This window comes from Gemmata obscuriglobus, from assembly GCF_008065095.1.
GTDB classification, from domain to species: Bacteria; Planctomycetota; Planctomycetia; order Gemmatales; family Gemmataceae; genus Gemmata; species Gemmata obscuriglobus.
This window is the reverse complement of sequence record NZ_CP042911.1, coordinates 2,468,972-2,526,084: the sequence shown is the minus strand read 5'-3', so window position 1 is coordinate 2,526,084 and position 57,113 is coordinate 2,468,972. Positions and strand designations below refer to the sequence as shown.

At 67.7% G+C, this 57,113-nt stretch carries 46 protein-coding genes and 2 tRNA genes (2 of these 48 running past the window's edge); 30 read left to right on the top strand and 18 right to left on the bottom strand.

The genetic code is table 11. The annotated features are described in order from the left end of the window. Together GobsT_RS10555 and GobsT_RS10550 are read right to left on the bottom strand one after the other, a co-directional pair. Window positions 1-4,064, bottom strand: the 5' portion of a protein-coding gene (locus GobsT_RS10555; RefSeq protein WP_010049346.1) for a zf-HC2 domain-containing protein. Its footprint begins 172 nt before the window's first position; the window shows 4,064 of its 4,236 coding nt (coding positions 1-4,064); it begins with the start codon at window positions 4,062-4,064; its stop codon lies beyond the left edge, outside the window. Window positions 4,065-4,170: 106 nt separating this feature from the next. Next, window positions 4,171-4,800, bottom strand: a complete 630-nt coding sequence (locus GobsT_RS10550; RefSeq protein ID WP_010049347.1) for an RNA polymerase sigma factor — start codon at window positions 4,798-4,800, stop codon at window positions 4,171-4,173. Between the two features lie 297 nt (window positions 4,801-5,097). Here GobsT_RS10550 and GobsT_RS10545 point away from each other — a divergent pair, with 297 nt between their 5' ends. The 5 genes from GobsT_RS10545 (at window position 5,098) to GobsT_RS10525 (ending at window position 9,236) form a co-directional block, all read left to right on the top strand. Beyond that, a complete protein-coding gene (locus GobsT_RS10545; RefSeq protein ID WP_010049349.1) occupies window positions 5,098-5,736 on the top strand; it encodes a hypothetical protein in 639 nt (212 codons plus the stop codon). A 91-nt stretch (window positions 5,737-5,827) separates the two neighbouring features. Next, window positions 5,828-7,165, top strand: coding sequence for a COG3014 family protein (locus GobsT_RS10540; protein WP_010049350.1), 1,338 nt, complete (start codon window positions 5,828-5,830; stop codon window positions 7,163-7,165). 574 nt (window positions 7,166-7,739) lie between these two features. Beyond that, the gene (locus tag GobsT_RS10535) at window positions 7,740-9,074 is read left to right on the top strand and encodes a hypothetical protein (protein WP_010052542.1); all 1,335 of its coding nucleotides are present in this window, start codon (window positions 7,740-7,742) and stop codon (window positions 9,072-9,074) included. Between the two features lie 12 nt (window positions 9,075-9,086). Then, window positions 9,087-9,158, top strand: a tRNA-Gln gene (locus tag GobsT_RS10530). 4 nt (window positions 9,159-9,162) lie between these two features. Beyond that, window positions 9,163-9,236, top strand: a tRNA-Glu gene (locus GobsT_RS10525). Between the two features lie 414 nt (window positions 9,237-9,650). On the opposite strand, the gene ftsY is transcribed toward GobsT_RS10525, so the two are convergent. Continuing rightward, window positions 9,651-10,565, bottom strand: coding sequence for a signal recognition particle-docking protein FtsY (gene ftsY, locus GobsT_RS10520; RefSeq protein ID WP_010039748.1), 915 nt, complete (start codon window positions 10,563-10,565; stop codon window positions 9,651-9,653). Between the two features lie 180 nt (window positions 10,566-10,745). Here ftsY and GobsT_RS38715 point away from each other — a divergent pair, with 180 nt between their 5' ends. The 4 genes from GobsT_RS38715 to GobsT_RS10500 all read left to right on the top strand — a co-directional run bounded on the left by GobsT_RS38715 (window position 10,746) and on the right by GobsT_RS10500 (window position 13,640). Next, window positions 10,746-11,588 carry a tetratricopeptide repeat protein gene (locus GobsT_RS38715; RefSeq protein ID WP_010039750.1) on the top strand — a complete coding sequence of 281 codons (843 nt, stop codon included), beginning with the start codon at window positions 10,746-10,748 and terminating at the stop codon, window positions 11,586-11,588. Window positions 11,589-11,683: 95 nt separating this feature from the next. Next, window positions 11,684-12,748 carry an RluA family pseudouridine synthase gene (locus GobsT_RS10510; protein ID WP_010039752.1) on the top strand — a complete coding sequence of 355 codons (1,065 nt, stop codon included), beginning with the start codon at window positions 11,684-11,686 and terminating at the stop codon, window positions 12,746-12,748. A gap of 39 nt (window positions 12,749-12,787) precedes the next feature. Beyond that, window positions 12,788-13,114 (top strand): endonuclease/exonuclease/phosphatase family protein, encoded by a 327-nt coding sequence (locus tag GobsT_RS10505; protein WP_010039754.1) that lies wholly within the window; start codon window positions 12,788-12,790, stop codon window positions 13,112-13,114. Between the two features lie 106 nt (window positions 13,115-13,220). Next, window positions 13,221-13,640, top strand: coding sequence for a hypothetical protein (locus GobsT_RS10500; protein WP_010039757.1), 420 nt, complete (start codon window positions 13,221-13,223; stop codon window positions 13,638-13,640). A 308-nt stretch (window positions 13,641-13,948) separates the two neighbouring features. On the opposite strand, the gene GobsT_RS10495 is transcribed toward GobsT_RS10500, so the two are convergent. Then, window positions 13,949-15,052, bottom strand: coding sequence for a peptidylprolyl isomerase (locus GobsT_RS10495; RefSeq protein WP_010039760.1), 1,104 nt, complete (start codon window positions 15,050-15,052; stop codon window positions 13,949-13,951). Between the two features lie 212 nt (window positions 15,053-15,264). Here GobsT_RS10495 and rpsU point away from each other — a divergent pair, with 212 nt between their 5' ends. From rpsU to GobsT_RS10475, 4 genes are all read left to right on the top strand, one after another. Continuing rightward, on the top strand, window positions 15,265-15,486 hold the full coding sequence (rpsU, locus tag GobsT_RS10490; RefSeq protein WP_010039763.1) for a 30S ribosomal protein S21: 222 nt from the start codon (window positions 15,265-15,267) through the stop codon (window positions 15,484-15,486). A gap of 662 nt (window positions 15,487-16,148) precedes the next feature. After that, window positions 16,149-16,634, top strand: coding sequence for a hypothetical protein (locus GobsT_RS10485; protein ID WP_010039765.1), 486 nt, complete (start codon window positions 16,149-16,151; stop codon window positions 16,632-16,634). Between the two features lie 227 nt (window positions 16,635-16,861). Next, window positions 16,862-17,320, top strand: coding sequence for a hypothetical protein (locus tag GobsT_RS10480; RefSeq protein WP_010039767.1), 459 nt, complete (start codon window positions 16,862-16,864; stop codon window positions 17,318-17,320). A 49-nt stretch (window positions 17,321-17,369) separates the two neighbouring features. After that, the gene (locus GobsT_RS10475; protein ID WP_010039768.1) at window positions 17,370-17,813 is read left to right on the top strand and encodes a universal stress protein; all 444 of its coding nucleotides are present in this window, start codon (window positions 17,370-17,372) and stop codon (window positions 17,811-17,813) included. A 483-nt stretch (window positions 17,814-18,296) separates the two neighbouring features. Here GobsT_RS10475 and GobsT_RS10470 read toward each other — a convergent pair whose 3' ends face one another. Then, window positions 18,297-19,283 (bottom strand): DNA integrity scanning protein DisA nucleotide-binding domain protein, encoded by a 987-nt coding sequence (locus GobsT_RS10470; RefSeq protein WP_010039769.1) that lies wholly within the window; start codon window positions 19,281-19,283, stop codon window positions 18,297-18,299. A 284-nt stretch (window positions 19,284-19,567) separates the two neighbouring features. Between GobsT_RS10470 and GobsT_RS10465 the strand changes: the two genes are divergently transcribed. From GobsT_RS10465 to GobsT_RS10455, 3 genes are read left to right on the top strand one after another with little or no spacing between them, the layout of a single operon-like run. Beyond that, complete coding sequence (locus GobsT_RS10465) at window positions 19,568-20,917, top strand: cystathionine beta-synthase (RefSeq protein ID WP_010039770.1); 1,350 nt, start codon at window positions 19,568-19,570, stop codon at window positions 20,915-20,917. 31 nt (window positions 20,918-20,948) lie between these two features. Beyond that, a complete protein-coding gene (locus GobsT_RS10460; protein WP_010039771.1) occupies window positions 20,949-21,692 on the top strand; it encodes a DUF4058 family protein in 744 nt (247 codons plus the stop codon). A 15-nt stretch (window positions 21,693-21,707) separates the two neighbouring features. Continuing rightward, the gene (locus GobsT_RS10455; RefSeq protein WP_010039772.1) at window positions 21,708-22,355 is read left to right on the top strand and encodes a hypothetical protein; all 648 of its coding nucleotides are present in this window, start codon (window positions 21,708-21,710) and stop codon (window positions 22,353-22,355) included. Between the two features lie 10 nt (window positions 22,356-22,365). Here GobsT_RS10455 and GobsT_RS10450 read toward each other — a convergent pair whose 3' ends face one another. After that, window positions 22,366-24,585, bottom strand: coding sequence for a DUF3160 domain-containing protein (locus GobsT_RS10450; protein WP_162097360.1), 2,220 nt, complete (start codon window positions 24,583-24,585; stop codon window positions 22,366-22,368). Between the two features lie 147 nt (window positions 24,586-24,732). Here GobsT_RS10450 and GobsT_RS10445 point away from each other — a divergent pair, with 147 nt between their 5' ends. The 4 genes from GobsT_RS10445 to GobsT_RS10430 all read left to right on the top strand — a co-directional run bounded on the left by GobsT_RS10445 (window position 24,733) and on the right by GobsT_RS10430 (window position 28,365). Continuing rightward, window positions 24,733-25,893: a cystathionine gamma-synthase gene (locus tag GobsT_RS10445; RefSeq protein WP_010039775.1), complete on the top strand. Its 1,161-nt coding sequence runs from the start codon at window positions 24,733-24,735 to the stop codon at window positions 25,891-25,893. Window positions 25,894-25,916: 23 nt separating this feature from the next. After that, a complete protein-coding gene (locus GobsT_RS10440) occupies window positions 25,917-26,648 on the top strand; it encodes a DUF4058 family protein (protein ID WP_010039776.1) in 732 nt (243 codons plus the stop codon). Window positions 26,649-26,827: 179 nt separating this feature from the next. Beyond that, window positions 26,828-27,823, top strand: a complete 996-nt coding sequence (locus tag GobsT_RS10435; protein ID WP_010039777.1) for a DUF1559 domain-containing protein — start codon at window positions 26,828-26,830, stop codon at window positions 27,821-27,823. Window positions 27,824-27,888: 65 nt separating this feature from the next. After that, window positions 27,889-28,365, top strand: coding sequence for a hypothetical protein (locus GobsT_RS10430; protein WP_010039778.1), 477 nt, complete (start codon window positions 27,889-27,891; stop codon window positions 28,363-28,365). On the opposite strand, the gene GobsT_RS10425 is transcribed toward GobsT_RS10430, so the two are convergent. Then, complete coding sequence (locus GobsT_RS10425) at window positions 28,355-28,996, bottom strand: GNAT family N-acetyltransferase (RefSeq protein WP_010039779.1); 642 nt, start codon at window positions 28,994-28,996, stop codon at window positions 28,355-28,357. The genes GobsT_RS10430 and GobsT_RS10425 overlap by 11 nt on opposite strands. Before the next feature lie 67 nt (window positions 28,997-29,063). Then, complete coding sequence (locus tag GobsT_RS10420) at window positions 29,064-31,217, bottom strand: molybdopterin-containing oxidoreductase family protein (protein WP_109571162.1); 2,154 nt, start codon at window positions 31,215-31,217, stop codon at window positions 29,064-29,066. Window positions 31,218-31,729: 512 nt separating this feature from the next. Between GobsT_RS10420 and GobsT_RS10415 the strand changes: the two genes are divergently transcribed. Beyond that, on the top strand, window positions 31,730-33,313 hold the full coding sequence (locus GobsT_RS10415) for a serine/threonine-protein kinase (RefSeq protein WP_010039781.1): 1,584 nt from the start codon (window positions 31,730-31,732) through the stop codon (window positions 33,311-33,313). A gap of 159 nt (window positions 33,314-33,472) precedes the next feature. Further along, window positions 33,473-35,959: a serine/threonine protein kinase gene (locus tag GobsT_RS10410; protein WP_010039782.1), complete on the top strand. Its 2,487-nt coding sequence runs from the start codon at window positions 33,473-33,475 to the stop codon at window positions 35,957-35,959. Window positions 35,960-35,989: 30 nt separating this feature from the next. Here the strand turns inward: GobsT_RS10410 and GobsT_RS10405 are convergent, their stop codons facing one another. Beyond that, complete coding sequence (locus tag GobsT_RS10405) at window positions 35,990-36,751, bottom strand: uracil-DNA glycosylase (protein WP_010039783.1); 762 nt, start codon at window positions 36,749-36,751, stop codon at window positions 35,990-35,992. A 169-nt stretch (window positions 36,752-36,920) separates the two neighbouring features. Between GobsT_RS10405 and GobsT_RS10400 the strand changes: the two genes are divergently transcribed. Next, a complete protein-coding gene (locus GobsT_RS10400; RefSeq protein ID WP_148087688.1) occupies window positions 36,921-38,285 on the top strand; it encodes a HEAT repeat domain-containing protein in 1,365 nt (454 codons plus the stop codon). A 292-nt stretch (window positions 38,286-38,577) separates the two neighbouring features. After that, entirely contained in the window at window positions 38,578-42,408 is a 3,831-nt protein-coding gene (locus tag GobsT_RS10395) for a protein kinase domain-containing protein (protein WP_109571163.1), read from the top strand. A 306-nt stretch (window positions 42,409-42,714) separates the two neighbouring features. Here GobsT_RS10395 and GobsT_RS10390 read toward each other — a convergent pair whose 3' ends face one another. The 6 genes from GobsT_RS10390 to GobsT_RS10365 all read right to left on the bottom strand — a co-directional run bounded on the left by GobsT_RS10390 (window position 42,715) and on the right by GobsT_RS10365 (window position 47,966). Next, window positions 42,715-43,386: a DUF3800 domain-containing protein gene (locus GobsT_RS10390; RefSeq protein WP_010039996.1), complete on the bottom strand. Its 672-nt coding sequence runs from the start codon at window positions 43,384-43,386 to the stop codon at window positions 42,715-42,717. A 38-nt stretch (window positions 43,387-43,424) separates the two neighbouring features. Further along, on the bottom strand, window positions 43,425-43,901 hold the full coding sequence (locus tag GobsT_RS10385; protein WP_010039993.1) for a helix-turn-helix domain-containing protein: 477 nt from the start codon (window positions 43,899-43,901) through the stop codon (window positions 43,425-43,427). Window positions 43,902-44,326: 425 nt separating this feature from the next. Then, window positions 44,327-45,004 (bottom strand): hypothetical protein, encoded by a 678-nt coding sequence (locus GobsT_RS39510; protein ID WP_010039991.1) that lies wholly within the window; start codon window positions 45,002-45,004, stop codon window positions 44,327-44,329. Window positions 45,005-45,662: 658 nt separating this feature from the next. Next, window positions 45,663-46,439 carry an NIPSNAP family protein gene (locus GobsT_RS10375; RefSeq protein ID WP_010039989.1) on the bottom strand — a complete coding sequence of 259 codons (777 nt, stop codon included), beginning with the start codon at window positions 46,437-46,439 and terminating at the stop codon, window positions 45,663-45,665. Window positions 46,440-46,578: 139 nt separating this feature from the next. Beyond that, window positions 46,579-47,232 (bottom strand): hypothetical protein, encoded by a 654-nt coding sequence (locus tag GobsT_RS10370; protein ID WP_010039987.1) that lies wholly within the window; start codon window positions 47,230-47,232, stop codon window positions 46,579-46,581. Next, window positions 47,229-47,966, bottom strand: coding sequence for a DUF4058 family protein (locus tag GobsT_RS10365; RefSeq protein WP_010039984.1), 738 nt, complete (start codon window positions 47,964-47,966; stop codon window positions 47,229-47,231). The genes GobsT_RS10370 and GobsT_RS10365 overlap by 4 nt, the downstream gene beginning before the upstream one ends. A gap of 106 nt (window positions 47,967-48,072) precedes the next feature. On the opposite strand from GobsT_RS10365, the gene GobsT_RS10360 reads away from it, so the two are divergent. Together GobsT_RS10360 and GobsT_RS10355 are read left to right on the top strand one after the other, a co-directional pair. Further along, the gene (locus tag GobsT_RS10360) at window positions 48,073-49,482 is read left to right on the top strand and encodes a magnesium chelatase ATPase subunit I (RefSeq protein ID WP_010039978.1); all 1,410 of its coding nucleotides are present in this window, start codon (window positions 48,073-48,075) and stop codon (window positions 49,480-49,482) included. Between the two features lie 4 nt (window positions 49,483-49,486). Then, the gene (locus GobsT_RS10355; RefSeq protein WP_010039973.1) at window positions 49,487-50,122 is read left to right on the top strand and encodes a nucleotidyltransferase family protein; all 636 of its coding nucleotides are present in this window, start codon (window positions 49,487-49,489) and stop codon (window positions 50,120-50,122) included. Window positions 50,123-50,146: 24 nt separating this feature from the next. On the opposite strand, the gene GobsT_RS10350 is transcribed toward GobsT_RS10355, so the two are convergent. Continuing rightward, window positions 50,147-50,962, bottom strand: a complete 816-nt coding sequence (locus tag GobsT_RS10350; RefSeq protein WP_010039971.1) for a hypothetical protein — start codon at window positions 50,960-50,962, stop codon at window positions 50,147-50,149. Between the two features lie 92 nt (window positions 50,963-51,054). Between GobsT_RS10350 and GobsT_RS10345 the strand changes: the two genes are divergently transcribed. Continuing rightward, window positions 51,055-52,767, top strand: coding sequence for a vWA domain-containing protein (locus GobsT_RS10345; protein WP_010039969.1), 1,713 nt, complete (start codon window positions 51,055-51,057; stop codon window positions 52,765-52,767). A gap of 56 nt (window positions 52,768-52,823) precedes the next feature. Further along, the gene (locus GobsT_RS10340; protein ID WP_029600891.1) at window positions 52,824-53,486 is read left to right on the top strand and encodes a hypothetical protein; all 663 of its coding nucleotides are present in this window, start codon (window positions 52,824-52,826) and stop codon (window positions 53,484-53,486) included. 2 nt (window positions 53,487-53,488) lie between these two features. On the opposite strand, the gene GobsT_RS10335 is transcribed toward GobsT_RS10340, so the two are convergent. Then, the gene (locus GobsT_RS10335; RefSeq protein ID WP_010039965.1) at window positions 53,489-53,971 is read right to left on the bottom strand and encodes an HD domain-containing protein; all 483 of its coding nucleotides are present in this window, start codon (window positions 53,969-53,971) and stop codon (window positions 53,489-53,491) included. Between the two features lie 14 nt (window positions 53,972-53,985). Beyond that, complete coding sequence (locus GobsT_RS10330; protein WP_010039963.1) at window positions 53,986-54,786, bottom strand: SDR family oxidoreductase; 801 nt, start codon at window positions 54,784-54,786, stop codon at window positions 53,986-53,988. A gap of 255 nt (window positions 54,787-55,041) precedes the next feature. Between GobsT_RS10330 and GobsT_RS10325 the strand changes: the two genes are divergently transcribed. Continuing rightward, entirely contained in the window at window positions 55,042-56,307 is a 1,266-nt protein-coding gene (locus GobsT_RS10325) for an O-antigen ligase family protein (RefSeq protein ID WP_010039961.1), read from the top strand. A 704-nt stretch (window positions 56,308-57,011) separates the two neighbouring features. Next, on the top strand, window positions 57,012-57,113 hold the 5' end (the start) of the coding sequence (locus tag GobsT_RS10320) for a hypothetical protein (RefSeq protein ID WP_010039959.1). 1,608 nt of this gene lie beyond the right edge of the window; only the first 102 of its 1,710 coding nucleotides appear in the window; it begins with the start codon at window positions 57,012-57,014; its stop codon lies off the right edge, out of view.

Here is a 57,113-nt window from a genome sequence, read left to right as displayed (position 1 = left end):
CGGGCGTCTCCGAGTGCGAAGTTCAGCACCGCCTTGCCGTCCGCGGGCAGCACAACCACCGGTTGCCACAGAATCGTGTCCGGCGACTCGCCGGCGTCCGCCAGCGCCGCGGCCACCGGCCGCGGTTGGGCGTACTCGCGCACCACCAAGGGCGGAAGTACGGGCACCGCGCCGCGGATCTGCCGCAGTGCGAGGGCCTCGATCTTCTCAGGCGTGAACAGCGGGGTGTTGTACGCCTGGGTGGTGAAGCTGTCTGGCCCGGCCGCCGGTGCCGCGCGGTTACCGGACATCGCGTCGAGCGCTTCGGTGAGCTTCCGCTGCCGCTCGTGAGCGAACCGGTTCGCTTCGGCGGTGGCCTTCTGGAGTTGAACGACGGCCCAGTCAGAACTCGGCCGCGATCGGGACCGTCCCTGGAGGTCCGGTTCGGACCGCGCAAGATCGGCGGCCGTAACAGCGGACGGGCGGATCGGCGCCCACCCCATCTCGGTGGGACCGGCGGGGCCGCCAGAAGCCGCCTTCATCATCTTTGGGGCGGCGAGCGGCGCCACAGGTTCCGGTACGGCGGCCGGCGCGAACCGCTCGTGCGCCCGTCCCGCGGGCGGCGCAACCGCTGGGGCCTTTGGAGGCGGGATCGGAGTTGGAGCCTGCGCGAGATTCGGCTGGCGCAGCCCGCCCGGTCCGGCCGGAGCCGGCAGCGCGGCAGCTCCAAATCCCCCGCCACCGGCGGCACCACCAGAGAGCTTCGCGCCCCCTTCCGTTTTTCCGTCCCACGCCACACCCGACGCCGCGCTGGCCATGTTCTGAACTTCCGGTGCGCGCTTCAGGCGCGGGGCCGGCGCGATCGCGGGCTCGGCTCGCTCGGCACGTGGCGCCCAGGCGTCGGCGGTCGCTGGCTCCGGCGTGGCCGCACTTCGATCGCCCCGGACCTCGGTGTCCCACCCGGCCGCAATAACGAGAAACGCCGCGAGCCCGAACGAACCGACCGTGCTGAAGCCGAGCGGCAGCCGTGCCCGCGGGCGGGTCAGTGACGCCCCGCCACACAGCAGCGCCAGCGCCGCGAACCCGGCCACCCCGTACCACGCCCCCGACCGGAGCCGCTCCACCGACTCACGGGCCGCGCCGGTCCGGCGCTCCTGCTCCGCCGCGGCACGGCGAACGGCCGATTCGGACGCTTGCGCCTGCCGGATGTCGCTCTGATCGCGGTCGCGCTCGTGGGTCTGATCGATCGCCGCCCGCGCCTTTGTTACGGCCTGAACCGCCGCCTCGTACAGCGGCGCGTAGGTGTCCGCGAGCCGGCGCGCTTCGAGCGCCACGGCAGGTTCCGCCAAAACGGCGTGCTGCCCGTTCTGAACCAGTAGCCGCGCCAAATCGGGCCCGCCCGGCAGTAAGGGAGTCGGCTGCAACCCGGCCCTACCCGCGGCCAGCACGAGCGGGCTCTGTTCGGCGAACCGGCGCCATCCCTGCGTGCCGAGCACCAGGTCGAGCGCCTCGCGCGCCTTCGGGTGGTCGGTGAGCAGGAAGTCGGCGTACTCCAGGTCTTCGGGGCTCTGCACGTCCCCCGCCAGGAGGAAGTGCGTCGGCAGCGCCCGGTCCTTCGCGCCCGGTGCAACCCCGGTGTTGATCACCGCGGCCCACAGCACCGCCGCGGCCGGGTTGTTCTTCTCGTCGGTCGCCGCCACCGCGCACGCCACCGGCGCACCGGGCACGAACGCCCTCGCCTCGGGCGACGAAACCGCGAGGGACAGGTTGAGCACCTCCCCCGGGCGGCGGAACACGAGCCGCTCCGCGACCGGCTTCAGGTCCGGACGGTCGGGGTCGTTCTTCGCGTCCACTTCCTCGAAGGCGGTGACCCGGACCACCCCGCCGCGCGGGTCGGAGCCGGCCATCAGCTTCGCCTCGGTGAGCTGCCCGGGCTCGGCGAGCACCTTCTGCGTGTCCGCGAGCCGCCCGCGCACGTAGGCGCCGACCACCAGCGTCCGCGGTTGCCCCACGGAATACAGATGCACCTTGATCGGCTGCCCGGGCTCGGTGATCGTGTCCGGAACGCTCATCACCACGCCGTCGAGCCGCGCGTCGGGCAGCCTGAAGCCGGTGCGTCCGGCAACCGCCGCGGCTCCGCCGGCGACCGCCACCTCTGCTACCTTCACCGGCGCCCCAGCGAGGAGGGGCGCGTACACCCCGTGCGGCGCGTCCAGCTTCAGCCAAGTGGGCACGCCCGCCTGCGGGGTGAACGTGAACGACGCCAGCCCGCGGTTCGCGCCCTGCTCGGCCGCGTCCCGCAGCGTGGTCACGGTGGCCAGCGTCTGCCGCCCGTCGGTGACGACGCCGCTGATGTCCACCGGTTGGCCCGCGGGGGTCGTCGCCCGCACGTACACCCGGCACGGCACGCCCGCAACGATGGCGTCACCGCCCTCGGGAAAGAACTCGACGTGGAGCCGCCGGCTGACGACCGGGACGCGGTCCGCCACGGACTCGACCCCGTCCGCTGAGCGGAACGTGACCTTCACCCGCACGTCCCCGTCGAGCACCTCGTCGGGCAGGGCGAACCGGAGCTTCGCGCGGCCGAGCGCGTCGGTGGTGTGCGCCGCCTCGACCCCGGGGACCGGGACGCCGTCCGCGGTGACGACCACTCCGACCACTTCGGCCCCCACGACCGGCTGGTCCAGCGTCTTCAGTTCCGCCCACGCCTCGACCAGATCGCCGGAGGCGAACGACCGCGCGCCGGAGTACCCGAGTTGCTTCGCGAACAGGTCCCGCGTGCCGGACCGGACTTTGACCGTGCGGGTCACCGGCACCGGCAGCGTCACCGTCCCGCCCGGGCCAGTCGGCACCTCGCGCAGCACCAGCGTGTATTCGCCGTCGGCGAGATCCGGGGGCAGCACGAACTCGCCGCACCCCACCCCGCGGACCGGTTGCCCGACGGGGGTACGCACCACCTCGACCTTTCCGCCCGCGTGCCCGACTCGCACCAGCCCGGTGGTCCCGGTGGCGACCGCCACGGGCGCGACCCGCGCGTTCGGGTTGGTGCCGGCGATCAGCTCGTAGCGCAGGGCCTGCTCGGTCGCCGGCGGCTTGAGCGTGACGCGGTCGAGCGTGAGCGAGCGGAAGAACAGCCGCTCCCCGGGGCGGTACACCGGCTTATCGGTCGTCAGGAGGGTGGTGAAAACCGGCCCGGCGAGGCGAATCTCTTGCAGCGCCGTGCGGGCCTGAGTCTTCTCGTCCACCTCGGCGACGACGAGGGTGAGTTCGGCGTCGGGCTTCAACTTCGTCCACACGCTCGCGGGAAGCCGGATCGGGTGCTGGTTGCCGCGCTTCTCGTGGTCGAGCGGCTGGGTGAACACGACTGCGTCACTCGCGCGGACCTCGGCGACGAGCCGGGAGCGGCGCGCGGACCCGTCGCGCTCGTCGCGGACGACGAGCAGGAAGTCGTTCGGCGCGCCCGGCTGAACGGTCGCGGGCTTGAGCACGTTCACGTTGAGTTTGCGGGTGAAGGCGGCCTGCGCGACGGCCTTCTGCTCGGCGAGCCACCGGTCGAGCAGCGCGACGCGGGCCTGTTCGGCGGTCGCGAGCCGCATCTCGGCGTCACCGAGGCGGGCGGTGCGGGCGTGTTTCACCTCTTCAACGGCGCGGGCGGCGGCAGCGACCTCGCGGTCGGCGGCTTCGGCCGCCCGGCCCTCCTCGGCGGCGGTGCGGAAGGTGTTCAGAACCGGAACAACCGTACTTGGAACCGCGAGCAGTACGGCGGCGGCGACGACCCACGGGACCACGGCGGCGACACGCCACCCGCCCTTCCCTTCTCCGGCACCGCCCGGGACCGACGGGTACGCCGGAGCGGTGACGGGGCGCGGCTCGCTCTTCTGTACCGGGGGCGGTGTGAAGAGGGTGTCGGGGAACGTCGTCTTGGCGGCGCGGGCGATCAGCCCCTGAACGCGGGCGGTCTCGGCGCGGGCGCCTGCGCACGCGGGGCAGCCGGCGAGGTGCGTATCGACCGCCGCGGCCTCGTCACGGTCGAGGAGGTCGTACAGGTGATCGAGCAGCAGGGTTTGACAGTGTTCGCAGTTCATCGTCTCGTCCCCTTCCCCTCGCCGGGGTTGGCGGTCGGCGGGAAGGTTGTTGAGGGCGCCGGCCCGGAGCCGGCGGGCGGTCGTGCGTTCGTACTCCCGTGATCCGTCACGAACAGGGTTCGTCCTCGGCGGCGTGCGGGTTGAGCACCTTGCGCAGTTTGATGAGCGCGGTGCGCATCTGGGTCTTCACGGTGCCCACCGGGGCGCAGCGGATCTCGGCGATCTGCTCATAGGTTAGATCGCCGTTCTGCCGCAGGAGAAACACTTCTTTCTCGTCCTGCCGCAGTTGCGTGATGGCGCGCCGGAGCCGGTCGAGAGCCTCTTGCTCTTCGGCCGCCTGGCCCGGCGCGTCGCCCCGGGCGGGTAACATGAGGTCGTCCTCCGGGAGCGGGCGGCTCTTCCGGTTCCACGCGCTCCGCTGGAAGTCCTTGGCGGCGTTGAGCGCGACGCGGAAGATCCAGGCCCGCAGGTTCTGCACGTCCGGCACCGAGTCGCGGGCCCGCCAGCACTTCAGGAACGCCTCCTGCGCGGCGTCCTGGGCGTCGTCGCTGTTGCCGAGGAGGTACATCAGCGTGCTGACGAGTTCGTCGCGCACCTGGTTGAAGGTGGCCACGAGCGCGTCGTCCCCGGGCCGGGTCGCGTCCGGGTCAGGGAGCGAACCGAGCGGGATCGCGTCCGGGGCGGGTTCCGTCCCCGCGAGCGGCTGCGTGATCGGTGGCGCGCCGGGTTTGGCCATATCCTCCTACCAACAACGACGACGGCCAGCTCGGCACCGATTGTCGCACGTCCCAGAAAGACGCGAATGAGTGGCAATCCACGCATGGTATCGCCGCCCGCCGCGGAGCGGCAAGCGGAAACGAAAGGCCGTCCCGGCCGCGCGTCTGTCGGACGCTTGCCCCAACCTGCAATCCGTTTCCGTCTTGCCGCCGGGCCGGCGCGCGGCTATTAGCCGCGTCGCACTGCGCACTGAACTTTGGGCGTCCGGGCCGCGGGGGGATCGCGGCGCCGCGCCCGCGCGCCGCCAGGAGCCGTCATGGATCGTCGCCGCTTCTTGGGTCTCGTCGGGGGTTCGTTCGCCGCCGCACCTGCGCTGGTCGGCTGCCGCTCAAAGCAGGTCGGCGAGGTGATCCAGGACGGCAAGAAGGACATGGTCGGCAGCCACGCCGCCGGGGCCGAAACGTACAAGCCCATGATCGACGAGGCGGTCGCGAAGCTGCTCGCGCGCCAAGACGCTGGGCTGCAACCCGCCAGCACGGCAGCACCAGTCCCGAAAGTCATCTGCTTCGTCGGCGTCCAAAACAAAGGCTCGGATGATCTCATCGACTGGAAGGACCAAATCAACGAAATCATCGACACGAAAATCAATAACTCCCAGGTCTTCACGTCACTCAGCCGCAAGTACGTCGCGGCCGCAATCGAGACGCACCGGCTCCGGCCGGAAGACCTGTTCAAACCGGACTGCCAGGAGAAGTTCATGTCCACCATGCGGTCGCAGGGGATGCCGTTTGACTACCTGCTATTCGCCACCACCACCACAGGTACCACTCAAAACAACGATTCGTCCCAGAAGGACCACCTACTTACCCTGGAACTCGTGAACATCCAGACCGGCATCTCAAGCAAGGAATCGGCCTCCATCCGCAAGGGCTACCGCAAGAGCCGGCGGCCGTGATCGGGTTTCGGGTCGAGCGGTGCCGGGGCGCGTGCCCGGCGCCCTCGGTTTGACACCGGAACTGCCCCACCCACCCGTTGCGGAGCGACTCATGCCCAAACTGTACGCGCTCGTTGCGGTCGTGTCGGCCGCGCTGATCGGCTGCGCCACCCACGCGGACAAGCTCCAGGACATCCGCGCGGCGTACAACTCCGGCAACACGACCGCGGCGAAGACCAAGCTCGACGCCGCGATCGCCAAGAACGGCGGCGACGCCGACGTGCTCAAGCTCGACCGCGCGATGGTGCTCCTCTCCGAGGGGAACTACCGCGAGGCCGAAAAGCTCCTCCGCGAGGTGCGGGACCGGTTCGAGGAGAAGGAGGGCAAAGACCTCGCCGAGGGCGCGCTGTCCATGCTCACCGACGACCAGCAGCTCGCCTACGCCGGCGAGGACTACGAGAAGGTGCTGATCCGCGTCATGCTGGCGCTGTGCAACCTGCTCGGCGACGGGGCCGACGCCACCGCCTACGCGCTCCAGGTGAACCAGAAGCAGCAGCTCATCATCGAGAAGTCGAAGAGCAAGGACGCCGAGGGGAAGAACCTCAAGGCGAACTACAAGTACGTCCCGGTGGGGCCGTACCTGCACGCGGCGCTCCGCGAGGAGACGCACACGAACTACGACGACGTGGCCCGCTCCCTCGAACTGGTCGCCCAGTGGCTGCCCGACTTCCCGCCCGCCAAACAAGACCTCGAACGCGCGAAGAGCGGCCGCCACTCGCGCCCGGGCTGCGGGGTTCTGTACGTCTTCACGCTGGTCGGGCGCGGCCCGTACAAGGACGAGAAGGCCGAGATCGCGACCACCGCGGCGATGCTGGTCGCGGACCGCATCCTCACTGCCGCCGGGAAGCAGTCCCTGCCCCCCACCATCGCACCGATCAAGGTGCCGCGCGTGGTCCGGCCCATCAACCAGGTGGCGAGCGTAAATGTTAACGTCATCGGTCACCCCGAAGGCCGGACGCAAACGATCACCGATATTGGTCAGATGGCAAGCGAGCAGTGCGAGGCGCTCATGACGGAGACGCTCGCCCGGGCGATCGTCCGGCGGGTGGTCAAGAAGGGCATTGTGTACGGGGTGAAGGAGGCGATCGGCACCGACAAGTCCCAGATGACGAGCCTTGCGCTGAACGCGGCGGGGGTGGTGTGGGAGGCGACCGAGTCCGCCGACACCCGGTGCTGGGGGCTGCTGCCGGACAAGATCCAGGTCCTCCGACTCGAACTGCCCGCCGGCGAACACACCCTGAACCTGCAAACGGTGGGTAAGAACGGGGCGTTTATCGGCCCCGCGCACATCACCAAGGTGCAGGTCCGCGACGGCCGGAACACCTACGCGCTCGCGAACTTCCCCGACGCCCGACTGGTCGGCAAGATCGTGACCAACGACGCAAAATGACAACCGGTCCTCTCGATACGGTACTGCTGGCGCCGGAGCGCGGGCCTCTGGCCCGCTTGACCTCGGCGGTTCGATTCGGCTCCGCGTGTACTCAAAGCTCACTCCCAGCGCGTACCAGCGGGCCAGAGGCCCGCGCTCCGGCAAAGGCACGACTCTATCGGATTCGGCCCGCGCTGTAACGGGGGTTACAGCGGTCACGAAGCGGTCGACGATGCTTCGGGCCGGCTGTGCCGAAGGCGCGGCACGTGTGCGCGAGACACTTCTCACACAAACCCCTGCTATTTAACAGCTTACGCAGCACGAATGTCGTGCTGCGGGCACCTCGAATCGCGACCCGGTCGGTCCGACGCCAATCCGCGGGCGTTCACATACGCCACCTGCATCCCTCATGCAACGAGTGTTAAAGTCGGCACATCTCGCATACCGTGCGTCCATCAACACACCAGTCGGTGACCAGCAATCCGTCAGCGAAACGCCAGCGGGCGACCAGCGATTGCCCCATCGGTGAACCCAGTTCACGCCCGCGTGTCTCTCAGCGTGAGTAGCAGACGAGGCCCGACGGGCCGGAGGCGTGATGGCGACCATCGACGACTTATACTCCTCTCTCGCACGGCGGCTGCGTCCCGAGGACGTGGCCGAACTGGTGCGCCAGGAACTGGGCGCGGCGCTGTCCTCAGCCGAGAGCACGATCCTCGACCGCGCGGCCCGCGGCGCCCATACCCGCGGCGGGTGGGCGTACAGCTCCATGTCGACCGAGTTTCAAAAGCCGGTCGGGCTGGCGAACCAGGTTCGGACCGCGCGCGACCTGTTCCCGACGCTCGCCGCGCCGGCGGGCGCCGCGTGCGACGAACCGGCCGCGCTTGCGCCGTACATCGCCGCCGCATCGGGCACGATCGCGAAGGCGCCGGGCGCGAGCGACTTCAAGCAGCACCGGCTGAACCGCTCGGACCGCACCGCCGCCGGGCTCGGGGAACTGTCGAAGCGGCAGTACAACAAGCGGTTCCGGCTGCTGGGGCGGATGGAGGCCAAGCTGGTCACGCTGGAGCGCGAGATCCGCAAGCGCGAGTACACGCTGGTCGCCAAGTCGCGGCTGGCGTCGCGGATCACCCGGGCCGATTTCGTCGCCGACCGCGACTCGGCGTGCTTCATCGCGTACCTGACGGCCCGGGCGAACCTGCGGAGCGTGTTCACCAACGGTCCGCAGGAGCGCCCGTATGACGAAATCGCCGACATGCTGTTCGCCCGGTGCCGGCGCAGCCCCGCCGCGCACTGGTGGGCGGTGGCCCACGTTCACCCGGTCCGCGAGGTGCTCGACCGGCTGACCGACGAGCAGAAGGGCCGGTTCCTAGCGGTCTGGTTCGACCTGCTCGCCGGGATCGCGGAACTGCTGCGGAGCGTGTGGGAGAAGTCGCGGTTCGACCGCGCCACGATGATCGTGAAGCGGGGCGACGACTCGACCACCTGGAACGCCATCGCCGGGGCGTGGAACAAGGCCCGCGAGAGCTGGATCGCGGTGCTTCACGCGCTGGACATGAACGCCCTCCTCGATCGGCTGTGCCCGGGTAAGGTCCTCCGGCTGATGGCAGCGGACGTGGCGTACTGGCACCGGGCGAGCGGCGGCGGGTTGGAACCGGACACGGCGGTCTGGGCGGCGCTCCCGGCGCCGTGGGAGGTGCTCGGCGGCACCGCGAGTTGCACCCGCGCCGAGGTCGAGGCCGTGTGCGTGCGGTGCGGCGTCGATCCGGTCGCGAAGGGGTGGACGGCGCCCCGCCCGGGCCGCACGGTCGAAGCGTTCCGGCCGACGCCGGAACTCGTCCACGGCGTCGCGGTCGGCCACCCGGGGCTGGCCGCACTGTTGAGGAAGGTCGGGGTGTTTTCCGGCAAGACGTTGAAGCTGCCGGCGTCGTGAGGCGCCGGTCGGCCTGGGGTAGCTCAGTGGTAGAGCGGCCGGCTCTGGACCGGCTGGACGCAGGTTCGAGCCCTGTCCCCAGGTTTACGTTTGGGGTAGCTCAGTGGTAGAGCGGCCGGCTCTCATCCGGTTGGACGCAGGTTCGAGCCCTGCCCCCGAACGTTCTTATTTCGGGTCCGGTAGTTTCAAGCTGCGATCTGGGGCGCCACCCGCCGGCTGATAGCGGGTGCCTCACTCCCCGGTCGGTTGCCCCGCATCTGCGCCGTATTCTGTAGCCGGCCTCTGTGATACCAAATCCGGTTGAAGAGTAACGGTGGTTGGGAGCGCCACCCACCTGCTGACGCAGGCGGTTCGACCGCAGTTTGTCGAACCGCCTGCGTCAGCAGGCGGGTGCAACCTACACTCTGCCGAGCGGTTACTCTTCAACCGGATTTGGTATAAATCCGGCGCGACACCATTCGTCTAGCACCGACCGCACAGAGGCCGGCTACAGATGAGAATTGATCTGCAATTGAACGCGGTGCCAGCTTTCGCACGCGCGGCGAGGTTTACCGCGCCACGGTAACAACGCCCTTCCTATTCTTTCTCGAACAGCGCGGTCACGAAGGCGTCCGGGTCGAACGGCTCCATGTCCTCGATCTTCTCGCCGAGGCCGACGAACTTGACCGGCAGGCCGAGCTTCTGCTTGATCGCGAACACCGCCCCGCCCTTCGCCGTCCCGTCGAGCTTCGACAGGATGATGCCGGTGCACTTGACGGACTTCGAGAACTGCTCGGCCTGAACCAGCGCGTTCTGGCCCGTCGTGGCGTCCAGCACCATGAGCACCTCGTGCGGGGCGCCGGGGATCTGCCGGGTCACGATCCGGTGGATCTTTTCCAGCTCCTTCATGAGGTGCGTCTGCGTGTGGAGCCGCCCGGCGGTGTCCACGATGAGCACGTCGAACCCGCGGGCCTTGGCCTTCTCGCAGGCGTCGTGCGCCACCGCCGAGGGGTCGGCGTTCTGCCCCTGCTTCACGATGTCGCAGCCCAGCCGCCCGGCCCACACCGTGAGCTGCTCGACGGCGGCGGCCCGGAACGTGTCGCACGCGGCCAGCAGCACCTTCTTGCCGTCCGCCTGGAGCCGGTTCGCCAGCTTCGCGATGGACGTGGTTTTGCCCGAGCCGTTCACGCCGGCGATCATGACGACCGTCGGGCCGGAAGCCTGGTAGTTCAGCCCCGGGGACGGGTCGGTGAGCAGCTCGCGGAGCTGCGCCTTCACGAACGTCTCGATCTCGCCGGTGATCTCCTTGTCGCGGAACCCCTGCCGGACCCGGTCCACGATCAGCAGCGTGGCCTGGGTGCCCACGTCCGCGAGGTACAGGCGCTTTTCAAGCTCCTCAAGGAACGCCTCATCGACCCGCCCCTTGCCGCGGAGCAGGTCGAACACGCCGCCGAAGACGCTCTTCGTCTTGGTCAGCCCCGCCTTGATGCCTTTGAAAAACCGCCCCAGCATGCGCCGCCCTCGTTAAGGTGCGTGTTCCAACTCATTGTATTGGACGGCGTTCGGACCCGGCGTCGCCCGCCCCGCACTTCCGTTGACCCCTTCTGAGGGGGGCCATATCATCAACTCAATCTGCCGGATGATCCGTTTGTGCCGGCCGCGATGTCTTCACTGGTGTGCCGAGAGCGCTAAATGAGCACGGAACCGACGCCACCCACGACCGCAGCCACCGCCCCGACGGCCCCGACCGCGCCCACGGCCCCGGCTGCGCCGGCGGCGCCCCCGGAACCGCCGGCCGAACCGAACGCGCTGGCGACCGCCCTGAGCACCGGCTGGGAGCAGTTCACCAAGGGCGAACTCATCAGCTACCGGGCGATGGCCGTCACGCTCGTCGTGGCGGCGGTCGTCGGCACCACCATTTACATCACCCGGAGCAACTTCAAAGTTGAGTCCGGGCGGTGGACCGAGTTCGACGGGCTGAGCGGGTCCGCGTCGGTGTCGTCGCTCGAGGAGTTCGCCAAGAAGAACCCGGACACGGTGCAGGCCCGGCTCGCGGAAGTCGAAACGGCCCGCGCGCTCCTCGGGCCGGAGGGCATCGAGCGGTTCAGCCTGACCGACCCCGCCCGCCGCAAAGAGGCGGTCGACAACGTCGAGAAGGCCCGCGACTCGTTCCTGAAGCTCGCCGACGCGTACAAGGACGACCCGATCATGAAGGCGGTCTGCCTCCGTGGCGCCGCGAAGGGCGAGGCCGCACTGGTCGGGATGCCGAAGGACGGCGCCCCGGACCAGTACCGCGGGGACCCGGCCAAGGCGGCCGAGTACCTGGAGAAGCTGGCCGAAGCCGTCCCCGATACGGAGTGGAGCAAGGACGCGAAGAAGCTCGCCGAGTCGCTGCGGAGCAACCCGCGGCAGGTGATCGACCTGCAAGACCGCGCGTACACCATGCCCAAGCCGATCGACCCGGGGCTCGCCCCCAAGTCGCCGATCGACAACCCGTTCGGCGCCGGCCTCCCGGGGCTCCCCGGCGGGCCGTGACCGTCGCCGACAACCCGAACCGAACACGGAACGCGAGCCTCCCTGATTCCTGCCGAGCTGAGAATCAGGGGGGCTCATCCGTTCCCGGGGGCACCATGTCCGAGCCCGAAGAGCTGGAAGACGACCTCATCGCCCCGGGCGCCGAGCCCGCCCCGGTCACGCCCAGCGTGCGGTTCCGCGAGCCGCTCGACCTGCTCGTGATGGTCAAGTCCGAGGGGATGCGCCTCGACCAGTACGTGCAGCTCCACCTCGGGGCCGACTGGAGCCGCTCGGTCGTGCAGAGGGCCATCGAGAGCGGCGGGGTGCTGCTCAACGGCCGCCCCGTGCTGAAGCCCAGCTACAAGGTGCGCAAGAACGACCGGCTGCACGTCACGATGCCGGAGCCGACGCACGAGATCCCGGTGCCCGAGGACATCCCGCTCGACATCCTGTACCAGGACGAGTGGCTGGCGCTGGTGAACAAGCCGGCGGACATGGTGGTCCACCCGGCCAAGGGGAACTGGTCCGGCACGCTGGTGAACGCGCTCCAGTGGCACTTCCGCGAGCATTTGAGCACCGGGGCCGGGCACCTGCGTGCGGGCATCGTCCACCGGCTCGACAAGGACACGAGCGGCGTCATCCTGGTGGCGAAGGACGACCTGACGCACCGCGATCTGGCGATGCAGTTCGAGTCGCGGAAGGTGTTCAAGGAGTACGTGGCGATCGCCGCGGGGGAGCTGGAGCGCGACTCGGACTACATCGAGGGGGCGCTGAAGATGCACCCCTACGACCGGCTGAAGATGATCGTCTCCACGGACCCGGACGCGAAGCACGCGCTGAGCTACTACGAGGTGCTGGAGCGGTTCCGCGGGTTCACGCTGGTGAAGGTGCAGCCGCGGACGGGCCGCACGCACCAGATCCGCGTCCACCTGCTGCACGTGGGGTGCGCGGTGCTGGCGGACAAGATCTACGGCGGGCGCGCCCAGGTGAAGTTATCGGAGATCGCCCCCGGCACGCCCCCGGCAGAGGACGAGGTGCTGCTGGGGCGGCAGGCGCTGCACGCGTTCCGGCTGCGGTTCCAGCACCCGCGCACCGGGCAGTGGATCGAGGCCGAGGCGCCGCTCCCGCCGGACATGCGCCGCACCCTCGATGCCCTGCGCCAGCACCGGGCGATACGTTAAACGTGGAACCCGCCCCGTTGCTCCAACCCGGCGCGAGCGATGTCGCCCAATGTGCTGCCTGCGATCCGGTTCGCCTGGTGGAACGTCAACAATTTCGCGCACTACGACGCGAGCCGCGCGGGCCAAGAGCGTTGGCCGCTTGAACCACCGGCCTATGCCGAGAAGTGCGCCCGGGTCGATGCCGCGCTTCAGCACCTCGTTGCGACCCAAGCGCCTGACGTCTTGGGACTCGGCGAAATCACGGCGACCGCGGCCGAGGAATTGCGCAATCGGGCGTTGTCCGGTTACGAGCTGATATTCCCGGACGCGGCCCCGGGTGCGCAGTTTCAGGTCGCCGTGTTTCACCGCCTTGCCCGAGTGCATTGAGGCGGGTGGGAAGCCAGAAGCCTTCACTTGGCTGTCCGGTGTTGCAAGTGGCCTCTCCGACCATCTGCCCATTACAGGACGAATCATTTTCCCTGCGAGTTAACCCATGCCCACACTGGAAGACTTGCTGCGGGCTTCGCTACAAGAGACCGAGGAAGACGTTAACGAAGCAAGCAATGCCTTACACACGTCTGCGGTTGAAATAGCCAAGGCGACTGAGGCAGTGACGAAAAATCAGGCGACCGTCCGCCTCAAGGTCATGACAGGTGATGAGACCGAAACGCGGTACAATCTCGACGTAACGCGGAACGGTGCCCCCCAGGGGCGCACGGTGGCGTGCTTTGGGGTACCGAAGAAGGGCTTTCCAATCACTCAGTACGCCAACTGGACGGAGGATCGCGTCACCGCACAGTTCTCTTCCAAGGAAGAACTCGCGGCTTTTTTCCAGCAACTGGCCTCCAATCCCGATTCGCCCCTCGTGGGGTATCTTTCGTTCCTTCTTCGGCATCCGAACGCGGGAGCGTAGGTCTCATGGCGAGGCGGACCACTTCTTCTCAACTTCCGCGGGCTTCGCGGTTCGCTCGTTCGGGCCGTCGTCGCGAATTAGCGCCACCAGCACGAACGCGAACGCAAAGCGCCTACCTGAGGTCGAAGAACGCAAACGCCGACGTTACACCGCTCCCGGAATGATTTTAACTGCGCCGCGGTGAAGTGCTCGTACCCGTTCCGGTGCCCAGGCGATTGAAACCTGTATTGCGGTGAGGTCAGCGCGCAAAAGAAACGCCCGCGGACCGGGTCCGCGGGCGCCTCGAACTCACTGAATCCGGTGCCCGATCACTTCGGGGTGATGGTGATCTGCGCCTTCGGCTTCATCATCGCGATCACCGACTCGCGGAGCCGCATCGCGTACAGCATCTGGACGTCTTCCTTCACGCCCTTGTCCTCGAACTTCTTCGGGGTGCCCTGGCGGCGCTGGGTGACGAGGATCAGGTGGTAGCCGAACTCGGTGGCGACCACGTCGCTCATCTGGTACGGCTTGAGCGCGAACGCGGCCTTCGCGAACGGCTCCACCATCGCCCCGGCGCGGGGGAAGAAGTTCAGGTCGCCGCCGTCCTTCTTCGACGGGCAGGTGCTGTACCCCTTCGCGTACGCCGCGAACATCTCGTCCGTCTTGCTCACCCGGGCCTGCTCCTTCGCGACCGCGTCCGCGGTGGCGGGCAGCGCGGCCACCGCCTTCGCGGCCTCCTGCTCCACCGCCTGCTTGATCCCGCGGAGCTTCTGGTCCGCGTCCTTCCGCTTCGCCTCGTCGGTGCCCGGGGTCATGAGGATGTGGCGGGCGCGCACCATGGTGCCGTCGAACACGTCCGGGCTGCTCTCGAACAGTTGCTTCAGGGCGGCGTCGGTGCCCTGCTGCTGGACGAACTTCTCCCACTTCATCTGGGCCGTCACCTCGCTCCGGAACTCGGCCTCGGTGAGCATCATCGCTTCGAGCTCTTTCGCGTAGTCCTTCTTGGCCTCGGTCAGCTCCTTCTTCAGGTCCGCGATGAGCTTCTCCACGTCCTTCTCGTCGACGGTGGTCTTGAGCGCCGTGAGGTACTCGTCGATCAGCGCGTTCTCGATCAGGTGGGCCATGATCTCTTTGCGGGCCATGTCCCGGTGCTGTTCCGGGAACTGGCGCAGCGCGCGGTACACCGCCACCTCGGGGATGGGCTTGCCGTTGACCACCGCGGCGTTGCCGGTGGGGCGCACCTCGGGCGGCTTCGGGGTGGGCGTGACCGACGGCGCGAGGCCCGACATGGCGGCGCCCGGCCCCCCCACCGGCGCGGTCGGCGTCACCGGGGGCGCGCCCGCGGGCGGTTGGGGCGGCTGGGCCGCGGCCGTCGCCGTCAGGGCCGATCCCAGAACCAGGGCCGCGACCCCGCGAATCGATTTGCGCATCTCGGACTTCCTCCAGCGAATCGGGCGCCCGTCACTCCCCCGAACCGGGCGGCCCGGGTCTGCTCTACTCAAGAGTCGCGAGGGATAGCGGATGCCCGACGGGCTGTCAAGCTTGAAGCGCAAGGCTCGCAGCACAAAAAACGGGAAAATGAGTGGCACATTCGCCCGCCTACTCGTATCATCCTCTTCTGTCACCACAATCGGGAGGCTGAATGGGACTGCGCATGCGTGTTCACGACCGGGAGCCGATCGGGGCGGCTCTCCGGCGGTTCAAAAAGCTGGTCGAACGCAGCGGGCTGAAGCGTGAGCTGCGTGCCCATGAGTACTACGAGAAGCCGTGCGAGGCACGGAACCGTAAGGAAGCCAAGCGCCGCAACGCCATCAAGCGCGCCGCGATGGGCAAGCCGGCGGTCAAGAAGGAACGCTCGTACTAAGCGTCCCGACCGAACGAATCAGAAGGCCGGTTTGCCTCGCAAAAGCTGAGGCGAGCCGGCTCGATTCGTTTACGCCGGCATCCATTCCCCGATCGCTTCACGAGTTCTTTCAAGGCCGCTTTCAAACCGACTATGCCCCTCGGTGAGCGAACCAGTTCCTCACACGCTCGTATCTCGACCGCCCCAAAGCGGCACCTCACAGCCCTTCACCTTCGCCACGCACCCGCACAGAACACTTTAAAAAGAAGGAGCCGGCGACCGAAGCCGCCGGCTCTCGTTGATAGGGTTGGGGATGGGTCGTGAGGTATGTTGGGCGGGCCAGGGGGACTCGGCCCGACTTGTTTTTCGACGAGGAGAATTAAAGCAGACGCTGTGCCAAGGTCTGCCAGTTTCTCCGTTCCCTGTCATCAACTGCTGCAATTCCAAGCAGTTCGCACTCGTCCCACTCGGAGCGTGTCGGAACCGATTTTGTAACGGTTACCGGGCAACCGTCCGTTCGACCGAGGTTGCGAACCTTCTTGCCACCTGACTCACGGGACGGATGTGCGGAGCGAACAACCCGGCTTTCCTCACTTTCCATTCTTCGCTATGGACCCTCGGAACCGTCCGAACCGATGAGAGGGGTACAAGGCCCCTCCGTTACTCAACCCGCGAAAGCGACCATGCCGCAGTTGAGCGAAAGCGCCGCCGAGAAACTGAGTGCCGAGCAGGCGACCGCGCTCGCCCGCATACTCGACCTCCAGGCCCGGTGGGAGAACCACCGGGACGACCCGGCCAAGACCGCCACCTCCGCCGCCGACCTCCAGGCGCGACAAAAGGCGTTCGAGGCGTTCCGTGCGGCACTGCGCGAGTACACCGCCGCCCACAACGACTCGCGTTTCCCGGAACCGACTCAGAACATCCCCGAGCGACTCGTCATCTGGTGCCGCGCTCTCCGGGCCGTGTTCCGGCGATCGGAAGGCCCCGGGTCGGCGTTCGTGCTGATGAAAGTTCACCGGCTCGCGGACCGGATCGCCGCCCGCACGGGCCTCCCCCCCGTCGAGCGCGCGGCGGTTACAGACCGCGACGCCACGATCCGCGAGTTGGACGCCGTGATCGCGTGGTGCGACCGGGCCGCCCCCCCATCCGTTAAAGGGGACGCCGCCTGAGCGCGGTGTGCGGTTCCGTCTCTTCTCGCCCGCCGTGTGCCACAATCGCACACGGCAGGCGAGAAGGGAGCAGCCACGTCTCACACGATTGAACCGAAAAACCAGCACTTCACACGTTTGCCACACTTTCTGCGCGCCCGGCCCCCGAGTTGCTTTTCCGCTCGCACTGCCGCACCACGGCCCGGATTTCACCGGCGACGCTGCGGCACCCCGACCGGGAGAAGCTGATGAAGCCGTTCGTTCGAGTCGCGTTGTGGGCCGCCGTCGTCGCAACCGCAGTTACGCTGGTCGGGGCCGGGTGGGCGGACGAGAAGCCGCAGCCGAAAGAGAAGGCCGAACCGAAAAAGCCGACCGTGATGCAGCGCAAACTGACCCACTCGCAGCGGGTGCTGGAGGGGCTGGCGATGAACGACTTCGCCAAGATCGGCAGCGGCGCCGACGGGCTGATGGACTGCGCCAAAGACGTGACCTGGAAGATCAACGAGACCGAAAAGTACCTGATGCACACCAACGAGTTCATCCGCCGGTCCGAGAACCTCAAAAAGGCCGCGAAGGACAAGAACATCGACGCCGCGGCGCTCGCTTACGTCGATCTCACGCTCACCTGCGTGCGGTGCCACCAGCACCTGCGCGAAGAGCGCATCAGCTCCCGACCGGTGCCCGCACCGGCGGTCGCGGTGCGATAAAATGGCGGCCGGTTCGCCATCCCTCGCGTCACTTCAAGAGGAACCCGCCGTGCTTCCGATCCGCACTGTCCTTTACCCGACCGACTTCTCGGACGCGGCGCGGTCGGCGTTCGACCTGGCCTGCGCGCTGGCCCGCGACTACCGGGCGACGCTGATCGTCGCCCACGTGATCGCGCCGGGGCACGTGTTCGCCCCGAACGGGGCGGTCGTCCCGTTCCCCACGGAGGAGCCGGGTGAGGCGTGTGACCAGCTCGCCCGGATGCACCCCACCAGCCCCGGCCTTCACGCGTACTACCGGCTCCTCAAGGGCGACCCGGCGGAGCAGATCTTGAAACTGGCGACGGACGTGAAAGCGGACATGGTCGTGATGGCGACTCACGGCACCAGCGGGCTGACGCGGCTGCTGGTCGGGAGCGTGGCGGAAAGCGTGATGCGGAAGGCTGAATGCCCGGTGCTGACGATGCGTATACCGACTCAACCCGTCCCGACGTAACCCGTGCCGATCCGACCGACTGATACGCGTACCCGGTACTACTGCCGCTTTTCTTGACGGGCGCGCCGACCGCCAGGGAGCGGTGCCACGTACCCCGCTCCCTGGCGGTCGCGGCTCGTCAGGAAAAGCGGCACCGCAGATGGGTTCATGTATGAGGACGCGATCCGGTTGGTAGTGTCTGTTTCTTGTGGTCCAGACGTTCCGGCCTGAGCGGCGCGAGAAGGTTGCCCGGACAGGAACGCCTGGGCCACAAAGGCAAAAACCGAACAGATACCAGTGCCGGACCGTGAACAAGAATTGCGAATGGAATGAGCGGCTGGTCGTGTGCGCGCGTCGGCCCGTCCGAGCCGCATATTCACGAAGACACGTTTTGACAGGATGAACAGGATTCACCGGATGAAAACCGACCCATTTGAAATCCTGTTGATCCTGTAAATCCTACCAAAATCTCTTTGGCTTCTCCGCGCAACGGAACGATTCGCGCTACGACACCTCGTCGCCGTTCTCGTCGGTTATTTCGTCTTCCTCTTCGTCCTTGTCTTCGATCTCCTGGGTCTCGAGCCGGAACGGCTGCCACACGTGCGGCCGGGCCAGCGGCTCGATGTGCAGCACCTCCTCGCCCCCTTTGAACACCCGCACGCTGCCGCTCGACTGGCTCACCGCGAACGCCACCGCGCTGGTCTGCTTGCTGATGCCCGCGGCGGCGGTGTGGCGGCTGCCGAACCCCTTCCGCATGTTGGCCCCGTGCGCGCCCAGGTGCAGGCAGGCGGCTTCCGCGATCCCGTCCCGGCCGATGAGGAGCGCGCCGTCCAGTTTCGCGATCTCCTTGATCTGCTCGCGCACGTCCTTCTTGCGCACGTCGCGCTCGGCCCGCGAGTACCCGCGGAACGGGTTGAAGTTCTGGAAGTGCGACAGGCTCAACACCTTGCGCGTGTCGCCCACCACCAGAATGGTGCCGATGGGTTGCCCCTCTCGGCCCTCGCGGCCGATCTCGGTGGCCAGATCGACCACGGCGCGGAGCACGTCGAGCGGGGCCGCGTCCCCCAGGATGCGCAGGTCCTGCGAGGTCATCCGCTCCAGGTGCTCGCCCAGGTGGATCACGCTCAGGCTGTCCACCGGCTCCGGGGCGTCGTCGAGGGTCGCGATCCCGTTGTAGATCGCCACCACGTGCGACCCCGGCGGGAGCAGCTCGTCCGAGACCGCCTTGAGCAGCGCGGTGTTCATCCGCTCCTGGGTGGGGAGCGGCTCGGGGTCGAGGTCGATGACGGTCCAGTCCGGGTCGTCGCGGAGCGACCGCGTGAGGGCCGGGTTCTCGGCCGCGACGAACAGCCGGCACCCGGCCAGCATGCGCCGCACCTCGCCCCAGTCGAGGGACGTTTCGGTGAGCAGCAGCACCGCGTCGGCGGGCAAGCTCTTCACGAGGTCGCGGGCCGCCTGGAGCAGCGCGACGCTTTGACTGGGCAGGCTCATAATGAACAACGGTCGGCGGAAGCGGAGCGGTCGCGGCCGTTTCAAGCTCCGGGGCCGACACCGGCCGGGCGAACGTTCGGGCGGCCGCGGGTTTCGCACGGCGCCCGGAACTTGAAACTGTGGAACTACGGACTTCGTCTCGTCTCGCCCACTGTACGACACGCGCGCGCGACACGCCAACTGCGGAACCGCGAAAAAGAACGAGTTCCGCGGGCTTGTCTCCCCGCGGGGCCGCGCTCGACAATTGAGGTGTTCGGAACGTCCCCGGTCCGGAGTCCCAAACCATGCTCGAATCCATCCTCGACACTGTCGGCCGGACGCCGCTGGTGCAACTCAACCGGCTCACCGAGGGCCTTCAGGCGAAGGTCGCGGTGAAGGTCGAATTCGCCAACCCGGGCGGGAGCGTGAAGGACCGGGTGGCGCTGGCCATGATCGACGAGGCGGAGCAGCGCGGCCTGCTCCGTCCCGGCGGCACCATCATCGAGGCCACCGCGGGCAACACCGGGGTCGGGCTGGCGATGGTCGCGGCGGTAAAGGGGTACCGGTGCATCTTCGTGCTGCCCGACAAGATGAGCACCGAGAAGGTCCTGCTGCTCAAGGCCTACGGCGCGGAGGTGGTGATCACCCCCACCGCCGTCGCCCCGGACTCCCCGGAAAGTTACAACGGGGTGGCGGACCGGCTGGCCCGCGAGATCCCGGGGGCGTGGCGCCCGAACCAGTTCACCAACGCCGCCAACCCCGACGCCCACTACCGCACCACCGGCCCCGAGATCTGGGAGCAGACGAAGGGGAAGGTGACGGTGTTCGTGTGCGGGGTCGGCACCGGCGGCACCGTGAGCGGGGTGGGCAAGTACCTGAAGCAGATGAACCCGAACGTGAAGATCGTCGGGGCGGACCCGGAGGGGTCGGTGCTGTCGGGCGACTCGCCGAAGCCGTGGAAGGTGGAGGGGATCGGCGAGGACTTCGTGCCCAAGACGTTCTCGAGCAAGTACGTGGACGACTGGGTGCGGGTGGGGGACGCCGAGTCGTTCCACGTGGCCCGCGAGCTGGCCCGCCGCGAGGGGATGCTGCTGGGCGGCAGCACCGGGACCAACGTGGCGGCGGCCCTACGGTACGCGCGGCGGCTGGGGCCGGGGCACCTGGTGGTCGCGGTGGGCTGCGACACCGGGCGCAACTACCTGAGCAAGTTCTTCGACGACGGGTGGCTGAAGGCGAACAACCTCGCCTTCACGGAAGCCCCCGCGCACTCGGTCGGCGACCTAATCAAGAAGCGCGGGGAGCGGAAGCTGGTGTTCATCGCCCCGACCGCGACCGCGCAGGACGCCATCCTGCTGCTGGAGGCGACCGGGATCTCGCAACTGCCCGTGATGGACGCGGGGAAGCCGGTGGGGAGCGTGCAGGAGGTGTCGCTGGCCCGCATCCTGCACGACGGCAAGGACCCGCGCCAGGTGCTCATCGGCGACCTGATGGCCCGCCCGCTGCCGACGCTCGACGTGCGCACCCACCTGGACGAGGCGTACCGGCTGCTCCTGGCGGGTTACACCGGGGTGCTGGCGACCCAGGACGACGCGGTCCTCGACATCGTCACCCGCATCGACCTGATCCACTACTGGGGCGACCGGCGCGGCAAGTGAGCGGTACAATGCACGCCGAGGAGGGCACGCGATGCCGCTGTTCGATCACTTTCACGGTACGCTCGGCCGCCGCCCTTGGGAATCGTTTCACGGGCGCTGGGCGTTTGCCATTGCTGACGACCTGAACCGTCGGCTGCCGAAGCAGTTCGTCGCGGACGCCCCGATGCACCTGGGCTCCGCCGTGTCCGCAGACGTCGCAGAATACGAGCGTTCGGACGAAAACGGGTCCGGCGACACCGAGATCGCATCAGGCATAGGAACCGCGGTCGCGGTGATGGCCGAAACGTACGCTCCGCCCGCTACCAAGTTGAGTATGCCGGCGTCGTTTCCGGTCGAGGTCAAGGTCGAAGTGCGGGACGCGAACGCCAATTACAACCTGCTCGCGGTGGTCGAGTTGGTCAGCCCTTCGAACAAGAAAGACGAGAGCGAACGCGAGCAGTTCGCCGCCAAGTGCCTCAGCTACCTTGGGAAGGGCATCGGCCTCGTCGTCATCGACATCGTGACATCGCGGCACTGGAACCTGCACAACGAACTCGTTCGGATCGCCAAGCACGACAGCAAATTCTTGATGGCCGACGATCCGTGGATTTACGTCACCGCGTACCGCCCGGTGAGCCGCAAGCGAGAAGACCTGATCGACCTCTGGCCCTGGCCGCTCAAGGTCGGCGAGCCGCTGCCCTCGGTGCCGCTCGCACTCAAGAGCTACGGCTGCGTCAAGCTCGACCTCGAAGCCACTTACGCGGAAGCCTGCGCCCGGCTCCGCATACCGGAATAACCCACACGAGGACACATGCCACTCCTGAACACCGACGGGCGCGACCCGGTTGAGTTCCTGACCGGCTGGGCCACGGCCGTCGCCGCCGCCCTGAACGCCCAGCTCGCGGGCGGCCCGTTCGTCGCCGAGCCCGCCGCCGCGACGCGGGCGCAAGCGGCCGCGGCGGTCCAACTGCCCGGCCCGGTGCCCGAAACGATGCCCATGAACATGGCCCCGGCCCGGTTCAGTGACCGCGTCGGGGTCAGCGTCGTGGGGCGGGACGGGCGCCAGGTCGCGGCGGCCGTGCTGCTTGTGACCCCGGACAATAAGGCCGATTCCGATTCGGCGCTGGCGTTTGCGGTCCGGGCCGCCGGGCTCATGTCCGCCGGGGCCGGGGTCGTGATCGTTGACGCGCTCCCGGGGGCGGCGAGTTGGGCGACGCACCTGCACAGCCTCACCGGGGTGTACCCGATCACGAAGCGGCCGCGCGGGACCGACGCGCCGGTGCTCGCGGTTCACCCGATGGTTCACAACGGCGCCGAGCTGTTCGGCCTGTGGCACCACAACGTCCCGGCGGGCGCGGCGCTGCCCACGGTGCCAATAGCCGTGCGCGGAGGAACGAACCTGACGCTCGACCTCGAATCCACCTACGCCGACGCCGCCCGAGGGGCCACCCCGACCTGACATCGACGCGCTACCGGTTGCCGGTTCCGCGCTCGGGCGGAACGACCGGCTGAGCCCACGCCGGGACCGCCGGCTTTCGTGGCGAATCAAGGAGCGCCTTCCAGTCGCCGTCCGTCAAGCGGTTGGCGCTGGTGAACTCGGCATACGGCACGATCGCCCCAGAACACAACACCTCGCCGTTCTTGGTGGGGTACAGCACCCACATGATTCGCGGGCGGGCGATGCCGACGTGCAAGTGCCGGCCATTACCGGAAAACACATCGACCACCCGCATCGCGTCGTCGCGCGGCCGGAGCCAAGAGCTGCCGCCGTAAAGCATGATCGCGGCGAGCGATTTGCCGTAGTCCCGGATGAACGCCTTTTCGTCTGCTGTGAACGGCACCTGCCGGAGTTGCTTGTGCGCGAGCGTTTCCAGTTTGCCGCACACCTTCGCAAGGCGTTCCCAGTGCCGGGCGTTCCGGCCCGCGCGATGCCCCAAGTATGAAGCGAGAAATTTGTACCCGTCGGGTGAGCCGGGCGGCCCGGCGAATTTTCGATACTCGGCAACAGCATCAGTAAATTCGGCCAAAGGGTTATCGGTTATTCTCTCCTTCTCCGGCAGATCCCATCGCCCGTCCAGCTCAGGGGCGAACTTGAGCACGAGATCGCGCTCCTTCTGTGTGAGCGAGCGAGGATCCAATTTCGGCACAGCTACTTTTTTCGCCAGCTCTTCCGCCGCACGAAACTCCTCGGCAAACTCCTTGAGCACGGCCCCCTCGTCGTCCGTCAACGCCCCCGCCTCTTTGAGAATGGCCGTCGTGTCTTCGACGAGCTTGTTTAAGCTGCCGTAGAACTCCGGCACAGGTTCGATGAAGCCGTCGCACCGTTCAGTGTCGCTAAGGTAGTCGGTGTGGTTTTTCGCCTGGAGCGCCCAGGTGTGCCGCATCTGCGCCCAACCCGCGAGAGCCGTCTGCGCCGTCTTGATGCGCCACGGCTCGCCCTTCATGAACTCCGGCGCATCGGGTTCGGTGCGTTCCATCAGCGTGCCGAGGCACCGCAGGTAGTCCGCGTACACGTTGTCGCCCTTAAACAGCGGGCGTTGCTTGTCGATTTCCGTCAACAGTTGTGGCCGCTCTTTCTTCAGCTTGTCGCGCGCGAGCGGTGAGCCGAGCGCCGCGGCCACGTCGAGCCCCGACGGTAAGACGCGTTTCTCTACGCCCGGAACCGTGCGTGCGAACATCACCGCGTCCGGCAAACGGTACGCGGAAAGGAAGCGGAACGCGAGTTCGGACCCGGCGCCCGGTTCCGTTGGAGCGACGCGGAGTTGGTCGTTGATTTGCGACTTCCAGCTCTCGCCGCTCCCCGCGTACTTCTGCCGCACCCGGTCCAGTTCCGCATTCGTCAGGTCTTTCGGGCTGTGCCATACGTCCGACAGATCCCAATCATCGCGGTTGCCGAGAAAAGCACGGAACGAATCCCAGATGCTTTGATCGATCTGCGCATTCGGCTGTGCGCCGAAATAGGCACGGCGCATCAGCACGAACGCCACGAGCTCCTCGTCGCGGTCCAATCGGAACGGTATCGCTTGCAGCCACGCAACCGCCCGAAAGTGTCGCTGAAGTGCGGGCGTGCGGGTGTAGAAGCCGCGCGGCGTGAACCGCGAATAGTCCACCGCCGCGAATCCTCTATCCGGCGGGCCGAGCCAGGTGGGCTTCTCAGTGCCGACGCCCGCAACGACGCGTTTCACCTCAGCCTGCACGTCGCCACTCACGTCGGCGTCGTTGGGGAGGATTTTGTCGTCGAGCAGATTCCGCGCGACCCCGAGGAAGATCGCGGCACGTTTCGTCGCCGGCTTCGCGAGTTGTGCTCGACCTGGAAAGCTGGCCGCCGCCTCGTCCAGATTTTTGACGGCCCGGGCCAGCACGCCGGGTAATTTTCGGCTGTTCGCCAGCTCCATACGGTAGATCGACTCTTCGAGCAGGACGTGGTACGCGCTCAGAACGGAATCACTGGTGATAAAAACCGGCACGTCGTTGCCGACGTAGGGGCTGAATACCTGTCGCCGGGTGGTGCCAGTGACGAGGAACTTCTGCTCGCGCAAGAGTTTGATTTCTGCCGCGGTGAGGCCGTTCTTGCGCGCGACTTCGACCCAGCCCGGGTCCACCGGAGCTTCGGGCGGAGCCCCAGGGGCCGAACCCGTCAGCGCGACCGCAAGAGCCGTCGGAAGCAGTACACGAGCGAACCGGAGCATGAGAACCCCTTCAAACGAAAACGCCAGGATCGACATGCTAACTGGAAAGACGTTTGAAGGACATGAGAGTAACCCGAGGGCCGCTCACTGGCCGCACCGCAGGCGGTCGCGGTAGGCTGGAGGTAGCGCCCACACGAAAGGAACGTCATGTCAACCGACCACGCGCACGGCTTCAGCACCCGGGCGATCCACGCCGGCCAGGACGCGGACCCCGCGACCGGTGCCACCGTCGTGCCGATCTACGCCACCAGCACCTACACCCAGGCCGCCCCGGGGCAGCACAAGGGGTACGAGTACAGCCGCAGCGGGAACCCCACCCGCGCCGCACTCGAAACCGCTCTGGCGGCGCTCGAGGAGGGCGAGCGCGGGCTGGCGTTCGCGTCGGGGCTGGCCGCCACCACCGCGGTGTTCGGCGCGCTGCTCCGCCCGGGCGACGAGGTGGTCGCGTCCGCGGACCTGTACGGCGGGACGTTCCGGCTGCTCGACAAGGTGTTCAAGCCCTGGGGGCTCGTCGCCAAATACACCGACGACTCGTCCGCCGCGGGCTTCGAGCAACTCATCACCCCGAAGACGAAGCTGGTCTGGATCGAGACGCCGACCAACCCCCTGTTGCAGATCCTCGACATCGCCGCGCTCGCGGAACTGGCCCACAAGCACGGGGCGAAGCTGGCGGTCGACAACACGTTCGCGTCGCCGTACCTCCAACAGCCGTTGAAGCTCGGCGCCGACCTCGTGGTCCACAGCACCACCAAGTACCTGGGCGGACACTCGGACGTGGTCGGCGGGTGCGTGGTGGGCGCGAAGGAACTGCTCGACCCGATCAAGTTCTACCAGAACGCCGCCGGCGGGGTGCCGGGGCCGTTCGACTCGTACCTCGTGCTCCGCGGGCTGAAGACGCTGGCGGTACGCATGGACCGGCACTGCGCGAACGCGATGGAATTGGCACACTGGCTCGCGTCGCACCCCGCGGTCGCGGACGTGTACTACCCGGGGCTCCGCGGGCACCCGGGCGGGGGCACCGCCGCGAAGCAGATGCGGGGTTTCGGTGGGATGATCTCGCTGAAGCTGCGCGGCGGCATCCCGGCCGCCAAGTCGTTCCTGACCCGCACGAAACTGTTTAGCCTCGCCGAGAGCCTCGGCGGGGTGGAGTCGCTGGTGTGCCACCCGACCACGATGACCCACGCGAGCATCCCCAAGGAGGTGCGCGAGGCCCGCGGGGTGGACGACGGCCTCATCCGGCTGAGCGTCGGCATTGAGGATGTGGCCGACCTCCGCTCCGACCTCGAACGCGCCCTCGCGGCCGGGTAAAATGCCGCGATTGGAGGAACGCCGTGCCGTTACTCGACCATTTTCATTCGCCCGACCGGCGCCGGCTCCCGTGGACGACGATGTCCCAAGCGTGGGCGATTTCGCTCGTGCGTTTTTTGAACACGACGCTACCCCGCGATCAGTTTCAGGCGGTCAGCGAGGTGCGAATGGGGCCGCAAGTCGAGGTGGACGTATCCGAGTGCCGCCTCGACGACCCGCCGGATCCGTCTCACGGATTGAACGGGAGTAGCGGAACGCTTACCGCGCTGGCCTCGGCCCCTCGGGCAGTGGTAACGCTGTCGGCCATCTTCCCCGACGAGCACGAAGTCGAGATCCGCGAGCGACGGGCCGGGCGGCCGTTGGTGGGCGTTATCGAACTGGTCAGCCCGCGCAACAAGGACCGCGGAGCGGCGTGTGCGGCATTTGTGGCGAAATGCATCGCGTACCTGCGCCGCGGTGTGGGCGTCGTCATCATTGATGTCGTAACCGAGCGGCACGCCAACCTCCACAACGCCCTGCTCGCGGCGCTCGGCGGGCAGCCGGCCCAGTTCATGTCCGACACGCCGACCTACGTCTCGGGGTACCGCCCCGTTCACCGACGGGAAACCGGGGCCAACGAGATCGAAGTGTGGCCCTACGCCGCGGCCGTCGGCCGGCCGGTCCCCGCGGTGCCGCTCGGGCTGCGCGGCGGGCCGGTGATCGTGCTCGACCTCGAAACCACCTACACCGCGGCCATCGACGCCACCGGCCTGTAGGTGCGCCTCCGGTCAAACAATTCCACCTCCGCCCCAACTGCCGGCCTCCAAGAACGCCGGAATAATAAGAACTGTTCGCCGTAACAAAAATAATGTTGCGGCGTGTGTCGCGTGGAGAGTATCAAGGAAGGGTCGAATTCTCTCCCCCGCTTCTTCTCTGGTTTTGTTGGAGCCGGTCAATGTCTCTCCCACTCTCCCGCCCGCGGGCCCGCGGGTTCACGCTCATTGAACTGCTGGTGGTGATCGCGATCATCGCGATTCTCATCGGGCTGCTGCTGCCCGCCGTGCAAAAGGTGCGCGAAGCGGCCTCACGCATGAAGTGCCAAAACAACCTCAAACAGCTCGGGCTCGCGCTGCACACGTACCACGACGCCGCCGGGTCGCTGCCTCCCGGCGCCGAGTTCGACGTGTACCCGAAGCCGAACCCGGCCGGGAACACCGCCACGATCAAGGGCACGAGCTGGCTCGTGTACATCCTACCCCAGGTCGAGCAGGGCAACCTGTACAACAGATACAACTTTGCAGAAGCATACAACTCCACAGCCAACGGCCTGCTCGCCGCGAACGTGGTCCCAACGTACTTCTGCCCATCCGGCCCCGACCCCAAGCGGCACCTCGACCCCAACGGGAACCTGACCACCGCGGTCACGACACACTACTACGGCGTCATGGGGCCGGGCTACCCGTCGAACCTGAACCCGGCGAACTTCGTGTACAACGGCACCACAGTGAGCTTCCCGTTCGGCCAAGGCGGGAGCAACGGAGCGTACTCGACTGTGGGAATGTTGTGCCACTTCCAGAACACATCTGGGAGCGTAACCACCAACCGAACCGTCAAACTGACCAGCGTGACCGACGGCACCTCGAACACGCTGATGGTGGGCGAGATTTCGGTCAACATGCCGGGCAACCTGACGTACCACCAGTACCGCAGTTGGACCCGCGGGAACAACGGCGGGAGCGGGTCGTGCAAGAACGTGACCAACGCGATCAACTCGACCGTGTACAACGGCAGCAACAACTTCAACGACATCAGCTTCGGGAGTCAGCACACGGGCGGGGCCAACTTCGCGATGGGCGACGGGAGCGTCCGCTTCATCAACCAGAATACCGACCTGAACCTGCTGAAGGCGCTCGCCACGATCAGTTCCGGCGAGGTGGCCTCGCTCAACTGACCGCCCCGGTCCGGCCGCCCCGCGGGGCGGCCCCTCTCCTTTCACTCTCCCGGAGATCGGCTCACATGGTCGGATCGAGGTTCGTTCGCGCCGCCGGCGGCGCGGTGGCGGCGGTCGCTTGTGCCCTGGCGGTCGGGTGCGGGGGCGACGGCACGCACCGCGTGTCCGGCACGGTGACCTTCAAGGGCCAGCCCGTCCCGGTCGGGAAGATCTACTTCACGCCCGACGCGACCAAGGGCGGCAGCGGCCCGAGCGGGTACGCGGACATCAAGGACGGCAAGTTCGACACGGCGTCCGCCGGCGGGCACGGGGCGCCCGCCGGGGCGGTGGTGATCTCGATCGAGGCGTTCGACCCGAACGCCAAGCCGGACAAGGTGGACAAGTCGGACACGTCGGGCGAAGTGCTCATCAAGTCGCTGTTCCCGCGGTACGAGGTGCAAGCGGACCTGCCCGCTTCGTCCAGCACCAAGGACATCGACGTGCCGGCGGGCGCCGCGACCGCGAAGCCCAAACAGGTCGGTGGACCGCTCGTCAGCCCGTAACACTCCGTCTCACGCCGGGCGCCGGCTCGCGAACGAGTTCGTGGTTCGGTAACCCGCCCGGCAGTTCGCGCAGCCCGACCAGCGCGAAGCCCAGCTTCTGGTAAATCGGAACGTTCGCCTCGGGCATCGTTTCGAGGTACACCGGGACGCCGCTGCGATCCGCGGCGGCGAAGACCGGTGCCAGGACGGCACGTGCCAGCCCCCGGCCCTGTGCGCCGGGGCGCACGCCGAGCAGGTGAACGTACCAGTGCGGGCGGGCGCCCAGGTGCCGTTCGCGGGCCTCATCGAACGCGACCCCGATCCGGATCATTTGCAGGGCCGCCCGGGGGCGCAAATGCACTCCCAGGGAGACGGCTCCGCAACAGACGAACGCCCACGGCGTCGGCCACTCACGCCGCGGCGGGAGCGCGCACACCACCGCGGCGCGGTCGGCGGTGGCGAACGCCCCGCCTTCGACCGCAGCCATCCGGAACAGCAGCCGCGAGTACGTCCACGCCACCCGCCGCCGCCGCTCCGGATCGGGGCACAGTGCTGTGAGCAGGACGTAATCGGCAAACGCGGCGCTCAGGGTCGCCACCGCGGTCCGCTCGTCGCGCCGGGTGAGTTGATCGACGGCGGGTGGACGACTCATATGGTTCCGGGCAACGGAAAACGATCACAGATCCCCGCTCGCGCGGCCACGCGCGACAGCGCCGCGGTTAGAGCGCTGTCACTTCCACCAGGTTGTCGAAGAACGTGGCACCGCCGCCGAAGTCCGTGGTCGCGGTGCTGGTCGTCGTGTTGCAGTTCGCGCCGTCGTCGGTGAACTTGCGCCACCACAGCCCCAGCGACACCACCACCCCCGGCTTCACGCTCTCGCCCACCACCGCCCGCGCCCGGAACCGGCCCCGGTCGTTGAACACCCGGACCATCTGACCGTCCACGATGCCCCGCTTCGCAGCGTCGGCGGGGTTCATTTCGAGCGTGCGCTCCCCGGCCGACTTGCGCAGCGTGTCCACGTTCACGAACGTGGAGTTGAGGAACGACGGGGCCGGCGGGGTGAGCAGTTGCAGCGGGTACCGGGCCGCAAGTTCGGGCCTCGTTTGCGGGTCCTCGTGCGGCGGGGCGTAGTGTGGGAGCGGGTCCCTTCCGGCCCGCGCCTCGCGCTCGGAGTACAGTTCGCACTTGCCCGACGGCGTCGGGAAGTTGCCCTCCGCGAACGGCGCCCAGTTCCGGGGCACGTTCAGGCGCACCGGGCCGGCCTTTGTGGCGTCGAGGGTGATACCCTCAAGTGCGGCACTCACCCCCGCCACGCCCGGGGCCGGCGGCGCGCGCAGGCTCCGCGCGGCGATCGCCTCGTCGCTCTCCTCGAACAGCTCGGGCTCGAACCCCATCGCCCGGGCCAGGAGCCGGAACACCTCGGTGTTCGGCTTCGCCTCGCCCAGCGGGGCGATCGCGGCGTTGTTGGCCTGAACGTACAGGTGCCCGTAGCTGCTGTGGATGTCGAAGTGCTCCAACTGCGTGGTCGCGGGCAGCACGATGTCGGCGTAGTCCGCGGTGTCCGTCTGGAACTGGTCGTGAACGACCGTGAACAGGTCCTCGCGGGCCAGCCCCGAGAGCACCCGCGACTGGTCCGGGTTCACCGCCGCCGGGTTGGAGTTGTACACGTACAGCGCGCGCACCGGCGGCCACTTCTCCCCGCCCGCGGACGGAACGGGTAGTTCTCCGTGAAGGGCCTCCGCGAGGTTCACCATGTTGATGGTGCGCGTGCCCTTGGGGACCAGATCGGGGCGCGTCAGGTAGTGGTCGTCGAACGGGTACGCCTTGCTGGTGCTGAGCAGCGCGCCGGCGCCCGGGTGGCGCCAGTCGCCCGTCAGCGCAGGCAGACACACGATGGTGCGGACGGCCATTCCGCCGCCGCCGTGCCGCTGCAACCCGTAGTTCACCCGGATCAGGGCCGGGCCGCCGAACAGCTCCCGCGCCCGGGCGTACTCGCGCGCGAACGTCTCGATCTCCGGCACCGGCAGGCCGGTGATGTGCGACACCCGCTCGGGGGCGTACTCGCGGAGCACCCGCTCGCGCAGCTCGGCCGCGCCGACGCAGTAGCGGCTCAGGTAGTCGTCGTCCTGCCAGTTCTCGCGGAAGATGACGTGCATCACCCCGAGCGCGAGCGCCCCGTCGGTCCCGGGCCGGACCGCGATCCACTGGTCGGACTTCGCCGCGGTCGGCGAGCGGTACGGGTCGATGGTGACGATCTTCGCGCCGAGCTTGCGGGCCGCCAGTTGCACCTTCCAGAAGTGCAGGTTGGTGACCAGCGTGTTCGAGCCCCAGTTCACGATGTACCGGGCGTTGACCGCCGCTTCCGGGTCGGTCACCGCCCGGGTGCCGAGCGTCACGTCGCACCCGGCCGCGCCGGCGGTGGCGCAGATGGTGCGGTCGAGCAGGCTGGCCCCGAGCCGGTTGAAGAACCGCCGGTCCAGGCTCGCGTACATCAGCTTGCCCATCGTGCCGGCGTAGCTGTACGGCAGGATCGCTTGCGGGCCGTCTGCGGACGCCGCGATCTCCTTGAACTTCGCGGCGATGGTCGCGATCGCCTCGTCCCAGGAGGTGCGCGTGAACTTCCCCTCGCCCTTTTTCCCGACGCGCTTCATCGGGTGCAGGAGCCGGTCCGGGTGGTACACCCGTTCGAGGTAGTTCGACACCTTCTGACACAGCGCGCCGCGGGTGAACGGGTGCTCCTTGTCGCCGCGCAGCTCGACCGCGCGGCCGGTGGCGGTGTCCACGGTGACGACCATCCCGCAGGTGTCCGGGCAGTCGTGCGGGCAAACGGCCTTCACGGTGCGGACCTGATCGAGGGCACGCCGGGCGCTCATGAACCGGGTTCCTGTGTTGGCGCGCCAGCGACCGATGGGCTCGGAGGCCGGTACGGCGGATGAGGATTTTACTCTAGCCGTCCCGTGAACCGGCGCCTACCCACACCGAGATGAGCGGCGGCAGGGCGACGGTCTGCGGGCGGAAAAGGCTCGCGCGTGCGACCACGGCCGCCCCACCCGTACCAACCGGTCGCACCGGAGCGCATAGCACAGCGCCCTTCAATGCTAACCGCAGGCAAGCGCGGTACCGACGAAGAGCGGCGCGGTGCGGCACAGCGAATTACGTCCGCAACCGGCCGACCGGGTATGATAGCTGGAGCACCGCACGGGCGCGTTCGACTCAATCGGCACGACCGCTTCGGTCGCGACGGCCGGAACTTTGGCCACGGCGGAATTCGTGTTAAAAACAGAACTGCTCCCTTGCTCAGCGCAACCGGGCTGAGCAGATTAGTTCGCATGACCCCATCGGGCGTGCTCGTGGCGCCCGCTCTCCGGGCCGAAGGACAGCACCAATGCCGGCTCCCGCCACCGTCCCTGACTTTCTGGAGTTGGTCCGCAAGGGCGGGCTGGTTCCGGACAAGAAGCTCGACGAGTTGCTCGGACGGTACCGCGCCACCGGCACCCCCCCGACCGTGGACCAGGCCGCCGGCGTGCTGGTCCACAACGGGCTGCTCACCTTCTTCCAGGCCAAACAGCTCAAGCTCGGGCGGTACAAGCGGTTCACCATCGGCTCGAAGTACCGGCTCCTCGAGCTGATCGGGGCCGGCGGCATGGGCGCCGTGTACCTGTGCGAGCACACCCTCATGCGGCGGCTGGTGGCGCTCAAGGTGCTGCCGGTCGAGAAGCTCGACGACCCCTCCAACCTGGACCGGTTCTACCGCGAGGCCCGGGCCGTTGCGGCGCTGGACCACCCGAACATCGTCCGCGCCTACGACATCGACCAGTACGAGAAGCTCCACTTCCTGGTCATGGAGTACGTGGACGGGGCCAGCCTCCAGGAGATCGCCGCCCGGTACGCGATGGACAAGCGGCCGTTCGACCCGCTGCGGGCCGCCCACTACGTCGCGCAGGCGGCGGTCGGGATGCAGCACGCGCACGAACTCGGCATGGTCCACCGCGACATCAAGCCCGGGAACCTGCTCCTCGACCGCACCGGCGTCATCAAGGTGCTCGACATGGGGCTGGCGCGGTTCTTCAACAAGCAGCAGGACAGCGTCACCGAGAAGTACGACGAGAAGTGCGTGCTCGGCACCGCCGACTACCTGGCGCCGGAGCAGGCGGTGACCAACGTCGTGGACGTGCGGGCGGACATCTACTCCCTGGGCGGCACGCTGTACTTCCTGCTCACCGGCCAGACCCCGTTCCCGGACGGCACCATCGCCGCGAAGCTGGTGGCCCACCAGACGCGCGAGCCGAGGCCGGTCGAGGAGTTCCGCAGCGACGTGCCCGCCGGCGTCCTCGCGGTCCTGCGGAAGATGATGGCGAAGGACCCGGCGGAGCGGTACCAGGAGCCGATCGAGGTGGCCGAGGCGCTGGCCGAGTGGGCGGAGGCGCCGATCGGCCCGCCGCCGGAGCGCGAGATGCCGGTCCTGTGCCCGCAGGTGCGCGCGCTGGCGGCCCCCCCGAGCACGTCCGGGACCGGGGCGAACCTGCCGCTGGCCCGGGCGCTGTTCGGCCCCGGGCGCGGGGTGTTCGCCCGGACGGGCGGCAGCTCCATCGACATCCCCCGGGTGCGGCCCGGCGACGGCACGAGCGCCGCGGCGTTCCCGATCGCGCCCCCGTCGGCCGCGGCCGCCCCCAAGTACAAGTCGGGGCCCGACACGCCGGTCAACGGCCCGGTTTCGACCGGGCGGGCCGCCGCGTCTCCGACGACACCGATCCCGCCCCGGGCGAAAGCGGGCGCCGGTGCGGCCCGGACGCGCCCGGCGCCCGTCGGGCCTCTGCCCTTGGTCACCGGAAAGGGCCGGACGTGGTTGGTTGTGGCCCTGGCCCTGCTCCTAGCCGGGGTGTTCGTCGGCGGGCTCGTTGTGGCGTACCAGATCGGCAAGGGGTCGAAGGGCTCGGGCCGCCCGCCCACCGCCGCGCGTCCCGTGTAACCCCACCTCCCCCGTCACGCCTCCGGGCGTGCGCCTCCGAACTCGGGAATCCACAACCCCTGAGTTCTGCCGTACACTATACTTGCGGCCGGCCGCGCGCCGGTTCGCACCGGGCGCCGGAACGCCATGCGACCCGCCCGTCGCGCAGCGGAGATCTCCATGCCCGCCCCCACGACCGCGGACGAGATGCTGGAACTGGTCCGGAAGAGCAACCTCGTCGACGAGGCCAAGCTCCGGAACCACGTCCAGAAGCTGCGCGACGCCGGGGGGCTCCCCGCCGACCCGACCAAGCTGGCCCAACTGCTCGTCCGCGACGGCGTGCTCACGTACTTCCAGGCCGAGCAACTGCTCCAGGGCAAGTACAAGCGGTTCAACCTGGGCAAGTACAAGGTGCTGGAGAAGCTCGGCAGCGGCGGCATGGGGACGGTGTTCCTGTGCGAGCACAAGCTCATGCGCCGCCGGGTCGCGGTGAAGGTGCTCCCGCTCCCGCGGGCCGAGGACCGCGCCAGCCTCGACCGGTTCTACCGGGAGGCGAAGGCCGCCGCCGCGGTGGACCACCCGAACGTCGTCCGCGCCTACGACATCGATCAGGACGACAACCTGCACTTCCTCGTCATGGAGTGGGTGGACGGGGTGAACCTGCAGGACCTCGTCAAGAAGTTCGGGCCGCTCGACATCACCCGCGCGTGCCACTACATTTACGGCGCCGCCGTGGGCCTCCAGCACGCCCACGAGATGGGGCTGATCCACCGCGACGTCAAGCCCGGCAACATCCTCGTGGACCGGTCGGGCGTGGTGAAGCTGCTGGACCTGGGGCTGGCCCGGCTGACGCACGACACCGAAGACAACCTGACCCGCCAGAACGACGAAAACGTGCTCGGCACCGCGGACTACCTCGCCCCCGAGCAGGCGATGGACAGCCACACGGTGGACATCCGGGCCGACATCTACTCGCTGGGGGCGACGTTCTACTACCTGCTCGGCGGCACCCCGCCGTTCCCCGAAGGGTCGGTCGCGCAGAAGCTGATCTGGCACCAGACGCGCGTCCCGCGGGCGATCAAGGCGCTCCGGGCCGAGTTGCCCAACGAGCTGGTCGCCGTGATCGAGAAGATGATGGCGAAGGACCCGGCCCGGCGGTACCAGATCCCCGCCGAAGTCACGGCGGCGCTGGCGGAGTGGGTGGCGACGCCGATCCCGCCGCCGGCCGAGCGCGAGATGCCGGTGCTGTCCCCGGCGGTGATCGGCAGCGGTCGCGGGTCGGGGCCGCCCTCACTGGTGTCCGGAACCGCGACCGCCACCGGGCACGCCCGCCCGCACACGCTCTCGACCGCCGCAACGGTCGTCACCGCCGGCGCTACGCCGCCCCCCGCGGCCGCAGGTACGCCGGCCGTGTGGGCGAACCTCGATACCGGTGACAAAGACAAGGGCGCGGCGCGCCCGGAGGCGCTGCCGCTACCGCCCGAGGATGAGGAGGAACGCCCGTCGCGCGTCCGCACGCGCACGCCGCCGCCCTCGCGTCGGGGCGGCGGCGGCGTGGTCAAGGCGGTTGTGCTGCTGGTCGCCGCCGTCCTGGTGGTCGCCGCGGCCGGCGCCGGCGCGTACTTCGCGTTCTTCGCCGGCAAGACGGCCTCGACCGCCCCGTCGCCCCCTCCCCCCACGAGCCGCCGCGTCATTGTTTCGAAGGGCGGGGGCGAGAACGCGGTCGGGTCGCTCCGCGAGGCGATCGCCAAAGTCGGCCCGGGCGACACCATCGTCATCACCGAGCCCCGGCTCAGCGAACCGACCATTCGGCTCGACAAGCACAAGCACAAGGACGTGACCATCGAATCCGGCCTGCCGGACGGTCGGCTCGCGGTGATCGAGCCCCTCGCGAAAGGCGGGCTGATGTTCGACACGGGCGGGGCGGAGGGGCTGAGGCTGCGCAACCTCGAGTTCGACGGAAAGGGCCAAGCCGAGATCGGGGTCCAGTTGAGCGGGAACGCCCCCGGCACGCTACTCGATAACGTGACCGTGCGGAACGTGGTCAAGACCGGCGTCCACCTGTGGAACGTTGCGGGCGACCGCGACCGCCCGGTGGTGCTGGACCGGTTACGGGTCGCCCTCCCCGCGACGGGCGAGACCGGCCTGCTCTCCCTCGCCACGGGCGGCCTGGACAACAAGTTCGTCACCGTCCGGAACTGTCGGTTCGAGGGGCCGGGACGGTCCGGGGTGCTGTTCGACGGTCCCGCGATCGATTTCGAGGTGTCGAACTGCCGGTTCTACCACCTGACGGCCGCCGGAGTGTCGCTCGCCCGTCCGGGCGGGCGCCCGATGCGCTGCACGTTCACCAACAACACGTTCTACCAGATGCCGATCGGGTTCCACTTCGACGGCCCGGCGAATGAACTCGGCACCGGGCACACCTACAAGATCGCGCTAAACTACTTCGCGAAGACCGACGAACTGTTGAAGGCCCCGGCGGCGGTTCCGGGGTTGGCCGCGGCGAACAACCTTTGCGACCCGTCGTGCGGCCCGGGCACCGCGCTTGCCGCGACAAAGATCGAGGCCCCGCGGTTACCGGACCCGAACCCGAACGACGACGCCGCGTTCCTCCGGTTCCCGGTGAACCCACCGACCGCCGAAGGAAGCCGCGTCGGCGCGAACTGATCCGCACAAACACCGATCTGGAAATCGGTGTCACTTCGCGGCAGGCACGTCGCGGCCCATTGTGCGCAGCAACAACTTCATGTCGTCCCAGGTCTCGCGTTTCAGCCTCCCGGTCCCGTCCGCATCAATGTCGTTCGGGTGGTGCGTGCAGATCAGCGGAACCCCGCGGTACTGGTGAACCTGGCCGCGGAGCGCGCCGAGCGCGGTCGCGCTGACCTTGCCGCTGAGCAGCCGCGACGCCGTAAGCCCCAGTGCGACGAGGTACTTCGGCCGCACGAGTTCGAACTGCCGGCGGAAGATGTCGCGACAGTTGCCGCACTCGGCCATCGTCGGGGGGCGGGTCCGCGGCGGCCGGCACTTGATGATGTTGAGCAGGTACTCCTGCGCCGACGGCAACTGGCACGCAGCGATGATGCGCCGCAGCAGTTGCCCGCCCTTACCGACAAAGGGCTCGCCCTGCGCGTCTTCTTCGTAACCGGGGGCCTCGCCCACAAAAGCCACCTCCGGGTCGAGCGGCCCGGTGCCGAACACGGCCCGCAGCCGGGTGGAGAACAGCTCGCTGCACTTGTCACAGTTGCTCACCTCGGCCGCGAGCGTGGCGAGCGCACGGCGGCGCGTCTCCAGCGGGTCTTCGGCCGGCGCTACCTCTTCCGCCGGAACGACTTCCGCGCGCGGGGCCGGGCGGGCGATGACGAGCGGCTCGCCGCGGGGCGCGAACAGCACGCCGGCGGCACCGAGCGAGTGCAGGTGCGCCCGCAGTTGCTGAACCAAATCGATCGGCCCGTCGGACATCGCCCCTCCTCGCGTGTGCTCCACTCCAACAGTATCGGAAGCGCCCGCCGGCCAGCAATGTCAGGCACCCGGGCGCGACCGGGCGCCGAGTAGGCGTTGCGGCCGCGCCGGCGGCGCGGGTATGCTGATCGGTACGCCGCTCTGGGGAAGAGCCAACCGAGGTCCCGTTATGCACCCCCTCCCACCGTCCCGCTCCCGCCCCGCCCCAGGGGCCAGGGGCGCCTCTCGCGCCGCGCTGGCTTTGCTCGCGGCCCTCATGTTCGGCGCGCTCGCCGCCGCGCAACCGCCCAAGGAGCCGGACAAGAAGGAGCCCGAGAAAAAAGAGCCGGAGAAGAAGGAGCCGACCAAGGCGCCCGAACCGCGGTGGCCGACCGAGATCAACGGCAAAGACATCAAAGCCGTGATGAAGGACATGGAGGACCCGGACCCGACGGCCCGCGAGTTCGCGGCCAAGATGCTGCCCGGGTTCGGCCCGCCCGCGCAGAAGGGGGAGGTCAGCAAGCTGTTGCTCCGGCGCATGGTGGCCGAAAAGGACCCGGGGGTGCGGTTCGCGGTGTGGGGGGCGGTCGGCGAGATCGCGTTCGATTCGGAGGCGGACAACAAGGAAGCGATCCGCATCCTGGCTCAGATCATCGACACCGCGCAGAGCGGCGGCCCGTCGCGGTATCAGGCGGTGCAGACGGTCACGCGGTTCGGGTACAAAGGCGAGCCCGCCGTCACGGCTCTCACCGGCACCGCGATGACCGACGTGTCCTACGAAACCCGCCGGGTGATCGCGCACTCGTTGGGCCGGGTCGGCGGCAACGAATCGACCGGCCCGAACATGAAGGCTCTCACCGCCCTCGCCGACCGGCTCGCCCGGGACGAGAGCGCCGCGGTCCGCATGGAAGCCCTTCAGTCGCTCCTGTACCTCGGGCCGCCGTGGGCGGAGGTGAAGAAGCCGGGCGACAAAACGCCCCCCGCCATCAAAACGGAGTCGGCGGGGGTCATCATCAAGTCCATGAAGGCCCGGGTCGGCGACCCGAAGCACAAGGTGGTCGGGTTGGAGAAGGACCGTCAGGTCGAGATCTGGGCGCGGCTGGTGCTGATGCGGTTCGACCCGAAAGAGGTCAACGATGAGAACCTGGAGGCGTTCGCCAAGCACCTCACCAACCCGGACGTTGGGGTGCGGGTGCAGGCGCTCCAGGCGATCGCGATCATGGGCGAGGCCGGCGCGCGGAAGCTCGAGGCGGTGGCGGGGCTCCTGCGGGAAAAGGACCAGCCGCTGCAACTCACGATCGCGGCCGTGCAGGTGCTGGAGGCGATGGGCGGCGGGGCGAAAGGCGCCCTCCCGGAGCTGCGCAAATTCGTCACCGAAACCAAGAAAGAGGGCGAGAAGATCGGCGGGTCGAAGCCGGCCGAAAAGCTCACCGCCGAGGAGCTTCAGAACAAGAAGAACAACGAGGCGCTGATCACACTGGTCGAGAAGGCCATCAAGAGCATTGAGGAAGCGAAAGGCACAACGACCTTCCAGCCGGACCCGCCGAAGAAGTAGGGTGTAGGGGCTGAAACCCGAACGGGCGCGACATCTTCGGTCGCGAGCGACAACGGCGGTGGCGCCCGACGGGCTGCCCGACAGTTTGTTTGCGCTCGCGCCCCCGTAGTTTCGATTAAGAACCGCCCCGGCTCCTCACCCCTCGCCCCTTACTTTTCATTCCCCGCTCCCCGTTCTTCGCTCCTCACTTCTCATTCCTCCGCTCTTCACTCCTCCGGTTACGTTCGGGTGCTTGAATCGGGCGCGGCCGCGGGGATAATTGCGGGTGAGCCCGTTCCACGAGGTTCCCGACATGGCCGGTGGTTTTCGCTGCTCGTCCGGCCACGTCTGGTACCCGCCGGGCGGGACCGCGAGCGTGTGCCCGGTGTGCGGCGGCACCGCCGTTCTGCTCACGGCCGACGAGCCGTCCGTACTCGTACTCGCCGGCGAGGGGGGCCAAGCCCCGCGGCCCGCGCAGGATCACAACGAGCCGACGGTCACGTTCGTCCACGCGGGCGGTGCAGACACCCCGGACCCGTCCTTCGGCTCGCTCGCCGGGCTCGTGCCGCCCGCGCCCGGCCCGGACACGGGCACCGTATCGGGCCCGCCGAGCAGCGTGGTCCCGTTCGGCCACGCCGACACCGTCGATTTCACCCCGCCGCAGGTTCCCGGGTACGAGATCCTGCACGAGGTCGGGCGCGGCGGCATGGGCGTGGTGTACAAGGCCCGCCAGTTGAACCTGAACCGCGTGGTCGCGCTCAAGATGATCCTCTCCGGCGCGCACGCCGGGGCGACCGAGCGCGAGCGGTTCCGGCGCGAGGCGGAGTCGGTGGCCGCGCTGCAGCACTCGCACATCGTCCAGATCTTCGACATCGGCGAGGCGAACGGGCACCCGTATCTTGCGCTGGAGTTCGTCGACGGCGGGAGCCTCGCCCAGAGCCTCAGCGGCACCCCGTGGGAGGGCCGGCGCGCCGCCGAACTCGTCGAACTGCTCGCGCGGGCGGTCCAGTTCGCCCACGCCGCCGGGATCGTTCACCGCGACCTGAAGCCGGGCAACATCTTGCTGACGCAAGACGCGGGGCCGGCGGACGACGAGAACCGGGCCGAGGGCCGCACCGCGGGGAACTCGGCCCCGCCCCGCCCCTGCGACTGGCGGCCCAAGGTGACCGACTTCGGGCTGGCCAAGCGGCTCGACGAGACGCAGGCGGACGGCGGCGGCACCCGCACCGGGGCGGTGATGGGCACGCCGAGCTACATCGCCCCCGAGCAGGCCGGCGGCAAGAGCCGGGACGTGGGGCCGCCGGCCGACGTGTACGCGCTCGGCGCGATCCTGTACGAACTGCTCACCGGGCGGCCCCCGTTCCGCGGCGAGACCCCGCTCGACACCGTTTTGCAGGTGCTCCACGACGACCCGGTGCAGCCCAAGCGGCTGCACGCGCCGGTCCCGCGCGACCTCGAAACCATCTGCCTCAAGTGCCTCTCGAAGCAGCCGGCGCGCCGGTACGCCAGCGCCGCCGACCTGGCCGCCGACCTGCGCCGCTTCCTGGACGGCGAGCCGATCCGGGCGCGCCCGCTGTCGGCGTGGGGGCGGGGGGTGAAGTGGGCGGGGCGGCACCCGTCGCTGGCGGTGCTGCTCGCGACCACCGCGGTCGCGGCGGTCGCGCTGGTGGCGGTGCTGTCGGTGGCGTACGTGCGGGTCCGGGACGCCAAGGACGCCAAGGAACACGAGGCGCGGGCCGCGCAGGACGAGCGGCTGCGCGCGGAGGCCGAGAAGTGGCGGGCCGAGGAGCTGGCCGCGAAGAACGAGGAGCAGCGGAACCGGGCGGTCGCCCAGGCCGAGGAGCTGAAGCTGGAGACCCAGCGCACCCGCCGCGCCGCGTACGCCCTCCAGCTCGCGCAGGTGGCGATCCTGTGCGAGCGCGACCCGTTCCGCGCGGCCGCCCTGCTCGAGGACGAGTCCCGGTGCCCGACGGACCTGCGCGACTTCGCGTGGGCGTACCTGCGGCGGCTGTGCCAGCGCGACGACCGGGCGTACCTGGACCACCGCCCCGACGACCCGTTGCGGGCCGTCGCGTACGCTCCGGACGGCGCGCTCGTCGCCACCGCCGGCGACGCCGGCTCGGTTCGCGTGTGGGACCCGCGCCACGGGCACACGTGGGTCACGTTCAGCGGGCACGAGGGCGCCGTCCACGGGCTCGCGTTCAGCCCGGACGGCACCACGCTGGCGTCCGCGGGCGCGGACGGCACCGTGCGGCTCTGGCTCTTGCCGCTGGACGTGATCGCGACCGCCAAGAGGGTCGCCGGCGTGTTCCCCAACTGGGTGCCGCCGCTGGCGAACCGGTTCGTCGGGGTGCCGGAGTTGCAGGCCGCAATGGTGCTCCAGGCGGGTCCGAAGGGCGTGAACTGCGTCGCGTTCGCTCCCGACGGGCGGACGCTGGTGAGCGGCGGCGACGACGGGTCCCTGCGGTGGTGGGACCTGTCCGGGTGGCGCCCCGCGGTGTCCGACCTCGCGGCCCTCGGCGGCGCCGGCGCGCGGGCCGTGGCGCTGGCCCGCGCCGCCGCCGCGCCGGACGCCCGCCCGGTGTGGGAGCAGAAGAAGCTGGGCGCGCACGCCGGGGGCGTGCTCTGCGTCGCGTTCTCGCGGAACGGCAGCTACCTCGTCTCCGGCGGCGCCGATCACCTCGCCCGGGTGCTCTCCGCCGACGGCACCAAATCGGTCCGCACGCTGCCCGCCCACGCCGACGCGGTCCGCGCGGTGGCCGTGTCGCCGGACGGGCGGACGGTCGCGACCGTGAACAACGGGCTGTCGCCGCACGTCCGGCTGTTCGACACGCAGACCTGGCGCGACCGCCGGCTGTTCGGCCACACCGCGACCATCTACGCGCTGGCGTTCAGCGACGACGGGCGGCAGCTCGCGAGTTCCGGGTTCGACAAGACGGTGCGGCTGTGGGACGCGGAGGACGGGCGCGAGCGCGGCCAGCTCGTCGGGCACTCGCAGCAGATCAACGCGGTGGCGTTCAGCCCGGACCGGCGCACGGTCGTTTCGGCCGGTATGGACGGGGCGGCGGTGGTGTGGCAGACCGGCACCCGCGCCCACGAACCGGACGACGTGCTGCGGCTGGCCCGCGACGCGAGCGGGAAGCCGGCCCAGGCCCTGACCGCGTTCGCACTGAACCGCACGGGTTCGGCGCTGGTGTCGGTCGACGACCTCGGGCGGGTGCGAATGGGCGCGGTCGATTACGCCCCGCCCGGCCGCCCGCCCGCTCCCGCAGGGCCACTGTGGCTGACGCCGCTCCCGTACTGGTCGGGGCCGGCCCGCCCGACGGCCCGCGCCGCAACGGCGTCGGCCGACGGACGCACCTTCGCGGTGGCCACGAAGGACGAGCTGCTCGTCTGGCAGCCTCCGCCGCCCGGACCGCGCCCGGCGCGGGGCGGCATCCTCCCGGTGGCCGTGCGGACCGCGCACCCCGTTCACACCCTCGGCATCGACCCGACCGGGCGCTGGCTCGTCACGCTCGACCCCACCGGGGTGCGGAAGTACGACCTGCGCGTGCTCCGCACCGCGAGCAGCCGCCCCGGCGCCCTTCCGGGCGGAGACCTGGTGATGCCCGCGACGGACGCACGGGAGCTCGCGTTCCATCCGTCGCGGGAGTGGTTAGCGGTCGGTGTGGGGGGCGGGGTGCGAGTGGTCACGCTCGGCGGCGCGATCCTCGCCGACCAGCCGTCGGCTCACGGCGCGGCCCGGGTCGAGGCGCTCGGTTTCGACTCATCCGGCACCCGGCTCGCGACCGGCGATTCTGCCGGTCTCATTCGGCTGTGGGAAGTGGACGATGGCGGGCGGCTCGCGGCCGACCGGTACCTGACCGGGCACGGCGGGGCGGTTCACGCGCTGGCGTTCAACCCGAACGGCCGGACGCTGGCGTCGGGCAGCGACGACCGCACGGTGATCCTGTGGGACCCGGTCGCGGGCCGCGAGCGGCTGGCGCTCACGGGGCACGCGGACCGTGTGCTGGAGGTGGCGTTCACCGCGGACGGCGGCGCGCTCGTCAGCGTGAGCCGCGACGGGGCCGTGAAGCGGTGGCGCGCCGACGTGCGATCCGCCGCGCCGAACCTGGCCCTGCCCCCGGCGCTACCACAAATGTGACTTACGCGTTTACAGAGTCCGCGCCGGGCGTTTTTTACGCGCCTCGGGCTTACGAATAGTGAACCCCACACCACTCTCCCAACTCTAACCATACGGAAGGTGCCTCCTGATAAAATTTATCAGGAGGACTTGACGTGGCGTTCCGTCGAGCCGATACTTCCCATGCACTTACGGGCAGGTGCCGTAACCAACCGGCTGGTAACTTTGAATTGACCTGCTTCGGACAGGGTTCGGTTACGCCGAGCTTTGTGCAAGTATAAACTCAAGGGACGGGTGGCTTTACGGCTGTCCGTTCCTTCTGTTTTTTCAGCACCCCTGACGCGGCGGTGCCGTACCCACATCCCGCGTGGCAATCATCTGATACCACGTACTGTCTCCGTCCTCGTGCGCCCCGTAAGCCCCGCAAACCATATCGACGAGCTGAACCAGTTCGTCGGGCTCGGAGCCGCGGAAACGAACCTTACCGATCAGGAACTGCTTCGGCTCGCACGCCGAGCCTAGACCGCGGAAGGCGACCTTCACAGCATCAAGGAAATCAGCGTCCTTGTTGTCGTCAACGACTACCAGATCTTTGAGCGGCGAGCGTGAGCCGGTCGTCGCCAGCGCGGCCTGTGCCGACACGTAGGTGGTCCGCAGGCTGGATGCGAGGTAAACCGCCGAAGCCCAGTGGAACTCGCCCTTACCAGCCGTGCGCCACTGCTCGCAGCGTTTGTCGAGGGACGAGACCGCGAAGCGGAACTCGTGTTCCATGGCGGCACCGAAGAAGGCGGCGCGGTACTCCGGGTGCGACCACGTCTTCGAAAACTTAAACTCGTAATCCCTCCGCAACCCCAGGCGCACCCGCGCCCGCCGGACGCACTCGCGGAACGACTCGGCGACATCATGCGAGGGGATCCAGACCGCGGCAAGGCGAAAGTGGCAGTTGGCCGGATCCGGGTTGCGGCCGGTGTCGCCGGACTCGTCGATAAAGGTGGGCATTGGCATCACGTTGCTGGTACGCTCCGGCGGGGCCGGTGTTACAGGGCCGCCGCGGCGCGCAGGGCGGCGTACTTCTTCTTTTCATCAAGTGCGCGGCGGCCAAGCGGCTTCAACTGCTCGACCAAGCCGGACAGGTCGTACTCGTTGCTCCGCCGCCGGCCCCGCCGGGCACGCATGGTTTTGGTCAGCAGCTTCTTCTTGACCAGCCCGGCGATGGCGCGGTCGAGCGTCCGCTTGTCGCAGCCGAGCCACTCGCGAAGCGTCTTGCGTTTGGGATGCGGGCAGGTCTTCGCGTCACCCCAGCACGAGATGAGTTGGAGCAGCACGACGCACTCCATCGGCTTGAGCTTGAGGGCGGCCAACCCGGTCAGAAGGACGCGCGGCACCGCCGTCACGCCGGCGTCACGGACGGTACCACCGAACTTCTCGGTGAACGGCCCCCATTTCGGCTTCGGGGCGGCCTCCTCCTGCGGCTTCGGCGCAGGGACGGACGACTTGCGTGCGGTCGTCGACATGCCTGTTTCTCCTGGTGGTCTGCTCGGTCGCTTGTCGAACTGTACGGCGGCCTTGCGGCCAATGGAAGGTTAGGAATTGGGGGCGAAAATGCACCACTTCAAAGGGGCAAAAAAGCACCACCTCAAAGGGGCAAAAATGGCCCTACTATATAAGGTAGGCGGCTGAATAAGGTGAACGGGTAGCCGGTGAACGGTTAGGTAAGTGGAAGAGGGGCGAAAACGTACCTCTACACGCCCATTTTGGACGGAAAAAGTTTGGTCAGAAACGGTACAGAACCCGTTGTGTCCGTACCAAGTCGAGTTGATTTATAGGGGTTGCGGGAGCCCTCAATCGCGCGTGACTATTCTAAGCGCCCACGATTTTAAGGCGTTTTAGCGAGGCCGGCCCGGCTCGCATACCGAGCTATCGATCCAGCTATCGCCAATCACCCCTTACCCAGTATGAGGTCCACAACCCAGCATCCGCGTACATGAGGTTGGTTGCCGCGGCAGTGATTCAGGATGTCGCCGTTCTCGCAGCCGGCATCTTGAAGTGCATCCGCCAGAATGGGCATGGCATCAAAGTTACGCGCGTCGTACATCCGAAGTGCGAGGGCAACGGCCGTGGGCGTTCGCCACTCGGGTGCAAGCGAGATCGGACGAAACGGGTTGCCGAAGATGTCGCGAACGAGAGCAATCTGCTCCGCACGTTCTGTAACGCGGCCCGCGGCATCGCTCGCCGCCTCGGCAGTTTCTCGCATCAACGGCCACCCAGCAGGGCGGGACGGGCGAGCGAGCGTGTAGGCGGCGTGCGCCGCGGATTCATACGCACCCGGACGCGCATAAACCAACGAGCTAAAGGGTTCGCCTCCGTTATGAGCTAATTCGGATGCACGTCTTGCCCCTTCAGCCGCACGATCCAGTTCCGACCGTTCCGCATTCCCTTCAGCGTAACGTTCGGCAATCTCGACAGCCGATCGGCTCGTAGGATGGATCAGGAGTTCCCAAATCCGGCGGCAGCAAGCGCACCCGAACAACCGCACCTTACGCTTCTGATTCCTCTCCCAAGAAAGAGGAATCAGCGCCCCAGGGTCGTTACACGCCAGCCACTCCTCCTCGGTCATCTTTCGCCTCCCCAGCAACCCATTCGGCTATCGCCCGAACAGGGCGGGTGTAACCGTGGCCGGCTATCGAACAGACACGGAGCATCCTGCCATCAGTGAGGGTAGCGGTAATGCGCTCGGGCGCTCGCGTGGCTCGGCACAGCGTTCCACCAGATCCGAATCCGCGGTAAGAACTGCGGATGGCTCGCACGTGAACCGGCGACATGCGGGCAGCAATCGGAGTACGGAATGGCTTCTTGCTCATACGGCGCTGTAACGGGGGTTACAGCGCCAGCCGGGATCGCAACCGCCGGGGCACCGACTAGACATCCGCTACCGCCTGACTGGTCACGGGCGGGCGATTCGCTGGGTGATCGCTACCCACGAATTACAGGTCTAAAGACAAATAACGGCTCGCATCAGCCCGCGAAGCCTGCTCGAACGGCAACCGCGCAGTTCACCGCAACATCTGGACCGAAAGGCGTTTATGTCAAAAGCGATGTGCGCAAACGGATTCGCTCCCCGGATGAACGCTCGGTACCGCTCGCTGCGTTCGGCTGAGAAAAAGCGTGATGTGGACTTCCGGAACTGCCACGCGAGAAAAACCGCGTGGCAGCGGCTGGCTTCGCCGAGTTGTAGCGGCCAGCACATGGCCGCTGACACGGTACGGGAGCGGTCGTCACTTCAGCGGCGAGTAGTCGGTCGGAACCAGGAACTCCGACACCACGCCGTTCTTTTCGGCCGTCAGGCTGCCCCCGCCCTTCTCTTCGCTCGCCTTCCGAGCGGCGAGCCAGTCGGGGTCCTTGCGGAACGCGTCGAACGACTTCGCGGCGGCCTCCTTGCTCTTGTGCGCGAGGAGGTAAATCAGGGTGTCGTCGGCCCCCTTCTCGCCCGCCAGCACGTTCCAGTAGATCAGGTTCGTCATCCCGTGCTTCGCGAACAGCGCGATCGTGTGGTTCTTGAACCGGTCGTTGAGGTGCCCCAGGTTGCCCTTCGTCGCGGTGTAGGTGCGCAGCTCGAACACCCGCTCCTCCGCCCCTTTCTCGACCTTGAGCAGCGGCGAGTATTCGGTGACGGTCAGGAACCGCGATTCGATCTTGCTCACCAGCTTGCCGTCCTTCTCGCTGTCCGCCACGGCCTTCTTCCAGTCCGCGTCGCCGCCCATCGCCTGGAGCGCCTTGTCGCGAGCCGCCTTGCTCGGAGCGGAAATGAAGTAGACGAGCTTGTTTTCCTTGTTATCGACCGGCACGAAGTAGCCGACGTTGGTCAGCCCGTGCTTCTCGAACATCTTGAGCGTGTGGTTCTTGAACCGGGCGTTGAGGGCGTCGAGCTTGCCCGGGGGGGCGTAGTACACCCGCATCTCGTACACGCGGGCGTCTTTCTCGGCGGCGGAAGTGGTGGCGGTCATGAGCGTGAGGGTAACGAGAGCAAGCGGAAGGAGCAACAGGCGGCGCATGCGAAGTCCTCCGGGAGCGGTTGGGCGCAGGGACGAGCATACGGCGCGGCCGGAAGAGCGGGGAGTGAAGCGAGCGGAACGGGGGCCAAAGAAACGAAGTGCGGCCGCCGACGGCAGACACGGGAGACTGCGAAACGCTTCAATCCAGTTCATCACGTACCAAGAACCGTTCGACATCAGCCGAAGGCAGGCCGGTGATCCCTTCGGCGCGCGGGGTGAAGCCGACGGAGTTGATGACGCGAGAGCCGTTCGGGTCGGGGAACTCGATCACCGCCTTATGCAGCAAGCCGAGCGGGTTCGTGCTCCCGTGCGGCAACTGGCTGTTGTTCATCACGATTACGAACGCCTCGCCGAAGGGCAGCGCGAGTTCCGTCACGAACGGCTGAAGCGCCGCCTCGCCCGCCGGGAACATCGGGTTGTTGGTCTTGAGGTACTCTGCCAGCGACAGACCGGCCGACACAGCCGCCGCGGACACGTCGGCCACCCAGAACCGGCTGCGCACAAGGGTGGGCTCGTAGCCCAGCACCAAGAGGGACGCCGGCGGCGCGCCGTCGCGGTGGAACTTCGAGCTGACCTGCTGGTCGAACCGCCCGAACCGTTCGGGCACGAAGTCCGCCCGGAACGCCGCGACCAGCTCCACCATCGCGCGGCGCAGCTCGCGCGAACCGACCGGGCGCGGGAACCGCAGCAGTGCGAACCCGGGTTGGTCAAGAGAGGTGCGCCAGACCCGGGCGAATACCGCCGGAGCGACGGCCGCAACATCATCGGGAGGGAGTAACAGTGGCTCGGTCATACGTTGAACTTCCGGCCGCGGCAGGCAGCGGCGTAGGCGGCTTCGAGTTCGACGGGTACGAACAGCCCCGCGACCACCCGCATCGGCATCGTCGGCAGTTCCCCTCCGACAAGGACCGGGGTCACCCACACGTCGATGTCGAACTTCTTCTTCCGTACGATCGGACGGTACGTTGCGGCGTAGAGGTTTGCTTCTTCGGGCAAGACGAGGGATTCGGGACCGCCAAGCCGCTCGATGATCTCGTTGTGCAAATTCGCCCGGCGCGAGGTGATTACGTCCACAATCACCACACACGCCCCGCCCGCCAAATAGTCGAGGCATTTGGCGATGAACATGTCGCGTTTGGCCCCGCGGTCCTTGTTCCCCGGGCTCACCATCTCGATCGCGCCAACGAGCCGCCCGTCCCGCTCGGACGTGACGCGCAACTCGATCACCTCCGGAAACTGGTAGTGAGCGGTCGCGGTAGCTGGGGGCGGCGTGTAGATTGTCCGGGCCGTTGCAACCGCCGTTCCGCCAGTGTCGCCCGGCTCTTCGTCACCCGCCTCGGGTTCGAACTCTTCCTCAATGCCGACATCCACCTCCAAGCCGCCGTCAATGCTAATGGCGTCGAGCGCAAGGTACCCGTCGGGTAGGTGCGAGTTGATGCGGGTTGCGAGTTCCGAAATCCACCCGTTGTGCAGTGGGCGCCAAGGCAGCCGGTTTCCGGGCGGGCGGAAGTGATCGTGCAGCGGCATCTGCGGTTCTCCCTGGGGGCACCGCCATCTTACCACGGCCGCCCGTTTGGTCGCGGTCGGTGGGACGGGTAAAATGCCGCGTACCGCCCACGCACAAGGACGCACCATGAGCCACCGGCCGACCACGTTGAACGAACTCCGCGCGAGCGGCTGGCAGTCGAAGTCCGTCAAACACGAGTTACGCGACAACTACCTCAAAGCGCTGAAAGGGGGCGAAACGCTGTTCCCGGGGATCGTGGGGTACGAAGACACGGTCGTCCCCGAGGTCAGCATCGCGGTGCTGGCCGGGCACGACATGCTGTTCCTCGGCGAGAAGGGGCAGGCGAAGTCGCGCCTCATGCGGTCGCTCGTGCGGTTCCTCGACGAGTACGTTCCCTATTTGGACCTGCCGGGCTGTCCGGTCCACGAGGACCCGTTCGCCCCGCTCACGCGGGCGGCGAAGGAGCACCTCCGGAACACGCCGGACGAGCAGGTCCGGATCGCGTGGTGGCACCGCGACGAGCGGTACGCCGAACGGCTCGCCCCCGGCACCAAGTTCGCCGACGTCATCGGGGAGATCGACCCGGCGAAGCTGGCGGCCGGCACGAGCATGTCCGCCGAGGACGCGCTGCACTTCGGGCTGATCCCGCGGATGCACCGCGGCATCTTCGCGATGAACGAGATCCCGGAACTGGACGAGCTGATTCAGGTCGGTCTGTTCAACATCCTCGAAGAGCGGGACGTTCAGATCCGCGGGTACCCGATCCAGTTCGACCTGGACGTGCTGATCCTGTTCAGCGCCAACCCGAGCACCTTCAACCGCTCCGGGAAGGTGATCCCGCAGCTCAAGGACCGCATCGGCTCGCTGATCCAGACGCACTACCCGCGCGAGCGGGCGCTGGGCATCGAGATCATGGAGCAGGAAGCGGGGCTCGACACCGGCGGGGCGTTCCCGGTGTTCGTGCCGTACTTCATGAAGGAGATCATCGAGCAGATCAGCGTTTCGGCACGGAAATCGAAGTACGTGGACCACGCGAGCGGGGTGAGCGCCCGGTTCAGCATCGCGAACTACCGCACGATGATCTCCAGCGCCCGGCACCGCGGGGTGCGACTCGGCGAGGAGCCGGCGGTGCCGCGCATCTCCGATTTGGGCCACCTGCCCACTTCGTCTCTGGGCAAGCTGGAACTGGACCTGATGGGCTCGCACCAGATGGGCGAACGACAGGTGCTGGAGGCCATCATCGCCGACGCGATCCGCACCGTGTTCGAGGAGTACGTGGATAAGCACGGGTTGGACGAGATCTCCGACGTGTTCTCGAAGGGGGTGAAGATCGAGGTCGGCGACATGCTGCCATCAGCCGAGTACGCAAAGCGGTTGAAGCGCGTCCCGAAGGCGTGGGAGAAGGCGTTCGAGGTGAACTCCGGCGCGAGCGACGCGGTCCGGGCGAGTTGCGCGGAGTTCGTGCTGGCGGGGTTGTACGCCAGCGACCGCATCAGCCGGGCCACCCGCCACGGCCGCATGACCTACGAGACGTGAACCGATGGAAGCCGTCATCCCGTATGAACAGCGACTGAAAAACGATTTCGCCTGGGCGCTCCGGGAGGGCAGTATGCACTTCGAGGAAGAGGGCGCGGTCCAGCAGACGTTGCGCCGCATTACCAAGCGGCTCGACGATCTGGGAATCGTATACGCCGTCGGCGGGGGGCTTGCACTGTTCTTCCACGGCTACCGCCGGTTCACGGAAGATGTCGACATCCTTGTAACAAAGGATGATCTGAAAACCATTCACGAGCAACTCGAAGGCCGGGGGTACTTGCCCCCGTTCGAGAAGAGTAAGCACTTGAGGGACACGACGACCGGGGTCAAGGTCGAGTTCCTGACAACGGGCGAGTTTCCCGGCGACGGAAAGCCGAAACCGGTTGCGTTCCCGAACCCGTCCCATGTGCGTGTCGAGGGCGCAGGCGTATGGTTCCTTTCGCTCCCGGCTCTGATCGAGTTGAAGCTCGCGTCCGGAATGACAAACCCGCTCCGCGCCAAAGACCTCGTGGACGTCCAGGCACTCGTCACGCAACTGAAGCTTGACGAGCATCTCGCCACGCAGCTCAACGAGTTCGTCCGAGGAAAGTACCTTGAGTTGGTGCAACTGATTCGCGACAACCCAGAGCCCGCCGAGTAGCCACGTTACAGGGCCGAACGCGTTTTACGCCTCCGAATCCTCGTGCATACGGCGGAGAAGTGGAAGCACCCGCCCGGCCAGTTCCGGCGGGTACCCCGGCAGCAGTTCCGGCAGGTGTCGTTCGTCGATTCCGAATTGCCAGAGGTCACGAGCGCGATCCTCAAAGTCGCATACAGTGAGGGAGCGGGCTGTTCCCCACCATTGCAACAGTCGCGCCAGGTACTGTGACAGCTCTTCCGGGCTTGGCGTCACCGATGTTGGCTCGGTCCCAGCGCCGGGAAAACACTCAGCGACCACCTTTCGGAATTCCACATCGTCCGAAGTGCGTGCGACCCGATCCGCCAGTTCGATAGCCGCACGGTGCACCCGTGCGATGGAGCGCCGATAGTAAAACGCGGTGCTGGGAAGTTCTACGCTAACGCTCATTCCGGCGTTCTCGGCCGTCCAGAACGAGAGCGACATCCGGCTACCGTCCGCTTGGCTCCAATAGGGCGGATAGTTGAACGGGCTGAGGTGGCACCACCGAACCGCCGCGAGCGGACCGACCACCGGATCGTCCGTCAGGTCGGCGGTTACGATCGGCGCCGGCGGGTGGCGATCGAACCGCGAACCGAGCGCCGCCTTCCAGACCGGCACGACGGCCTGCCGCGGGTGCGGGTCAGTTCGGAGCAGGAAGCCAGCAACCATCAGGGAAGCCGAACCGAACCAGCCGTCGGTACAGGTCACGCGCCACACGTACCGTAGTTGCCGTTCCGAAGTGCGCCGCGGGCGGTTGGGGTGGCCCGCATAATCGATGCCGAGCGCGTGGCCGAGCCGTTCGTCGACGGTTGTGGGGGTCATGGAGCGATTGTACCCGTTGCGAAAACGAAGTTGCCACACGCGATTACTGGCGGTCGGTACAATGCGGTGTCGCCACTGCGCCGAGGAACGCGATGGACAGCCAAGAAGCACAGACCCCGGGCGGGATCGTTCACACCTACCAGCGGTACGACCCGGTGAACTTCCCGTCGCCGACCGCGCCCCCGCCCGACGTTGTGTCGCCGATGATGGAGCACATGCTCGAGTTCGGCGACCTGGACGAGTTCACGGAAGAGCAACTCGCGAACGCCATCCGCCTCGACGCCTCGCAGATCGCCAACCTCGGTCCGAGCATCAACGCGCTCAAAGAGATGCTCCTGGAGCGCAAGCGAAAAATCCTCGCCACCTACGAAACGGGTGCCGCCCAGAAGGCGGCGGCAAAAGCGTTTCGTGACGCCGCGCAACAGGTCACGCCACCCAAGAAGCTCGCGGGCGATTTCCGGCGGGCGGTGAAGGACGAACAGATCGCCGACCTCGAAACCTTGTACTTCCGGGAAGGTAACGACAGTTCCCCCTTCGCGAGGGCGCTGGTGCCGCTCGTGGAGCGCTTGGGGGACAAGTACCAGGTTGACGAACTCGCGGGCAAGTACGCGTTCACCGGGCGCGAGAAGATGAGCGTCCCCACCGCGCTCGAGGTGAAAGAAGAGCTCGAAGCCATCGACGAGTTGCTCAAGCAACTCGACGAGGCCAAGAAGACGGCCCAACTCGCCATCATCGACATGGAGCAGTTGGAGAAGTTCGCCGAGCCCGGCGACATCGAAGGGCTTCAGGCGCTCCAGCAGCAGATCGAGGACTACATCAAGGAGCAGGCCGAGAAGCAGGGGCTCGAGGGCGACGGGGCCGGCAAGTTTCGGCTCACCCCGAAAGCCCTCCGGCTGTTCCAGTCCAAGATCCTCACGCAGATCTTTTCCGACATGCAGGCGTCCCGCACCGGGCGGCACCCGGACGCGGTGCAGGGCGAGGGCGCGGTCGAGTCGCCCAAAACCAAGCCCTACGAGTTCGGCGACTCGGTGTCGCAGATGGACATCCCCGCCAGCATGGTGAACGCCCTGTTGCGGGCCGGGCCGGGGCTGCCGGTGAGGATGAAGCCCGACGACATCCTGATCCACCGCACGCGCGTGAACCCGAAGGCCGCGACGTGCGTGCTGCTCGACATGAGCGGCTCCATGCGCTACGACGGGCAGTACGTGAACGTGAAGCGCATGGGCCTCGCGCTGGACGGCCTCATCCGCAGCGAGTACCCGGGCGACTTCCTCCAGTTCATCGAGATGTACACGTTCGCCAAGCCGCGGCACGTGTCCGAAATCGCCGGGCTGATGCCCAAACCCGTCACGATCTTCAGCCCGGTGGTGCGACTCAAGCAGGACATGAGCAACCCGAACGCCAGCGAGTTCCGCATCCCGCACCACTTCACCAACATCCAGCACGCGCTCCAGACGGCACGGCGGTTCCTGACCAACCAGGACACCCCGAACAAGCAGGTGGTGCTCATCACGGACGGGTTGCCGACGGCCCACTTCGAGGGCAGCACGGTGTTCATGCTGTACCCGCCGGACCCGCGCACGGAGGAAGCGACGATGCGGGAGGCGCTGCTCTGCGCCCGCGACGGCATCACCATCAACATCTTTTTGCTTCAGAACTGGAACCAGTCGCACGAAGACGTTCAGTTCGCGTACCGGATGGCCCAGGCCACAAAGGGGCGGGTCGTTTTCACCGCGGGGCGCGAGTTGGACCGGTTCGTCGTGTGGGACTACATCAAACGCCGCAAGCAGATCGTTTCTGGCTGAAGTTCCCGGCCTCCCGGGGCCGATCGACCGCCGATACGGTCCCGAGGAGTGATGTCATGCGCCGAATGCTCGCCCTGACCGCGGGCCTCATGCTCGCCCCGCTGCCCGCGCGAGCCGACGATTACTTCATCACGGTTTTTACGGCCGAATCGGTCCCGTTCGAGTCGAAGAAGACGCACACGTTCGCCGCGCTCCAGAAGGTGAGCGACGGGGCCGTGACGCAGCACTCGATCAGTTGGCTCCCGGAGTCGCGCAAGGTCCGCGGGCTCACCCTCCGCCCCGAAGCGGGCGCGAACGTTTCGCTTGATGAGACGTTCAAGCTCTGCCGCGAACTGGGGATGCGGGTCTCGGTGTGGGGGCCGTACCGGACCAAGCCGGAACTGTACGACCTCCTCGTGTGCCAGAAACAGAAGTTGGAGTCCGGCACCGTGCGGTACAAGCCGACGGACAGCATGTACCCATCGAACGTGGCCTGTAACTGCTACCACGCCCTTTGGCAGCCGGTCGCACCGCACCGCAAGTACGCCGGTCCGTTCAACTGCGGCGACGCCACCGGTCCGGTAACCGTACACCTCTTCAGCAAATGGCTGATCGAGCCCTGTCACACCCAAGGTGGGTTACTGGAACTGTCCGTACCGAAGGGCGAGCCGGTGACGCGCCGCGCGTTCGACGACAAGCCCACGCGCGCGGACGCGATCCGGTCCGCACGCGAGCGGTAGCGTCACACCGGGTCTTCGAGTTCGGCCATCAGCGCCCGGTAGGTCGGTTCGTCGATCTGGTCGGCCACGAACTTGTACGTGACGAGATATTTGACGATCCGCCGACGGTCCCGGTCGAACCGGTCGAGGGTCAGTACGTTGCGGTCGAGCCGTGAGTTGTCTGCCAGGTCGGACAACTTCACCGCCCGCGCCAGCGCGTTCGCCTTCAAGCCGATCACGTACTCGGCGTACGGGGCGCCGTGCCGGCGCGTCAGCACCCGCACCGCTTCGACCACCGCCGGCGAAAAGCCTTCGGCCCGGATCTGTTCGAGCGTGACGGCCGTGTCCTCGACCACGTCGTGCAAGACGGCCGCGATGCGCGCCTCCGGGTCCGCAACGGCCAGTGCGACCCGGAGCACGTGCAGCAGGTACGGCTGCCCTTCCTTATCCACCTGCCCGGCGTGAGCCGCGGCAGCGATTTGTACGGCGCGATCGAACGTGGCCATCCGGCCCTCCGCAGTCATTTGGCGTACAGCTTCTTCACCTTCCGCGCGAGCAGCCAGTTGGTCAACCGCGGGAAGAACCGGTTGAACCGCAAGAGCCGCCGCGCTTCCGACCCGACCACCAGTTCGGCCTTGTTCGCCCGGACCGCCGCCAAAATCTTCTCCGCGAGGTACTCGGGCGTCATCCCGTCCGCGAACCGCAAATCGGCCCGGCCGTCGGTGCGGAGCCAGTTCTTGTCGAACCCGCTGTTGGTCAGCCCCGGCACGATGGTGATTACGTCCACCCCGAACCGGGCGAACTCGCCGCGCCACGCCTCCGACATTCCGACCAGCGCGAACTTGCTGGCGGAGTATTCCGACCACGCGGGCATCCCCTTCCGTCCGCACATCGAGGTGACGTTGACCACCGCGGGTTCGTTCCCGCGCGTGAGGTGCGGCACCGCGAGCCGTGTCAGCTCGATCGGGCCGAAGAAGTTCACTTCCATCACCGTGCGGCAGATCGCTTCGGTCGAGTCGGCGAAGTGCCCCCAACTCCCAACGCCCGCGTTGTTCACCAGCAGGTCGAGCCCGCCGAACGCCGCGACGGCGCGTTCCACGAGGTGCTGCCGGTCCGCGGCGCGGGTGATGTCGGTCGGCACCGCGATCACATCCCCGCCGGCGTTCCGGAGTTCGTCGGCGAGCGCGTTCAGCTTCTCGGCGCTGCGCGCCGCCAGAGCGACCCGGGCGCCGCTCGCGACTAACCCGGCCCCCAGCGCCCGACCGATGCCACCGCTGGCGCCCGTCAGGATCACCCGCCGCCCGCTCAGTTCCCGACTCATAGTGCCCCCTTGCGTCAAGTACCAATTTACCGGGCCAACACGCGAAGCGGGCGTAAACGCATCAGGACAAACAGAAAGAACCTTTTCGGCCATCGGTACAGCTTGCGCAGCCGGCACGTTCGTCATTCGCACCCGACTTTGCGACGATTAAACCGGGCACCACCGGTAGCCGGATAATCGACCTGGGCTTCCCAACCGGCCCGGCAAACCGATACGATACCCCAACACTTTCGACAACGCACCAGGGACGGTGTCATGCGCTGGCTGCTCATCGGCTACATGTTCCTGTTCATCCACCGCCCCTTCGAGGTGTGGCCGTGGCTCGGCGACCTGCGCGTCGAGCGCATCTACATGCTGTTCACCCTCGGCGTGTGGGCGATCTACCCGGGCAAACGGTTCCTCCCGAACGTTCAGCACGCGGCGTACCTCGCATTCGGGACGGCGGTGCTGTTTGCGTGGGCCATCAGCCCGTGGTCCGAGTACGGGCAGCCGGTCATTGAGGACTGGCTCAAGATCGTCGTGTTTTACGTGCTGCTCGTCACCACCATCCACGACGAAGAGGGCCTGAAGCACGTCGCGGTCGGGTTCCTCGTCGTCATGGGCGGGTACCTGCTGCACTCGTTCCGCGAGTACCTCGCGGGCCGGCACACGTACCGCATGGGCATCGCCCGCATGATCGGCGTGGACACCACACTCGGCGACCCGAACAGCTTCGGCGCCAGCATCGTCTTCGCCCTCCCGCTCGTTACGGCCCTCTGGAAGAGCGGGATCGGCGGGAAGCGGGGCCGTCTGGCGCTGGCCGGGTACGTGGCACTATCGGCGCTGTGCATCCTGCTCACCGGGTCGCGGTCGTCGCTGCTGGGGCTCCTCCTCTGGTCCCTCATCGTCATCTGGGGCACGAAGTACCGGTTCAAGGCGCTGGTGTTCTTCGCGCTGGTCGCGCCCGCGGCGTTCGTCGCACTGCCCGAATCGCTCCAGACGCGGTTCGAAACCATCATCAACCCGGACGTCGGGCCGGCGAACGCCAAGGAGTCCGGTGAGGGCCGGTACCAGGGGTTGGTGATGGGGTTCCAGCAGTGGGGGAACAACCCGCTGAGCGGGATCGGGCCGGGCGCGTGGCGGCCCGCGAACAACACCAAGATCGAGTCGCACAACCTGTACGGGCAGCTCGTCGGCGAGACCGGCACGCTCGGCGCGGCCGCGTTCGTCACGCTCCTGGTGTGTTTCTGGATGAACCTGCGGGCGATCCGCCGCGTTCGTAAGCAGATGCCGGAGTGGCAAACCGACCTCGTGTTCACCCTGCCGTCCTCCATCGGGGTCGCGGTGTTCCTGCTGCTGTTCATGGGGAACTTCGGGCACAACCTGTTCCGGTTCACGTGGCTCTGGTACGGCGGCTTCCTCATCATCGCCCGACACTGCGTGGCCCGTCGGCTGGCAACCTGGGAACCCGAACCGGAGCCGGAAGAGGAACCGGAAGCCGAACTCCCTCCGGGTTGGGTACTCCACGGCCCGCACGGCTAGCGTCAGTACAACGACCGTCGTCTATTACCCCGCCGGCTGGTGCGGGTGGGTAGCCACATCAGGTTATTTTCCCACTCGTGGTAGTTTCGGAAGTCCCAACCGAACCGGTCCCGCACTCGGCGGGGCTGTGTTTCGTGCGTCTCGCCCAAATCGCAGCACTGCCAAAGCAATAAATTTTCGCCACAACTAAAATCCTCGCAACGTCTTGCGACTCACCTCGTGCGATCCGAGAGGACGTTCGGTCGCACCCACAAGCCTCACCTGCAAAGTGTTTGGGAGCCGATTCCTGGGTAGCAACGGCCCAGCGAACCGCCACCGAATCGCCCGTCAACCGGTAGCGAATGTCCATCGGGTGTACCCCCGTGCGGCACTGTAACCCCCGTTACAGCGCCGCACACCGGCCGAGGCAATTGGACGTCCGGACGTGTTTCGGCGACCTCCCGATCGAGCACACGGCGGCAACGCTGCAGCACACGCCCTATCATTGCGCGGAATGCCGGCGAGGCACATCGATCGAGCGACCTTCTCATTAACACACCCGACGACGGCCGCGCCGGACTGCCCGGCCTTTCGCTTGCTTCGGACAGGCCGTTCCGCCACAATGAGGAAGTTGCGTCTGAACGGCGGTACCGGTTACAAGTTCTGTAGTCGTGCCATTCACCCCGCCGGGACGGGACCACACGTGTGCTCGGAGGCGACCTGCCATGTCTGCCGGCCGTCGCGGTCTGATCCTGTCAGCGACTTTCGCGCTGCTTGCCCTCGGGTTGCCCCGCACGGCACACGGTCAGCCGCCCCCACCCCTGCAG

Bases quoted from the DNA above. Each gene is read 5' to 3' on its own strand.
- GobsT_RS10550 (WP_010049347.1), bottom strand. From the start codon at position 4,800: ATGGCCAAACCCGGCGCGCCACCGATCACGCAGCCGCTCGCGGGGACG.
- GobsT_RS10545 (WP_010049349.1), top strand. From the start codon at position 5,098: ATGGATCGTCGCCGCTTCTTGGGTCTCGTCGGGGGTTCGTTCGCCGCC.
- GobsT_RS10540 (WP_010049350.1), top strand. From the start codon at position 5,828: ATGCCCAAACTGTACGCGCTCGTTGCGGTCGTGTCGGCCGCGCTGATC.
- GobsT_RS10535 (WP_010052542.1), top strand. From the start codon at position 7,740: ATGGCGACCATCGACGACTTATACTCCTCTCTCGCACGGCGGCTGCGT.
- ftsY (WP_010039748.1), bottom strand. From the start codon at position 10,565: ATGCTGGGGCGGTTTTTCAAAGGCATCAAGGCGGGGCTGACCAAGACG.
- GobsT_RS38715 (WP_010039750.1), top strand. From the start codon at position 10,746: ATGAGCACGGAACCGACGCCACCCACGACCGCAGCCACCGCCCCGACG.
- GobsT_RS10510 (WP_010039752.1), top strand. From the start codon at position 11,684: ATGTCCGAGCCCGAAGAGCTGGAAGACGACCTCATCGCCCCGGGCGCC.
- GobsT_RS10505 (WP_010039754.1), top strand. From the start codon at position 12,788: ATGTCGCCCAATGTGCTGCCTGCGATCCGGTTCGCCTGGTGGAACGTC.
- GobsT_RS10500 (WP_010039757.1), top strand. From the start codon at position 13,221: ATGCCCACACTGGAAGACTTGCTGCGGGCTTCGCTACAAGAGACCGAG.
- GobsT_RS10495 (WP_010039760.1), bottom strand. From the start codon at position 15,052: ATGCGCAAATCGATTCGCGGGGTCGCGGCCCTGGTTCTGGGATCGGCC.
- rpsU (WP_010039763.1), top strand. From the start codon at position 15,265: ATGGGACTGCGCATGCGTGTTCACGACCGGGAGCCGATCGGGGCGGCT.
- GobsT_RS10485 (WP_010039765.1), top strand. From the start codon at position 16,149: ATGCCGCAGTTGAGCGAAAGCGCCGCCGAGAAACTGAGTGCCGAGCAG.
- GobsT_RS10480 (WP_010039767.1), top strand. From the start codon at position 16,862: ATGAAGCCGTTCGTTCGAGTCGCGTTGTGGGCCGCCGTCGTCGCAACC.
- GobsT_RS10470 (WP_010039769.1), bottom strand. From the start codon at position 19,283: ATGAGCCTGCCCAGTCAAAGCGTCGCGCTGCTCCAGGCGGCCCGCGAC.
- GobsT_RS10465 (WP_010039770.1), top strand. From the start codon at position 19,568: ATGCTCGAATCCATCCTCGACACTGTCGGCCGGACGCCGCTGGTGCAA.
- GobsT_RS10460 (WP_010039771.1), top strand. From the start codon at position 20,949: ATGCCGCTGTTCGATCACTTTCACGGTACGCTCGGCCGCCGCCCTTGG.
- GobsT_RS10455 (WP_010039772.1), top strand. From the start codon at position 21,708: ATGCCACTCCTGAACACCGACGGGCGCGACCCGGTTGAGTTCCTGACC.
- GobsT_RS10450 (WP_162097360.1), bottom strand. From the start codon at position 24,585: ATGCTCCGGTTCGCTCGTGTACTGCTTCCGACGGCTCTTGCGGTCGCG.
- GobsT_RS10445 (WP_010039775.1), top strand. From the start codon at position 24,733: ATGTCAACCGACCACGCGCACGGCTTCAGCACCCGGGCGATCCACGCC.
- GobsT_RS10435 (WP_010039777.1), top strand. From the start codon at position 26,828: ATGTCTCTCCCACTCTCCCGCCCGCGGGCCCGCGGGTTCACGCTCATT.
- GobsT_RS10430 (WP_010039778.1), top strand. From the start codon at position 27,889: ATGGTCGGATCGAGGTTCGTTCGCGCCGCCGGCGGCGCGGTGGCGGCG.
- GobsT_RS10425 (WP_010039779.1), bottom strand. From the start codon at position 28,996: ATGAGTCGTCCACCCGCCGTCGATCAACTCACCCGGCGCGACGAGCGG.
- GobsT_RS10420 (WP_109571162.1), bottom strand. From the start codon at position 31,217: ATGAGCGCCCGGCGTGCCCTCGATCAGGTCCGCACCGTGAAGGCCGTT.
- GobsT_RS10415 (WP_010039781.1), top strand. From the start codon at position 31,730: ATGCCGGCTCCCGCCACCGTCCCTGACTTTCTGGAGTTGGTCCGCAAG.
- GobsT_RS10410 (WP_010039782.1), top strand. From the start codon at position 33,473: ATGCCCGCCCCCACGACCGCGGACGAGATGCTGGAACTGGTCCGGAAG.
- GobsT_RS10405 (WP_010039783.1), bottom strand. From the start codon at position 36,751: ATGTCCGACGGGCCGATCGATTTGGTTCAGCAACTGCGGGCGCACCTG.
- GobsT_RS10400 (WP_148087688.1), top strand. From the start codon at position 36,921: ATGCACCCCCTCCCACCGTCCCGCTCCCGCCCCGCCCCAGGGGCCAGG.
- GobsT_RS10395 (WP_109571163.1), top strand. From the start codon at position 38,578: ATGGCCGGTGGTTTTCGCTGCTCGTCCGGCCACGTCTGGTACCCGCCG.
- GobsT_RS10390 (WP_010039996.1), bottom strand. From the start codon at position 43,386: ATGCCCACCTTTATCGACGAGTCCGGCGACACCGGCCGCAACCCGGAT.
- GobsT_RS10385 (WP_010039993.1), bottom strand. From the start codon at position 43,901: ATGTCGACGACCGCACGCAAGTCGTCCGTCCCTGCGCCGAAGCCGCAG.
- GobsT_RS39510 (WP_010039991.1), bottom strand. From the start codon at position 45,004: ATGACCGAGGAGGAGTGGCTGGCGTGTAACGACCCTGGGGCGCTGATT.
- GobsT_RS10375 (WP_010039989.1), bottom strand. From the start codon at position 46,439: ATGCGCCGCCTGTTGCTCCTTCCGCTTGCTCTCGTTACCCTCACGCTC.
- GobsT_RS10370 (WP_010039987.1), bottom strand. From the start codon at position 47,232: ATGACCGAGCCACTGTTACTCCCTCCCGATGATGTTGCGGCCGTCGCT.
- GobsT_RS10365 (WP_010039984.1), bottom strand. From the start codon at position 47,966: ATGCCGCTGCACGATCACTTCCGCCCGCCCGGAAACCGGCTGCCTTGG.
- GobsT_RS10360 (WP_010039978.1), top strand. From the start codon at position 48,073: ATGAGCCACCGGCCGACCACGTTGAACGAACTCCGCGCGAGCGGCTGG.
- GobsT_RS10355 (WP_010039973.1), top strand. From the start codon at position 49,487: ATGGAAGCCGTCATCCCGTATGAACAGCGACTGAAAAACGATTTCGCC.
- GobsT_RS10350 (WP_010039971.1), bottom strand. From the start codon at position 50,962: ATGACCCCCACAACCGTCGACGAACGGCTCGGCCACGCGCTCGGCATC.
- GobsT_RS10345 (WP_010039969.1), top strand. From the start codon at position 51,055: ATGGACAGCCAAGAAGCACAGACCCCGGGCGGGATCGTTCACACCTAC.
- GobsT_RS10340 (WP_029600891.1), top strand. From the start codon at position 52,824: ATGCGCCGAATGCTCGCCCTGACCGCGGGCCTCATGCTCGCCCCGCTG.
- GobsT_RS10335 (WP_010039965.1), bottom strand. From the start codon at position 53,971: ATGGCCACGTTCGATCGCGCCGTACAAATCGCTGCCGCGGCTCACGCC.
- GobsT_RS10330 (WP_010039963.1), bottom strand. From the start codon at position 54,786: ATGAGTCGGGAACTGAGCGGGCGGCGGGTGATCCTGACGGGCGCCAGC.
- GobsT_RS10325 (WP_010039961.1), top strand. From the start codon at position 55,042: ATGCGCTGGCTGCTCATCGGCTACATGTTCCTGTTCATCCACCGCCCC.